Source organism: Ferruginibacter paludis (assembly GCF_030409685.1).
Taxonomy (GTDB): Bacteria; Bacteroidota; Bacteroidia; order Chitinophagales; family Chitinophagaceae; genus Ferruginibacter; species Ferruginibacter paludis.
Genome location: NZ_JAUFQJ010000007.1, coordinates 345,414 through 403,084, shown reverse-complemented (window position 1 = coordinate 403,084; position 57,671 = coordinate 345,414). Strand labels below are relative to the sequence as shown.

Annotated in this window: 45 protein-coding genes and 1 pseudogene (1 of these 46 only partly in view); 17 read left to right on the top strand and 29 right to left on the bottom strand. The window is 40.5% G+C overall.

The features are described from left to right. Positions 1 to 79: 79 nt before the first annotated feature. Positions 80 to 832, top strand: coding sequence for a hypothetical protein (locus QWZ08_RS15100; RefSeq protein WP_290338295.1), 753 nt, complete (start codon positions 80 to 82; stop codon positions 830 to 832). A gap of 71 nt (positions 833 to 903) precedes the next feature. After that, a complete protein-coding gene (locus QWZ08_RS15095; protein ID WP_290338294.1) occupies positions 904 to 2,451 on the top strand; it encodes an OmpP1/FadL family transporter in 1,548 nt (515 codons plus the stop codon). A 111-nt stretch (positions 2,452 to 2,562) separates the two neighbouring features. On the opposite strand, the gene QWZ08_RS15090 is transcribed toward QWZ08_RS15095, so the two are convergent. The 5 genes and pseudogenes from QWZ08_RS15090 to QWZ08_RS15075 all read right to left on the bottom strand — a co-directional run bounded on the left by QWZ08_RS15090 (position 2,563) and on the right by QWZ08_RS15075 (position 7,452). Next, entirely contained in the window at positions 2,563 to 2,991 is a 429-nt protein-coding gene (locus QWZ08_RS15090) for a response regulator (RefSeq protein WP_290338293.1), read from the bottom strand. After that, positions 2,957 to 3,205: pseudogene (locus QWZ08_RS28220) on the bottom strand (ATP-binding protein); the annotation flags it as partial. The pseudogene QWZ08_RS28220 and the gene QWZ08_RS15090, both read right to left, overlap by 35 nt. A 947-nt stretch (positions 3,206 to 4,152) precedes the next feature. Further along, entirely contained in the window at positions 4,153 to 5,052 is a 900-nt protein-coding gene (gene miaA / locus QWZ08_RS15085) for a tRNA (adenosine(37)-N6)-dimethylallyltransferase MiaA (protein ID WP_290338292.1), read from the bottom strand. Between the two features lie 202 nt (positions 5,053 to 5,254). Next, the gene (locus QWZ08_RS15080; protein ID WP_290338291.1) at positions 5,255 to 5,836 is read right to left on the bottom strand and encodes an IS1096 element passenger TnpR family protein; all 582 of its coding nucleotides are present in this window, start codon (positions 5,834 to 5,836) and stop codon (positions 5,255 to 5,257) included. Positions 5,837 to 5,877: 41 nt separating this feature from the next. Then, positions 5,878 to 7,452: a CCA tRNA nucleotidyltransferase gene (locus tag QWZ08_RS15075; protein WP_290338290.1), complete on the bottom strand. Its 1,575-nt coding sequence runs from the start codon at positions 7,450 to 7,452 to the stop codon at positions 5,878 to 5,880. A 31-nt stretch (positions 7,453 to 7,483) separates the two neighbouring features. Here QWZ08_RS15075 and lon point away from each other — a divergent pair, with 31 nt between their 5' ends. Further along, the gene (lon, locus tag QWZ08_RS15070; RefSeq protein ID WP_290338289.1) at positions 7,484 to 9,883 is read left to right on the top strand and encodes an endopeptidase La; all 2,400 of its coding nucleotides are present in this window, start codon (positions 7,484 to 7,486) and stop codon (positions 9,881 to 9,883) included. 191 nt (positions 9,884 to 10,074) lie between these two features. Here lon and QWZ08_RS15065 read toward each other — a convergent pair whose 3' ends face one another. From QWZ08_RS15065 to QWZ08_RS15055, 3 genes are read right to left on the bottom strand one after another with little or no spacing between them, the layout of a single operon-like run. Next, entirely contained in the window at positions 10,075 to 10,512 is a 438-nt protein-coding gene (locus QWZ08_RS15065; RefSeq protein ID WP_290338288.1) for an SRPBCC family protein, read from the bottom strand. A gap of 26 nt (positions 10,513 to 10,538) precedes the next feature. After that, positions 10,539 to 11,021: an SRPBCC family protein gene (locus QWZ08_RS15060; protein ID WP_290338287.1), complete on the bottom strand. Its 483-nt coding sequence runs from the start codon at positions 11,019 to 11,021 to the stop codon at positions 10,539 to 10,541. Next, positions 10,999 to 11,349 carry an ArsR/SmtB family transcription factor gene (locus QWZ08_RS15055; protein WP_290338286.1) on the bottom strand — a complete coding sequence of 117 codons (351 nt, stop codon included), beginning with the start codon at positions 11,347 to 11,349 and terminating at the stop codon, positions 10,999 to 11,001. Before QWZ08_RS15055 ends, QWZ08_RS15060 begins: the two co-directional genes overlap by 23 nt. A 208-nt stretch (positions 11,350 to 11,557) precedes the next feature. Between QWZ08_RS15055 and QWZ08_RS15050 the strand changes: the two genes are divergently transcribed. Genes QWZ08_RS15050 through QWZ08_RS15040 form a run of 3 tightly spaced genes read left to right on the top strand, consistent with a single transcriptional unit; the run spans position 11,558 to position 15,600 of the window. After that, on the top strand, positions 11,558 to 13,030 hold the full coding sequence (locus tag QWZ08_RS15050) for a glycosyltransferase family 39 protein (RefSeq protein ID WP_290338285.1): 1,473 nt from the start codon (positions 11,558 to 11,560) through the stop codon (positions 13,028 to 13,030). A gap of 32 nt (positions 13,031 to 13,062) precedes the next feature. Then, on the top strand, positions 13,063 to 13,401 hold the full coding sequence (locus QWZ08_RS15045; RefSeq protein ID WP_290338284.1) for an MmcQ/YjbR family DNA-binding protein: 339 nt from the start codon (positions 13,063 to 13,065) through the stop codon (positions 13,399 to 13,401). A gap of 60 nt (positions 13,402 to 13,461) precedes the next feature. Continuing rightward, the gene (locus QWZ08_RS15040; protein ID WP_290338283.1) at positions 13,462 to 15,600 is read left to right on the top strand and encodes an FUSC family protein; all 2,139 of its coding nucleotides are present in this window, start codon (positions 13,462 to 13,464) and stop codon (positions 15,598 to 15,600) included. 511 nt (positions 15,601 to 16,111) lie between these two features. Here QWZ08_RS15040 and QWZ08_RS15035 read toward each other — a convergent pair. The 6 genes from QWZ08_RS15035 to QWZ08_RS15010 form a co-directional block, all read right to left on the bottom strand. Beyond that, entirely contained in the window at positions 16,112 to 17,659 is a 1,548-nt protein-coding gene (locus QWZ08_RS15035) for an ArnT family glycosyltransferase (RefSeq protein WP_290338282.1), read from the bottom strand. Positions 17,660 to 17,696: 37 nt separating this feature from the next. Further along, positions 17,697 to 18,860 carry a glycosyltransferase gene (locus QWZ08_RS15030; protein WP_290338281.1) on the bottom strand — a complete coding sequence of 388 codons (1,164 nt, stop codon included), beginning with the start codon at positions 18,858 to 18,860 and terminating at the stop codon, positions 17,697 to 17,699. Beyond that, complete coding sequence (locus tag QWZ08_RS15025) at positions 18,857 to 19,618, bottom strand: methyltransferase domain-containing protein (protein WP_290338280.1); 762 nt, start codon at positions 19,616 to 19,618, stop codon at positions 18,857 to 18,859. Before QWZ08_RS15025 ends, QWZ08_RS15030 begins: the two co-directional genes overlap by 4 nt. Continuing rightward, positions 19,615 to 20,916 carry a lipopolysaccharide biosynthesis protein gene (locus tag QWZ08_RS15020; protein ID WP_290338279.1) on the bottom strand — a complete coding sequence of 434 codons (1,302 nt, stop codon included), beginning with the start codon at positions 20,914 to 20,916 and terminating at the stop codon, positions 19,615 to 19,617. The genes QWZ08_RS15025 and QWZ08_RS15020 overlap by 4 nt, the downstream gene beginning before the upstream one ends. A 71-nt stretch (positions 20,917 to 20,987) precedes the next feature. Further along, positions 20,988 to 21,824 (bottom strand): hypothetical protein, encoded by an 837-nt coding sequence (locus QWZ08_RS15015; protein WP_290338278.1) that lies wholly within the window; start codon positions 21,822 to 21,824, stop codon positions 20,988 to 20,990. Beyond that, entirely contained in the window at positions 21,811 to 22,338 is a 528-nt protein-coding gene (locus QWZ08_RS15010; protein WP_290338277.1) for a hypothetical protein, read from the bottom strand. Before QWZ08_RS15010 ends, QWZ08_RS15015 begins: the two co-directional genes overlap by 14 nt. A gap of 120 nt (positions 22,339 to 22,458) precedes the next feature. Here QWZ08_RS15010 and QWZ08_RS15005 point away from each other — a divergent pair, with 120 nt between their 5' ends. Then, the gene (locus QWZ08_RS15005; RefSeq protein ID WP_290338276.1) at positions 22,459 to 23,457 is read left to right on the top strand and encodes an ion channel; all 999 of its coding nucleotides are present in this window, start codon (positions 22,459 to 22,461) and stop codon (positions 23,455 to 23,457) included. Positions 23,458 to 23,515: 58 nt separating this feature from the next. Here QWZ08_RS15005 and QWZ08_RS15000 read toward each other — a convergent pair whose 3' ends face one another. Next, positions 23,516 to 26,314, bottom strand: a complete 2,799-nt coding sequence (locus tag QWZ08_RS15000; protein WP_290338275.1) for a putative LPS assembly protein LptD — start codon at positions 26,312 to 26,314, stop codon at positions 23,516 to 23,518. An 89-nt stretch (positions 26,315 to 26,403) separates the two neighbouring features. On the opposite strand from QWZ08_RS15000, the gene QWZ08_RS14995 reads away from it, so the two are divergent. From QWZ08_RS14995 to QWZ08_RS14985, 3 genes are all read left to right on the top strand, one after another. Then, positions 26,404 to 27,732 carry an N-acetylmuramoyl-L-alanine amidase family protein gene (locus tag QWZ08_RS14995; protein ID WP_290338274.1) on the top strand — a complete coding sequence of 443 codons (1,329 nt, stop codon included), beginning with the start codon at positions 26,404 to 26,406 and terminating at the stop codon, positions 27,730 to 27,732. A gap of 68 nt (positions 27,733 to 27,800) precedes the next feature. After that, positions 27,801 to 28,817, top strand: coding sequence for an MlaD family protein (locus QWZ08_RS14990; RefSeq protein WP_290338273.1), 1,017 nt, complete (start codon positions 27,801 to 27,803; stop codon positions 28,815 to 28,817). Between the two features lie 134 nt (positions 28,818 to 28,951). Continuing rightward, positions 28,952 to 30,961: an OstA-like protein gene (locus tag QWZ08_RS14985; protein WP_290338272.1), complete on the top strand. Its 2,010-nt coding sequence runs from the start codon at positions 28,952 to 28,954 to the stop codon at positions 30,959 to 30,961. Between the two features lie 10 nt (positions 30,962 to 30,971). Here QWZ08_RS14985 and QWZ08_RS14980 read toward each other — a convergent pair whose 3' ends face one another. Then, entirely contained in the window at positions 30,972 to 32,153 is a 1,182-nt protein-coding gene (locus QWZ08_RS14980; protein WP_290338271.1) for a DUF5009 domain-containing protein, read from the bottom strand. A gap of 367 nt (positions 32,154 to 32,520) precedes the next feature. Between QWZ08_RS14980 and QWZ08_RS14975 the strand changes: the two genes are divergently transcribed. Next, positions 32,521 to 32,970, top strand: a complete 450-nt coding sequence (locus QWZ08_RS14975; protein ID WP_290338268.1) for a hypothetical protein — start codon at positions 32,521 to 32,523, stop codon at positions 32,968 to 32,970. Between the two features lie 150 nt (positions 32,971 to 33,120). Beyond that, entirely contained in the window at positions 33,121 to 34,620 is a 1,500-nt protein-coding gene (locus QWZ08_RS14970) for an NAD(P)H-hydrate dehydratase (RefSeq protein ID WP_290338267.1), read from the top strand. Positions 34,621 to 34,653: 33 nt separating this feature from the next. Here QWZ08_RS14970 and QWZ08_RS14965 read toward each other — a convergent pair whose 3' ends face one another. Continuing rightward, complete coding sequence (locus QWZ08_RS14965) at positions 34,654 to 34,968, bottom strand: hypothetical protein (protein WP_290338266.1); 315 nt, start codon at positions 34,966 to 34,968, stop codon at positions 34,654 to 34,656. A gap of 308 nt (positions 34,969 to 35,276) precedes the next feature. On the opposite strand from QWZ08_RS14965, the gene QWZ08_RS14960 reads away from it, so the two are divergent. The 4 genes from QWZ08_RS14960 to QWZ08_RS14945 all read left to right on the top strand — a co-directional run bounded on the left by QWZ08_RS14960 (position 35,277) and on the right by QWZ08_RS14945 (position 42,121). Next, positions 35,277 to 38,045: a sodium-translocating pyrophosphatase gene (locus QWZ08_RS14960; protein WP_290338265.1), complete on the top strand. Its 2,769-nt coding sequence runs from the start codon at positions 35,277 to 35,279 to the stop codon at positions 38,043 to 38,045. A gap of 172 nt (positions 38,046 to 38,217) precedes the next feature. Further along, the gene (locus QWZ08_RS14955; RefSeq protein ID WP_290338264.1) at positions 38,218 to 38,592 is read left to right on the top strand and encodes a BlaI/MecI/CopY family transcriptional regulator; all 375 of its coding nucleotides are present in this window, start codon (positions 38,218 to 38,220) and stop codon (positions 38,590 to 38,592) included. 12 nt (positions 38,593 to 38,604) lie between these two features. Beyond that, positions 38,605 to 40,086 (top strand): M56 family metallopeptidase, encoded by a 1,482-nt coding sequence (locus tag QWZ08_RS14950; RefSeq protein WP_290338262.1) that lies wholly within the window; start codon positions 38,605 to 38,607, stop codon positions 40,084 to 40,086. Between the two features lie 1,573 nt (positions 40,087 to 41,659). After that, positions 41,660 to 42,121: an LEA/WHy family protein gene (locus QWZ08_RS14945; protein WP_290338261.1), complete on the top strand. Its 462-nt coding sequence runs from the start codon at positions 41,660 to 41,662 to the stop codon at positions 42,119 to 42,121. Positions 42,122 to 42,171: 50 nt separating this feature from the next. Here the strand turns inward: QWZ08_RS14945 and QWZ08_RS14940 are convergent, their stop codons facing one another. Then, a complete protein-coding gene (locus QWZ08_RS14940) occupies positions 42,172 to 42,543 on the bottom strand; it encodes a heavy-metal-associated domain-containing protein (RefSeq protein WP_290338260.1) in 372 nt (123 codons plus the stop codon). Positions 42,544 to 42,561: 18 nt separating this feature from the next. Further along, on the bottom strand, positions 42,562 to 43,197 hold the full coding sequence (gene pyrE / locus QWZ08_RS14935; RefSeq protein ID WP_290338259.1) for an orotate phosphoribosyltransferase: 636 nt from the start codon (positions 43,195 to 43,197) through the stop codon (positions 42,562 to 42,564). Positions 43,198 to 43,295: 98 nt separating this feature from the next. Here pyrE and QWZ08_RS14930 point away from each other — a divergent pair, with 98 nt between their 5' ends. Next, positions 43,296 to 43,958, top strand: coding sequence for an NUDIX hydrolase (locus tag QWZ08_RS14930; RefSeq protein ID WP_290338258.1), 663 nt, complete (start codon positions 43,296 to 43,298; stop codon positions 43,956 to 43,958). Between the two features lie 7 nt (positions 43,959 to 43,965). Here QWZ08_RS14930 and QWZ08_RS14925 read toward each other — a convergent pair whose 3' ends face one another. The 10 genes from QWZ08_RS14925 to QWZ08_RS14880 all read right to left on the bottom strand — a co-directional run. After that, positions 43,966 to 44,424: a hotdog fold thioesterase gene (locus tag QWZ08_RS14925; protein WP_290338257.1), complete on the bottom strand. Its 459-nt coding sequence runs from the start codon at positions 44,422 to 44,424 to the stop codon at positions 43,966 to 43,968. 2 nt (positions 44,425 to 44,426) lie between these two features. Further along, positions 44,427 to 44,900: a pantetheine-phosphate adenylyltransferase gene (gene coaD, locus QWZ08_RS14920; RefSeq protein WP_290338256.1), complete on the bottom strand. Its 474-nt coding sequence runs from the start codon at positions 44,898 to 44,900 to the stop codon at positions 44,427 to 44,429. 147 nt (positions 44,901 to 45,047) lie between these two features. Next, positions 45,048 to 45,986 carry an aspartate carbamoyltransferase catalytic subunit gene (locus QWZ08_RS14915; RefSeq protein ID WP_290338255.1) on the bottom strand — a complete coding sequence of 313 codons (939 nt, stop codon included), beginning with the start codon at positions 45,984 to 45,986 and terminating at the stop codon, positions 45,048 to 45,050. Between the two features lie 110 nt (positions 45,987 to 46,096). Then, positions 46,097 to 46,606 carry a bifunctional pyr operon transcriptional regulator/uracil phosphoribosyltransferase PyrR gene (pyrR, locus tag QWZ08_RS14910; protein ID WP_290338254.1) on the bottom strand — a complete coding sequence of 170 codons (510 nt, stop codon included), beginning with the start codon at positions 46,604 to 46,606 and terminating at the stop codon, positions 46,097 to 46,099. A 136-nt stretch (positions 46,607 to 46,742) separates the two neighbouring features. Next, the gene (locus QWZ08_RS14905) at positions 46,743 to 47,207 is read right to left on the bottom strand and encodes an isoamylase early set domain-containing protein (protein ID WP_290338253.1); all 465 of its coding nucleotides are present in this window, start codon (positions 47,205 to 47,207) and stop codon (positions 46,743 to 46,745) included. Between the two features lie 150 nt (positions 47,208 to 47,357). Beyond that, positions 47,358 to 47,948: a porin family protein gene (locus QWZ08_RS14900; protein WP_290338252.1), complete on the bottom strand. Its 591-nt coding sequence runs from the start codon at positions 47,946 to 47,948 to the stop codon at positions 47,358 to 47,360. Between the two features lie 202 nt (positions 47,949 to 48,150). Beyond that, complete coding sequence (gene pruA, locus QWZ08_RS14895; protein WP_290338251.1) at positions 48,151 to 49,785, bottom strand: L-glutamate gamma-semialdehyde dehydrogenase; 1,635 nt, start codon at positions 49,783 to 49,785, stop codon at positions 48,151 to 48,153. Positions 49,786 to 49,933: 148 nt separating this feature from the next. After that, positions 49,934 to 50,464, bottom strand: a complete 531-nt coding sequence (locus QWZ08_RS14890) for a hypothetical protein (protein ID WP_290338250.1) — start codon at positions 50,462 to 50,464, stop codon at positions 49,934 to 49,936. Between the two features lie 106 nt (positions 50,465 to 50,570). Continuing rightward, a protein-coding gene (prfB, locus tag QWZ08_RS14885) for a peptide chain release factor 2 (RefSeq protein WP_435387612.1) occupies positions 50,571 to 51,666 on the bottom strand; the annotation gives its coding sequence in 2 pieces (ribosomal slippage) (positions 50,571 to 51,617 and positions 51,619 to 51,666; 1,095 coding nt in all). A gap of 103 nt (positions 51,667 to 51,769) precedes the next feature. Continuing rightward, positions 51,770 to 57,671: the 3' portion of an Ig-like domain-containing protein gene (locus tag QWZ08_RS14880; protein WP_290338248.1), read on the bottom strand. The gene runs 56 nt beyond the window's last position; 5,902 of the gene's 5,958 nt are visible here — the last part of the coding sequence; its start codon lies off the right edge, out of view — the gene reads right to left on this strand; the stop codon is at positions 51,770 to 51,772.

Here is a 57,671-nt window from a genome sequence, read left to right as displayed (position 1 = left end):
GAGGTTACTGTTTCCTTTGTTGTTAATAAACCGCACAAAAATAGTAACTTCACTTTACAATAATTTTAAACAAATTATCATGAAAACGAAACTTTTACTTTTAGCTGTTTCTGCCGCTGCCTTCAGCAGTTGCACTACTATGTATAAATCCGGCCAAACACCAGATGATGTTTATTATTCTCCTGCCCGTAATTATGGTGAAGCGGTTGCCGTAGCTAAACGCCCTCCCGCCGAAGAACCTGTTTACAATTATAGCGGCGAAGACAGGGTGATCCTGATGGGTATCAATGATTACAGGTGGAGATACTTGAATAATGATTATGCTTACAGTCCGTACTCATACTACGATAATTACAGCTCTTATAACCGGCATGGTTATTACAACAATTATGGCGGCTATTCCAATAATTATGGCAATTTTTACAGCCCCTACTACAGTGATTTATACAGTAATTATTATTACAATCCGTACTATAGCCCTTACCCGGTTTACATTACACCAGCAAGTTCGATAAAAAACACAACACCAAGAGTAACTAACCTTAACGGCTATACGCATCATTATAATAATAACAATGCTTCGTTTGCGGTTCCCAACAACGTGCCTGTTAGAAGTTATAACAATACCAATGCAAGAACGAGTGCTTTGGGCAATGTTTTAAACAAAGTACTTGCACCGGCAAACAGTAACAACAGCTACAATAATACCACCAACAGAACCACTACGACGACAGAAAGAACCTACACGCCTCCACCTGCCAGCAGCAGCAGTTCATCATCTGGCAGCAGTTCATCCGGCGGGGGTGGAGGAAGAATTACAAGACCTAATTAATATCGCAATACGACTTGCGTTAAAACATATTTTTGCCGGCTTTACCACCAGCATACTAAAATAATTATGCCATGAAAAAATATCTACTCCTATCGCTATTGTTAACAGGTTATGGTTTGTATGCACAGATTCCGGAAGATGTATTAAGGTATTCGTTTTATCCTCAGAATGGTACTGCCCGTAACCTCGCTATTGGTGGAGCTATGGGTTCATTGGGCGGAGATATAACTGCTAACTTTGTGAACCCGGCAGGTTTAGGAAATTACAAAACAGGCGAGTTTGTTTTTACACCGGGGTTTTTCCTGAACAGCAATAATGTAAATTTCAGGGATACTAAATTAAAAAGTAGTAAAAACAATTTCAATTTTTTGGGTGGACCGATTGGCTTTGTGTTTGGAACCGGTGACAGGTATAAACCCAACACAAGCAAAGCATTCAGCCTGGCAGTTACGCAAACGGCTAATTACAACAATACGGTTCAATATTCCGGGTACAACAATTACAGTTCATTCAGTGAACAGTTTGCAGAGCAGGCGGTTAAAGGTTTAAGCAATGGCTCTGTGGAGGACGTACTCAATGACCCCCAATATGCTTATGGCGCTGCCCCCGCATTGTATACGTACCTGGTAGATACATTTAGCGGCAACAGGGTAAAAACCCAGCCGGAGTTTTTACTGGCTGATGGTAAGGCGCTCTTTCAGCAAAATACATTACAAACCAGTGGTGGCATGTATGAAGTGGCACTGGGGTATGCTGTAAATAAAAATGATAAACTTTTGATAGGAGGTAGCGTTGGCATCCCCATTATAAATTATAACAGTACATCAACCTTTAGGGAAACTGATACTTCATCTGATGCAAATAACAATTTTGGATATTTTAATTACACGGATCATTTTTCAACCAAAGGCGTCGGATTAAATTTAAAATTGGGCATCATTTTTAAGCCATCTGAATTTCTACGGCTGGGTTTTGCCGTGCACACGCCCAGTTATATATTTACCTTAAAAGATAAGCGCAACGTAGATCTTGAAGTAAATACTGAAAATTATAAAGGCGTTAGATCTGTGTCGTCAGAAATATTTACCAACAATGTTCCGGGTGAAAGCAATTATACTTTACTTACTCCCTGGAAGGCGATGGTGAGTGGCAGCTACGTGTTAAGAGGAGTGGAAAATGTAAAAGAACAAAAGGGTTTTATTACCGCAGATATTGAATATGTTCGTCATAGCGCTTCTTCGTTTTACAGTGCCAATCAAACGCCTGCTGCAGGAGAAGCCGAATATTATACCGCTCTAAATAAAGTGATAAGAAGTGAATACAAAGGCGCTTTTAATTTTCGTGCCGGTGGCGAATTGAAATTTAATGTAATTATGGCCCGGCTTGGATTTGCCTATTATACCAACCCTTATAAAGACCCCGCTTTAAAGGCCAACAGGATGCTGATAAGCGGAGGTGTTGGTTATAGAAATAAAGGCTTTTTTATTGACCTCACTTATGTCTATGCACTTAATAAGGATGTAAATTTTCCGTACAGGTTACAGGATAAAAGCAACACGTTTGCAAGTGTAAAAAATAATCGTGGCAATATTGTAGCAAGTGTTGGAATAAAATTTTAGCATCGTCAGACTGATGCCGGACAAAGACGCCCACTTAATTTAGTAGCTGTTTGTATAAGAATGCCCGCTTAACCACTGCCGGAGGATAGCTATATTATTGCTCAGTTAATATTATGCGGCCTTAAAATACTTCCTGATTATCCTTTCTATCATTTCTTTTGTAAGCGGTTTATTTTCAAAATCGGCTATCTCCGGAATATTTTCTGCCCGTTGCTTATCGTCGGGATTGAGGGAGGTTGTAAGCATAATGATGACTGGCTTGAGTGCGTGGCCATTGCTTATCTTTCTAAACTCGGTTAAAAATTCCCATCCATTCATACGCGGCATGTTGATGTCAAGAAAAACAAGATCAGGAGGAATAAAGTCGCCCTTTGAGCCAACTTCTTCTGTTGCTTTTTTAAGATAATTTAATGCTTTCATTCCGCTATCTGCTATCTCCAGGTGATGGGTACATTCCGCTTCTTCAATCAACATTGTACTTATAAAGTTAGTGGGCTCATCATCATCAATAACCAGGATGCAGCTCAGTTTTTTCTCCATTAAACTCTGTTTTTTCGGGTATAGTAAACAAAAATGTCCTCGCTTCTCCGGGTACGGATTCCATCCAGATTTTTCCGCCGTGCAACTCAACAATGTTTTTACAGTGAGTTGATCCAATACCTGCTCCCTGGTACAACGCACGTTCAGCCGATGAAAATGTCTGGTATCTTTTCACCATATTCCTTTCAACGCCGATACCATTCCTAATGAATGCAAATTTCCAGAAATCTTTTCTTTTTCAACAGTAATTTTTATAAGCGGTCCTATATCTTTTTCTTAGTTTTATTGCATTTACCAACCGGTTCTGAAACAGCAATTTAATCGCTGTAGAATATCCGTCAATAACCGGCAATGTTGATGCTTAATAGTGACATCTGCCTGAGTTGGGGTTCCATAATATCAGCTAAAGCATTTTTGCGGATCACATTAAAATCTACTTTTCCACATTTTGTTTCGAGCTAATTCTTAAAAATCCAATAAATCTGTTATCAAAATTCGTATTCTTCCCACCGCGCCGGCGATAAAATTAAGGTATTTATCTGCTTTTTCATACAATTTTCCGTTGTCTGCGTCTGCAGCAACCCCATAAACCCAACAGTAGTCCGCAGGGTGGCTGTAAATCGTGTGATGCAACGCATGCATACTATTCAAGTTCTTTGTTTTTTCGAATGCCGGCCCGCCGTCCATCCAGCCTCCGTACTGCCTTTGAATTAGTTCAACGAACCCGGCTGTTGTACGCAGTGACCAATGCCATCGATATAATTGTTACTGATACTGGCAGGATCATTTGGATCGTTTTTATAAACAGTCGTTTTATAGCCATCATTTATTTAATCCTTCCCAACTGCCAAACGACATAAATCCGCGACTGCCCTGCGTTATACAAAGTATATTGTCCTGCGAAATTCCCCGGGCTCTTCCAATATGTTCAAAATGTAATTGCCTGCTTTGTGTAAATGCGACTAGATGGCTGATCTGTAAAAGAAAATATAAGAACAGTTTGGAGTTATTCATTTGTAACTGTAGCATACAGGAGTGGGCAATTGCTATTTATATCGCCTTACCCATTTTTCATCAGATATTAAGGCGGAAAATTACTGTAATGAAAGTTCGAGAAGTGTGAGAACGGGATAATTAAAGTGTAGTCAGATTTCTACTGAATTATTTAAGCAAGTTATTTATTCGAGGCAGTACATCATCGGCAGCAGGTTTACACCATTGAACGGTCGTATCTTTTTTAAACCAGGTCATCTGGCGTTTTGCGTACTGGCGGGTATTTATTTTAATGGCCTCTACAGCATCTTCCAGCGAAAGATCTCCAATCAGGTGTCCAATTAATTCTCTGTAGCCAACTGTCTGCAAGGCATTTAAATCCTTGAATGGCATCATTTTTTTCACTTCATCCAGCAGGCCTTGTTTCATCATTGCATCTACCCTGCAGTTGATTCTTTTAACCAACTCTTCGCGGGGTATTTCCAGCCCGATGGTAATGATATTAAAATCTCTTTTCTTTGACTGCTGCGTCTGAAATTCAATAATCGATTTGCCGGTTGACAACTTCACTTCCAATGCCCTCATTAAACGCTGGGGATTTTTTATTTCGCCTTTTTCAAAATACAGCGGATCTTTCTTTTCAACTTCTTTTTGCAGCCATTCCAGTCCTTCCCATTCGTAATCTGCAATAATTTGCTCCCGTACAGATGGCTTGATCACAGGTACTTCATCAATACCATGCGCAAATGTTTTTACGTATAAACCGGTGCCACCAACCATTACGGCAATATCATTTTTTTCAAAAATCTTTTTTGCCTTTGCAAGCGCATATTGTTCAAATACCGCAGTGTTAACGGTTTCATGGATGGAATGAGAACTGATGAAGTAATGCTTTACCAAAGCCAGTTCCTGCGCCGAAGGTTTGGCCACACCGATGTTCAACTCTTTAAAGCACTGGCGACTATCTGCAGAAATAATTTCAGTAGAAAAATGCTGTGCCAGTTGAACTGCCATTGCCGTTTTACCCACAGCGGTTGGGCCGACAATAATGATACAAGTCTTTTTCATTAATGAAATTATCCCTAACGGGAATTGATAATTTTCTAATTGATAATGGATAATTTTTCAACTCCAAAATCTATAAGTTATGGAATGAAGGCTTAAGAATTCATAGCATTCTGGTTGAAACATGATAACAGAATGAGCTCATTGCGAAAAAGAAAATGGCGTAAAGACTAAGAAATTATCCATTAACCAATTATCCATTAAACTAAAAGTCTTCCTGGCTTTCTTCGCCTGCGGCGGCATCTTCTTCTGTGCTTTCGGCGGCATTGCCATCTTCGTCCTCCTGGCTGAAACCCTCCAGCATGGCGGCGGCATTGAGATCGTATTTCTCTTCTACTTCGGCAAGACGTTTATCGATCAATCCTTTAGTGCCGTATTGAGAGGGTGCTATTCCTTCTGTACGGATGCACACGGGGTAAGTAAGTTTTTTATTTTCTTCCTTATCCACATTGATGAGCTCAACCATAAAAGTCCAGAACTTATTAAAGTCGTACACGTAAATAAACTTCTGATTGGGATCCTTAATTTCGGAACCCATGGTAACTTCCGTCATCATCAGCGGATCTACTTTGTAAACCTTGTCAGAGTATTTTTCCAGGGAAATTTCCCGGCCCCTCAACCAGTTATCGTTGCTGCGGTAAAAAGTGGCTTTGTGCTTATTATCAAACTCAAAACTTTTTAAAATAGCCAGGTGCAAATCCGCAAAATTTTGTGTGTGCTTGATCACCACATCTCTGTAAACGCTATCATCATCTTCCCAGTAAATTCTGAATTTTAGTATTGCCATGCTGTAAAATTACAAATTGAAAATGGAATAATAATATTTAATCATGCTTTATACAAAAGGCCCATACCGGTTGCTTTTTTAACCATAAAATTAAAAGCCGCCTCATATTCATTCGGAATTTCGCCTTCCAGAATGGCCTCCCTGATAGCATTTTTTAAATCCCCCACCATCCGGCCCGGTGGCAGGTTAAATGTTTGCATAATCATTTCGCCGGTTATCGGCGGCTGCCAGTTTCGCAACTGATCGCTGGCTTCTACTTCAGCACAACGCTCGCATACCATTTCAAAATTGTCCAGGTATCGTTTTACTTTTTGTTTGTTTTTGCTGGTGATATCGGCCCTGCATAAAGTCATCAGGGCATCAAAATCTTCTCCTGCATCAAAAAGCAACCTGCGTATGGCAGAGTCGGTTATATTTTCTTTTGTTAAACTGATAGGCCTTAAATGTAACTCAACCAGTTTCCGAACAAAACGCATTTTTTCATTTTGCGGCAGTTTTAGCTGCGCAAAAATTTTAGGCACCATTCTGCCTCCAACTACTTCATGCCCATGAAAAGTCCAGCCATGGCCCGGTTCAAATTTTTTTGTTGCGGGTTTTGCTATGTCGTGTAAAACGGCTGCCCATCTTAACCACAAATCGTTCGTATTTTCTGCTATATTGTCCACCACCTGCAGCGTGTGGTAAAAATTATCTTTATGCCCCTTTCCATCAATGTATTCGGCACCGGCGAGTAGTACCATCTGCGGAAAAATGATTTTCAGTAACCCGCTCTTATACAATAAGTCAAAACCAACTGAAGGCTTTTTGCACAACAGTATTTTATTTAACTCATCGGCTATGCGCTCTCCACTTACAATTTTAATGCGCTCTTTGTTCTCACCAATTGCATGAAAAGTTTTTTCTTCAATGCTAAAACCTAACTGGGCTGCAAATCGGATAGCACGCATCATCCGCAATGGATCGTCTATAAATGTTTGTGCGGGCGGCAGCGGTGTTCTGATGATCTTTTGTTCTATGTCACTGATTCCGTTAAAAGGATCCAGCAGATCGCCAAAATTTTCCCTGTTTAAACTAATGGCAAGCGCATTGATTGTGAAATCTCTTCTGTCCTGGTCGTCACTTAATGAACCTGCTTCTACCTGCGGTTTCCGGCTTTCATAAGAGTAGCTTTCTTTCCTTGCGCCCACAAATTCGATCTCGGTATCCTTTACTTTGATCTGTGCCGTACCAAAATTTTTAAAGTAATTCACCACAGGTTTGGGGCTGAATAAAACCGCCACAGCGTGCGCCAGCTCAATTCCATCGCCGGTGCAAACGATATCAATATCTTTCGTATTTCTACCAATTATGGAATCTCTGACAAAGCCACCAATTAAATAGCAGTCAACGTGCAAGCCTGCCGCAGCCTGTGCAATTTTTTTAAAGATTAACAGTTCTGTAGGAGAGCAATTAATATACATAATGCTGCGAAGATCGTTCAAATAGAAATTAAAAATAGTTATCGGTAAACTACCAGTTATTTCGATTCGGTTTTGAATTTTCAATTGGTTCAGTGTTCCGGCATCAATGTTGACTATATACAGCGCCATCAAAAATGTGCTGCAATCAGCCTGCATTTTGACAATTTGGCTTTATATTGAATAAATTATGGATAACAAATTTTTTATGCCCGGTTTGGAAGAGGAAATGGAGTTTATGCCGCTTATTCCACTAAATGAGGATGGCAGCGAAGACAACGACACACAGGCCATTCCGGAAGAATTACCCCTTTTACCCTTACGCAACACCGTACTGTTTCCAGGCATCGTTTTACCTATAACCGTTGGCAGGGATAAGAGTATAAAGGCTGTAACCGACGCTTACAAGGCTGACAAATTGATAGGTGTAATAGCGCAAAAAGACAGTACCGTAGAAGAGCCCACAGTAAGTGATTTGGAAGAAATTGGTACCGTCGCCAAAATAGCTAAAATGATCAAGATGCCCGATGGTGGAACAACTATAATCATCCAGGGTAAAAGGAGATTTAAGGTTGAAGAGATTATTTCGGAAGATCCCTATTTTAAGGCACGAATAAAAACGCTGGAAGAAGAAGTTTTGAAAGACGATAGTGATTTTGATGCAATGGTAGGAAGCATCAAAGATCTTGCTTCGCAGATTGTAAATATTTCTCCCAACCTGCCCAGCGAGGCAGCCATTATTTTAAAGAATATCGAGAACCCGTCCTTCCTGATTCATTTTGTCAGCAGTAATTTAAACAGTGATATCAAGGACAAACAGCGCTTGCTGGTGATCAATAATATTAAGGCAAGGGCAGAATTGCTGATGAACCTGATGCAGACCGAACTGCAATACACAGAACTTAAAAACAAAGTAACCAACAAGACACGGGCGGAACTTGATAAGCAGCAGAAAGAATATTTTTTGCAGCAACAGATGAAAGCCATTAAAGAAGAGTTAGGTGGCGACAATGTTGCAGAGGTAAAAGAAATGCTTAAAAAGGCAGAAACAAAAAAATGGCCCGTTGCTGCAAAGGAAATGTTTATTAAGGGTGCCGAGAAACTGGAAAGAATGCACCCCAGCACTCCGGATTATTCGGTAGTGTACAATCACCTTGACCTGATGTTGGACCTGCCGTGGGAAGATTACACTGCGGATAGTTACGACCTTAAAAAAGCCCGTAAAGTATTGGATCATGATCATTACGGAATGCATAAAATAAAGGAACGCATACTCGAATACCTGGCCGTACTAAAATTAAAGGGTGATATGAAGAGCCCCATTCTTTGCTTCGTAGGCCCTCCCGGAATTGGTAAAACAAGCTTGGGTAAAAGCATTGCGCATGCCATCGCCAGGAAATATGTAAGGGTAAGCCTGGGCGGCTTGCATGATGAAAGCGAAATACGTGGTCACCGCAAAACCTATATCGGCGCCATGCCCGGCCGAATTATTCAGTCTATCCGCAAAATAAAAAGCAGTAACCCGGTAATGATACTGGATGAAATTGATAAGGTAGGCAACGATCAACGTGGAGATCCGTCGTCTGCCCTTTTGGAAGTGTTGGATCCGGAACAAAACAATACCTTCTACGATAATTACCTGGAGTTGGAATATGATCTCAGCAAAGTGTTGTTTATTGCCACCGCTAATAACATCAGTAATATTCAACCGGCTTTAAGAGACCGTTTGGAGATTATTGACCTGAGTGGTTATGCTGTTGAAGAAAAAATTGAAATAGCCAAGCAACATTTAATTCCAAAGCAAAAAGAAGCGCATGGTTTAAAAAATGTAACAGTAAAAGCAAGTGATAAAGTAATTGAAAAAGTAATTGAAGATTATACCCGTGAAAGCGGCGTGAGGGACCTTGACAGGCAACTGGCTGCAGTGATGCGGAACCTTGCAATGCAGTATGCCACCAAAAATAAATTAAAACCTACCCTAACGTCCAACGATGTAGAACGCATTTTGGGTAAGCCGCGATTTAGCAACGAAATGTATAAAACAGCTAACATGGCCGGTGTGGCCGTTGGCTTGGCCTGGACCTATGTTGGCGGTGATATTCTTTTTATTGAAATCAGTTTAAGCGACGGTAAGGGCGAATTGAAAATGACTGGTAACCTGGGGAATGTAATGAAGGAAAGTGCATCTACAGCTTACACATGGCTTCAGGTAAATGCCAAGAAGCTGAATATTGATCCGGAGATGTTTAACAAAAAGAACGTTCATATTCACGTGCCGGAAGGAGCTGTTCCAAAAGACGGGCCCAGCGCAGGTATTACAATGATGACCGCATTGGCAAGCGCCTTTACCGGCCGCAGGATAAAATCGTACCTCGCCATGACCGGTGAGATTACCCTCCGGGGACAAGTATTACCGGTGGGTGGCATTAAAGAAAAAGTACTGGCGGCCAAACGCTCCGGCATAAAGGAAATCATCATGTGCTGGCAAAATGAAAAAGATGTGCTGGAGATAAATCCATCTTTTATCAAAGGCACTAAATTTCATTATGTAAAAACAATGCAGCAGGTGCTGGACATTGCTTTATCATAGTGTTACATTAACAAGATAAAATTGCTTTAACATATTTTTTTAAAATATGAGCAAACCATTTACAACCATCCTACGTATGTAGTGTTGTATAAGTATCAACATAATAATGTTGGTTGTTTTAAGGGTTAAGAAAATTCCCGCCGGCTCTCCGGTGGGAATTTTTTTTGCAGCATTTTGCAGATGGAGGCGATTCAGGCTTTTACACCTTCAAGAAAATCTTTCAGTGAAATATTGACGATGTGATTCCATCCTTCCATAAAATTCTTTTTGTCAAAATCAGGATTATCTTGCGGAAACGTTTCCAGGCCGGTATGGGTAAGTTTAAGCAACGTCTTACTCCCCTTTTCAGTCAATTCAAACGTTACAATCGAATTACCTGGATAACCATCATACCGCCAGCTATACGCCAATATTTTTTCAGGTACAACATCGGTTATTTCGCAAAGATGCCTGTATTGTATTCCATCGGGCCTTCCGCCCATAAACTCGAATTGAAAACCCTTCTCTGGTTTAAATTCCAGAAGATCGAAATACCATTTTTTCATTTCATCTTTATCTGTAAGTGCTTTCCATACTGTTGCAACAGGAGCATCAAACAAACGCTCCGTTACGACTGACTCAGTATTCATATACTTAAATTTATTGAATGAGTGAATTATAATGCATGTTTGGCTTGATAGAATTGATCAAGAAATTTAGCCAGCTTTTCTACATTCTGTTTAAGTCCCTCATCTGCTTTAAAGGTTTTAACTACCTGCTCAAACTGTTCTGCAGTTTCAAAAAGCATGTGCCATTCCAGCAATGTTTGTTTACCTTTTTCCGTGAAAGTGATGGTAGCCAAAAATTTTGGAGCAGACACATGTTCGTACACAATCCGTTCCGGTTCTATTACTTCCCTGAAAATACTTTTGTTTTTATAATCAGTTCCATCCGGCCCGTGCATCACCAGGTTCCACTCCCCGCCCGGCTTCACATCCATTGTATTTATTGTATTCGAAAATCCTTCCGGACCCCACCAGTTGGCTATGTGTTCAGGATTAGTCCATATTTCCCAAACAAGTTCCCTTGGTGCATTCAGCAGACGTGATACTAATAATTCACGGCCGGCAGTACTATTACTTTTTTTGTTTGCTTCCATGTTGATGTATGTTTGATTTTGTTTGCAATTCAGTTAAATAATTTTCCAGGCTATCCAGCTTAGCCTCCCAGAATTTGCGGTATTGATCTACCCATTTGGATATCTCTCCCAACTTGTACAGTTTCACCTCACAAAACCTGTCCCGCCCCCGCTGCTCAATTACAATCAGCCCGCATTCAGCTAATATTTTAATGTGTTTTGAGATGGCTGGCCGGCTGATTGGAAAGTTTTCTGCCACTGCATTCAGATTTAATTTTTTATTGGCAAGCAGGTGAATAATTTCCCTGCGTGTTGGGTCCGATACCGCCTGAAAAACATCTCTTCTCATGAGTTAACTATTATGTAACCGTTCGGTTACAAATTTATAAGCAACAGTTTATTTATGCAACTTTTTTTGCTGCTTTTTTTAAAACAATATAAAAGAGGAGTAATACAATGTTTCAATGAATAGTTGGTGAATTAACTTTAGCTTTCAAAAAACTGTCGTGCGAAAAAATACATTTCTCCTTTTCTTTTTTATACTATTCAAACTCTGCATGCATTTATGGTTAATCCATCCTGCGTATGAGTTGCACCGGGATGAATACCTGCACCTTGACCAGGCAAGGCATTTGGCATGGGGTTACGATTCTGTTCCGCCATTTACTTCCTGGATCTCATGGATTATTATGCAACTGGGCAATGGTGTTTTTTGGGTAAAGTTTTTTCCGGCCCTTTTTGGAGCGCTTACCATGACAGTTGTATGGAAAACAATTGAAGCGCTTAAAGGCAATTTGTTTGCTTTGGTATTGGGCGCTTCAGCTTTGCTTTTTTCAGGCATGGCAAGATTAAATATTCTATTTCAGCCTAATTCAGCCGATGTACTTTTTTGGACCTTGTTCTATTATACCATCGTTCAGTTTATCAGTACTGAAAATAGAAAATGGCTGATGAAAGCGGCCATAGTATTTGCTTTCGGTTTCTTAAACAAGTATAATATTGTGTTTCTGGTATTGGGTATGTTGCCTGCCATCTTACTTACCCCTTACAGAAAAATATTCTTGTCAAGGCAATTGTATTGGTGTGTGTTGGTTGCGCTGTTGCTTGTTTCGCCCAATATTATCTGGCAGATACAAAATCATTTTCCTGTTGTACATCATATGCAAACCCTGGCCTCCACCCAACTGGTACATGTAAACCGCAGTGATTTTCTAAAAGAACAAATCCTGTTCTTTGCCGGTTCATTGTTTGTTTTGCTGGCGGCTTTTATTTCATTTTTTACTTATCCCCCATTTTACAAATACCGGCTGTTTTTTGGGTCATTCCTTTTTACGTTGCTGCTGTTTGTATTCTTTAAGGCAAAGGGCTATTATGCAGTTGGATTGTATCCAATTCTGCTGGCTTTTGGCGCAGTATATCTCGAAAAAATATTAACCGGCGGCTGGCGATATTACCTTCGGTCGCTTGCCATTGCCATACCTTTATTGCTTTTTATACCGATGATAAAAATTGCTTTTCCGCTGCAGCCACCCGCGGTTATACAACAAAATGCAGCAAGATATAAAGCGCTGGATTTATTAAGATGGGAAGATGGAAAAGATCATGCGCTGCCGCAGGATTTTGCCGACATGCTCGGCTGGAAAGAGCTTGCATTTAAAGTGGACAAGGCGTTTGAGCAGATTGCTGACAGCAGCCACACGCTGGTGCTCTGCGAAAATTATGGAGAAGCAGGCGCCATCAACTACTACTCCGCTCATAAAAATATATCAGCCGTTATGCTGGAAGGCGATTACTATAAATGGTTTTTAGATGATGCCAGGCTGCTCAAAAATATTGTACTTGTAAAAGATATTGGTAACCCAGATACAGCGCTTACAAAGGAAAGACAGCTGTTTAAAACAGTGTTGCCTGCAGGAGCAATTGAAAATAACTATGCCCGGGAACAAGGCACGCGTATTTTTGTTTTAAAAGAGTATGTGGACTCAATGCTGTTAAAAGAGAAAATTATAGCGCTCCGAAACAGTCAATAATTATTGCAACAACTTTCATTCATCTGAAATTTATGGCAAATATTGATCAATTTAAAAAACTGGCACTGTCTTTCGCAGAAACGGAAGCAGCACCGCATTTCGATAAAACGGCTTTTCGTTTTAAGACAAAAATATGGGCTACGCTGGATGAAACAGAACAAGTGGCTTGTTTTAAGTTATCGCTGAAAGAACAATCTGTATTCTGTGCTTTTGACAATTCCATTATTTATCCGGTAAAAAATAAATGGGGATTGCAGGGATGGACATTGGTTGATTTAAGAAAAATAAGATTGGGCATGTTGAAGGATATTGCATCTGTGGCTTACAATGAAATGATACAAGGAAAAAGTAAACCAAATAAAAAAGATTGAACCACACGCTTTTTTTAGCGAACCGAAAGCTTACCGGCGTAAATTGTAGGTGTATAACACATGAAGGAAAAAAGGCAGGACATACAATATTTTTTATTCAGCCAGTATCTGTCGGATGGTATCCGCACTACGCTGGAAATTATTTTACCATCGGTTATTTTCGCCCAGTTTCACCGGCTGGACCTGGGGCTGATAATGAGTACGGGTGCGCTTTGCGCCAGCATGGCTGATGGCCCTGGGCCAGTAGAGCATAAACGGAACGGAATGCTTTATTGCATTCTTTTTACTTTTTTAATGACGCTGGTTACGGGGCTTGTAAATACCAACATTATTTTAATGGGGTTGCTGGTGTTAGTGTCCTCCTTCTTCTTTACCATGTTTTCCGTATTCGGCAACAGGGCAGCTTCGCTGGGCACAGCTGCATTATTAATTATGGTTTTGAGGATGGATAGAATCAGTACTCCGTTGAATGTTTTGCTGGAAAGCTTACTGGTAGTTGCAGGTGGGTTTTGGTACCTGCTCACAGCGTTGCTATTCTTCAGACTATATCCCTATCGTCCAAGCCAACGCCTGCTCGGAATTTGCCTGCATGAAACCGCCCGGTATTTAAAGATAAAATCCGCCCTGTATGAAAGCAGCAGCAATATATCGGATGAGTACCGCAAACTAGTAGCACAGCAGGTTGTTGTAAATGAGAAACAGGATGAATTAAGGGAGCTTTTGTATAAGAACAGGGAGATGATGAAAGACCCTACAGACACAGGAAAACTGCTGATGGTAACCTTTGCGGATGTAGTTGACTTGTTTGAAAACATCATGGCCACCTGGTACGATTACGCATTGCTGAGAGAACGTTTTGGTAACACAGGCTTGCTGAATGATGTTTCCATTATTATTCAAAATCTGGCAGATGAAATTGACCGGATGGGGCTTGCGATTCAGTCAAACAACAGTTACAAAACACAATACCTTTTATTACCGGCACTTAACGAGCTGAAGGCAAAAATTGATGGGCTGGAAGATAATGGCAACAGTCATTTGGTATTAAAAAAGATATTGGTCAACATCCGTAACCTGGGGGAAAGAACTGATGAGCTGATGAATTATTTTAAGGCAGGCAGTGCAGAAAAAAAGCCTGTGCGGACGGACACAGATTATGCAAGATTTGTTTCGCACCAAGTAATAAGTTCCCGTGAATTTTTCAGCAATTTCACGCTGCAATCATCTGTGTTCCGCCACTCGCTCAGGATGATGATTACCTGTATAACCGGTTTTATTATCGCAAAATTGCTGCCCAATGCACATCATGGCTACTGGATTTTATTAACCATCATCGTGATTTTAAAACCCGGCTTTAGTCTTACCAAACAGCGCAATCTCGAAAGATTATTTGGAACTGTTGCAGGCGGCATTATCGGCGTCTTGTTTATTTATTTTATACACGACCGCGACGTGCTTTTTTCTCTCATCATCATTTTTATGCTGGTTACTTACACCTTTATCAGGGTAAACTATGTTGTGACGGTTATTTTTATGACGCCTTATATCATTATTCTTTTTAACTTACTGGGAATAGGTTCTGTCGCGGTTGCAGAAGAACGGTTGCTTGATACTGCCATCGCTTCTGTACTGGCTTTTGCGGGCAGCTATTTTTTATTTCCGCATTGGGAATCTGTACAACTGGAGAACTATATGATAAGCGTATTAAAGGCAAACCGTGATTATTTGCAACAGCTATTGTCTTTTTTTTCAGGTAAGAAGCCTTCCGCAATTGAATATAAATTGGTTAGAAAACAGTTGTACATCAGCTCGGCCAACCTCTCCGCTGCATTTCAGCGCATGTTGTCTGAGCCCAAAAGCAAGCAACGCAGCAGTCAGCATATTTATGAATTTGTTGTATTGAACCACGTGCTGTCAAGTAATATCGCAAGCCTTACGGCAAGTATGATCAATAAAGAAGTCGAGCCGGTATGTTCAAAAGAAATTGTGTTGCCCGTAAAAAAAAGCATTACCATTTTAAAACAAAGCCTTCAGCAATTGGATCATACAGCAGAGGAAGAAGAGATAACAATTCCAAAAACAATTACTTCTGCCGCAAATCAGACCGATAAGCAATTGACCGAGCAACTCAATTTTATTTATAAAGTAAGCGGAGATATTGGAAAAATTACTACAGAAATATCGAAACAAAACGATTGATGGAGTTATTGCTTTTCTTTCGGTGGACCTGACGAGGACTCCTTAAATTGGACTAAAAAAGACAGTCTGTAGAAGGATTTAAAAAATAGGGCCGGATAGAAATCCAGCCCGCTTTAAAATCCAATATCCTATGAAAAACCAAGGTATAAACGCCTGTTTGCTGATTAAATTGCAGCAGTTTGAATATTCAGTAAAGTATTTTATTAGAGCAGGTTAAAATAAGATCACCTGTTTTGTTTGGGAAACAGATTCCCCAAAACAATGTTTTAAGATAAAGAAGAGAATAGAGACAGTTAAGGAGCTGGTATAGAAATTAATTACAAAACGGAAAGACTTAAAATTGCAAGTGGTTGATATTGTTGTCACAACGCGTAAAAAAATAAGGCCGGATAGAAATCCAGCCCGCTTTAAAATCCAATATCCTATGAAAAACCAAGTTATAAACGCAGGTCCGCTGTTTAAATTGCAGCCCAACTAAAATAAATGCTAGAAATGTTGAAATAATTTGTGCTTAAGGCACGTCAAAAATTAAATACTGAGAGTGAAAGTGGCTTACAGGTTCAAGGTGGAGATTTGTCAACCATTTCATTTTACCATCATGCCAGTAGTCAAAATATTTTTCCAGTGATACCATCACTTTTCCGTGCACCGGTTGCTGTGGCTCAAATTGAATATCGGGATGTTTATCCAGGTACTCCTTCGCTAAAATCCAGCCTTCCTGGAAGTATATGTTGGCGTCGCCGAAAATTTTGAAAGCCTCTTTTTTATTATAAATAAATTCATTGGTATAAGGTAAAAAATGAGGGAAATAACTTGCGACAGACAGACCTTCCCAAATTAAAAGAGTACAGGTTATTGATATAAATAATTTCGTTTTTAAATAGTATAGATTACTGACAAGACTGCCGCAAAAGATAAAAAGTAAGGGCAGCAGGAACAGTACGTTTTTAATACCGAGGTACATAGTATTGAAAAGACTAAAACTTATAAAAATAAATGCCACAGGCAATAACAAAAAAAATTCGTTGTGCATAAACAAGGATCGTTTTCTATTAATCCAATATGCTGCAATGGCGGCAAAAAAAATGATAAGAAATGGAATGGGTAGTTTATATAAAAAACAGATGCTATAGTAATACCAAATACGTTGCCCTGTAAAGGCTTTTCCCAAAAATGTCCCCGATCCATAAGAGGACAATCCGTCAATTCCTGGTGGTGTTTCAGCATTAAAAGAAACATAATCAAATCCCAAAACATACGGCTCCGGCAATGGCATTGGTACTGCATTTGCAAAAGAAAATTGTTGTTGCAAATTTTTAAATTTTGAAGAAATAAAATGATATTCTTTAAGCGTTTTACCGGTATTGTTAAATAAAAATCCGGTATTTATGACTAACAGGGATATGATGGCAATAATAAAAGTTTGTCTGAATAAAATCCATATTTTTTTCCTTAATAAAAGTTTATCCTGGTACACCTGTAGCATTAAAAAACCGATAACAACCGGGTACAAAAGCAACAAAGACTGCTTGCTTATCTGCCCTATACCGAGTACCAACGCCACAAACAACAAGTATGTCGTTTGGCGGGTTTTATTAAATTGCCATGCATAATAACAGGTAGCAGTACACAGTAAAAAGCTGTATACGTCTGTGCTTACCATTTGAGAATGCGCCAATATATTTGGACAAAGCATGTACAACGTCAGTGAAAAAGCACCTCCCCCTTTACCATATAGCTTTGTGCTCCATACCAACACATAACAGGCCAGCAGCAGAGCGGAAATAACTGAGAATATTCTGCCAACGGTTACATCAGTAAGCGTTTGTTGTGCATTGTGTTTTAATGCCGGATTTAATAATTGTGGGATTGCTCTGGTTAATGCATTAATGGCAACAATGGGCATCTGGCTATTGTAAACCGGAACACCGTTCGCCAATTTTTTTTGTGGTTCATTTTTTAAAATATTGATCCCATAGTTATAATAGTTGGATTCGTCTCCGGTTACGCTTAGCCGGGTAATGCAATAGAAATTACACGCGGCGTACAAAAGTAACATGGTAATTATCGTTGGCCTGTAATATGTACTACCGGTATTAAACACCCTGCACTATCTTTTTATAAATAGAAAAATATTGGCTGCCAACAGTATTGTAACTATAAAGCGCCGCCGCCTTTTGTGCAATGGCAGGTTGGTTGTAGGTTGAATATTGATCGATCATTTTTTGCATGGCATTTACCAATTGCTCAACATTTTCACTTTCTACCAAAATACCATTTGTTTCATTAACAACTTCTGCGATGCCACCAACCCTGCTGCTGATCACGGGCAGTCCACAACACAGCGCTTCCAGTATAACACAGGGCAGGTTTTCAAAGCGACTAAACAATAATAAAGCAGATGACTGCCGCATGGCATCTGCTACCGCTGAATAGGCTATCACTGGTCTGAAAAATACAACCTGATCCAACAAACCCAGTCGCCTTGCGTTTTCCACAAGCATTGCATTGTTACTGCCTATCATCTGCAGTTCAAAACGGTACCCTTTATTTTTTAGTTGCAGGCACGCCTGCAAAATGTCCTCCGGATTTTTTTGATACGTCATTACCGAGGGATGGATAAAACGGAATACGTCAGACGGGAGTGGCTGATAATAGAATAGATTGGTGTCCGCTACATTCGGTACCGGCAAATAATTAACAGAAACAAAATTTTTGCTCACCGTTTCACCAAGGTCTTTTGTAACTGGTAAAAATAAATCTGCCTGCTTTAAAATTTTTTTGTTTAACCACCGGTACACAAAACCCGAATCATAAACAGATGGCTTACTTTGCCGATAGTAACCTGTCCAGTGCTCAGTTACCACGTATGGTAGTTCGATTTTTTTTTTCAGCAACAGCGCCAATAATCCTGCTTTCATAGCTACCTGCACGTGAATGAGAGATGGTCTGCCCTCCTCATTTTGGATACGCTGAAACAACTTTCGTTGCAGGAAAAAATATTGCTTTACTGAAAAAATACTTTCAATTAAGGGAGGCCACTTTGATTTTCCATAGTAGCACCGGTATACAGTTAAATTACCACCGGTTGTTTTTTCAATTTCAACTTTTCCTGCAGGCAATAATTCATCTTTTAAAACCGCCAGTACCGTCACTTTTGCATAGTGACTTACAGCTTGCGCATGCCTTTCAATAAAGTCACCTGTAAAGGCATCCCGCCGGCCAGGATACCAGCTCACAAGCCATACAACATGCATCATATAGTTTCATTTTTTGTTATCGAAAATATTGCCATGATGCAGTCTCCGTTAAAAGGATATTGCTTTAAAACAGTATTGATGACGGTATGCTGCAGGTAGAACATTCCAAAATGCAACTGTTGCAGCTGAAACCTTTTATCATCAAACAGTTTACATAAAGTGTAGGGCGAAAAATACCAATGGTGGTCCGGGTGAATTCCTTCTGTTTTATTAAGGCTTGAGGCCAGGCTATCCAGCCCGGTATAGTTTGGTACTGTTACCAAAACCCTGGTACCGTTGCTGAAACTGTTATACAAAATATCAACTGCCTTTGCAGGATTGGCAAGGTGCTCCAGGACCTCGGATAATAAAATAAGTTCAGGATGAAAGGTAAGTATCTGTAATGGATAATGATCAGTAATATCACCCAATATTACATTGTCATCGCCCGTAGCTTTGCAATATTCAGCCAGGGCTTCACTACTGTTATCCAGGCCAAGCAATAATTTTGTAACCGGCTTCACCTGCAGATGGAGCAATATGCCATCGTTCACTCTTTGCCGCGTAAACGGGTGATCAGTAAAGCCAATATGCAATACATTTTTATCCCTGCATTGTTCCACGATAAAATCTACCCGGTTAAATATGGAAACATTTTTAACCGGTATGTGTTGCAGCCATCCTGCACCTTCTCCACTAATGCGGTATTTTAAACTACGTTTTAGCATGCCCATGGCCAGCCAGGTAACGCCCCATTGTATTTTACTTTTTATTTTCAAGTTACTTTGTATGTAGATGGAAGGATAAACTTTTTGCACTGGCTTGAAATATATTTTACTTCCTTCTTTTGAAACACGAAAAAAGCTTTTGCAGTACAGTTAAATTTTACTTTGAATAACCAAACCAGGTAAACGCAGCAGGCTATATAACCAATACTGCTTGCCGCGGCGGCGGCATTAATTCCATAAGAAGGTATTGCCAGTACATCACCTGCAACAACCACAATCAGCGCCACCAAAGCAGCCATCAAGTTTGCTTTCAGCATTCGCCTTCCGCCCAGGTGGGCCGCCAGCACCGTAACAATACTAAGTGCGAAAAAGCCTGGCATGTACAACAACAATGCAACGTACATCAGGTTAAACCCATCGCCAAATACCCAGGGCAACACCCAATAGCCCGTTAAAACAATCACCAGGGTTACAGGGAAAAAGATGAATGTAATGGCCCTGCACAGCTGCTGTACTTTGTTTACACTCATAGCATCGCTACTGCCGGCGCTGTACGGAAAAACCAGGCTGCCGATAATGGAAGGAACTAATATCAGCAACTGTCCGAATTTTGAAACCTGGATATAGTTGCTTAAGGCAGCAGGGCTGCAATATTGCTGAACAAAATAATAATCAATCCTTATCACAAAAAAAAACAGTGTATTGCTCAAAAACGCAACAGACGAATAGGTAAACATTTCTTTTACAACAGGAAAAACTGCTTCAGCTGTTGTTGTATTTTTCTTCGTACTGAATAATATAGCTCCAACTAAAATCGCGGCCAGCACAGCGATTCCCCCAATGTACACAAACTGGCAAATTTCCGTTTTGCTTTTCGCTTCCCAATGTCCGCACCATAAAAAAAGCAAGCCCAAAGCAGTAACGAAATTGACGCAGCATATAATTACATTGAGAGCGATAAACCACTTTTTGGCATAGAAAAAAGCGGAAAAGTAAATGATAACCAGGCTGCTAACAATAAAAAGCAACGACATAAGATAACTGAATGTAAGTTGCATATACTTCAGTACAACTAAAGCAATTGCCGCTTGTAAAAATAACAACGGCAAAATAAAAAATAGAATAGCTGATATTATATGGCTGTCTTTGCTGGCAAAATAAGTAATGCCGGATTCAAGACACCAGCTTAACAACAGTACCATCAAAGACAGCTCTGTAATGGTGTAGAAAAAACTGCCGCTAGCTGCCACACCAAGTAAATGAACCAATAGCAAATTGACTAAAAATACCAATACAGTATTGATCATTTTCCATGCGATGGTATGTTTCAGAATCGTATTAAAATGCATATTTTGCTACACCATTGTATTAAAATTTGATACAAAAATTGTGCATGCAAAGTACTAAAAGCTGGCAACAGTTAATTGTATTCTCTTTTTTCATCCAGCGGGAAAGCAGAAAAATAGAAACAGCCGGTAAAAACCAGCCAGATGAAATAATAAATTTGCATTACAAAATAATCGGCCAACAAAAAGGTGCAAAATACAATGATCAAAAGACGGTCGTATTTGCGGGTAAATAACCCCACTGCAAAAAGCAGTTCGGCAGCAGTACCTGTTATATAAAAAATAAAGGCGGTTGTTTTATGGTTGATTAAAAAGTAAATGAATTGAGTAAACCCATTTCTATTGCTGCTTACAAGATATATGCCATGCTGTTTTAGCAATATTCCCGACATCTGTTCAACATTAAAAACTGCACCGCTGGCAATTTTTTCAACCGCGGCTGCAACAAACATGGTGATGAAGAGAAGGCGTACAATATGCAGGTAATAATAAAATTTCTGCACAGAGGTTGCAGATAAAATTAACGGAATTAATATCCAGCTCATGAAACCCTGCATACTAACGTAGCTAATGGAAGTAAAAAAAATGGCATATACAATAGTAAAAACAATTGTCGCTGTTGCAATAACTGGCTTGGCCTTAAAACTGCGCAGGTTTGCGATAGTTAGTAATACTGGAAGTAGCAGGTATACAACGTCCAGGACTATGCGCAACCAGTACGATTTTATTAACCAGTGCTGCAGGTTGGTTAACATTAGCAGGTTCCTGGTAAAATCCAGGCCGTTTAAAAAAAATACAGGATTGAGTGTAGAGAACAATAAACCATTCCACCAAAACCAGGCATAGTTCATCAAAAAACATAACAGGTAAAACCAGCTAAATTGTTTGATATGTTTTTCAGAAAGCGACAATACCGTTTAATTTTACAGGTGAAGCAACCGGTGTTAACCTTCCGTTTTGCAAAACAAATTTTTGTTGAAAAGCCGACAGGTGAATAATTTTTTCTCCTGTTATTCTTTCTGCCAGTTGCGTGTACCACTCAGTAAACTGTTGATCGGTAACTGTATTGGTGTAGTATTCTTTTTTCATCCACTGCCCCACCCCTGCCTTGTTTAATATCCTTTGCATGGTAGTAAAAAACAGTTCATTTGTCTGTTGCTGACGTGCATAGTTTTCCAGGGAAACCTGCAGCTGATCTCTTCCCGAAACCGATAACTGCGAGAAATCGACAGGCTGATTATTGATAAATAAGCGAACGATATTTTGGGTGTCGCCAAGGTGATAGTTTTCGCTAAACATAGCATACTGTAAGATGGGGGTTGCCACGGCGCCCTGCTTGACATTTAAAAAAAACCACAATAAAATAAACAACAAAAAAGCCAGAGTAACTTTTTTATTATATAACCACAAGTCTTTTAAAAACATACTGGTAGGTTTATTTGCCCGCGCAAAAATACTTCATTGTTAAGTATAGCTGTCAGATATTAAACCTTTAATTTTTTTGTGTCGCGGTGAGTGTTAATTTTAATCGTTAATATTAATGATATGGCCATACTTCGCAAACTAAATACAAAAGCCACTGCCCAGATCAATACTGGATTTGGAATTAATACGTCTGATTACGGGGGCCGCTTTATCAACAAAAACGGTATGCCCAATATTGAGAAAAGAGGCATCGGTTATTTCAACCGTATCAGCTGGTACCACACCATGCTGCAGCTGCCCCGTTGGAAATTTCTCTGCATCATCCTGTTGTTTTATATGCTCATGAACTTTGTGTTTGCTATTATTTATTTTAGTATTGGCATTGACCATTTGGAGGGCATTATTGCCAATAACCTGTGGGAGAAATTTGGCGAAGCCTATTTTTTCAGTGCACAAACCTTTACCACTGTTGGTTACGGACGCATCAGCCCGAGAGGGTTTGGAGCAAGTACGGTGGCGGCCATAGAGGCATTGATAGGCTTGCTTAGTTTTGCCCTGGCCACCGGTTTGTTTTATGGACGTTTTTCAAAACCCAAAGCCTATGTGCGCTTTAGTGATAATGCAGTGCTGGCACCTTTTAATAACGGCCTGGCAATTATGATGCGGGTAGCTTCCTACAAAAACAATAACCTGATAGATGCGGAAGCAAAAGTAACTGCAGGAATTATTATGGAAGAAAATGGAGTTCCAAAAAATAAATTTTATTCTTTGGATCTGGAATATGACAAGGTAAACGCACTTACGCTCAGCTGGACAATCGTTCATCCCATTACAGAAAACAGCCCGTTTTATAGATTTACTGCAGACGATTTTGCCAATGCAAAAGGTGAAATTTTGATTTTTTTTAAGGCCTTTGATGATATGTTCAGCAATACAGTGGCGGCAAGATCATCTTATACTTTACAGGAACTTGTGATTGGTGCTAAATTTGTGCCCATGTATCACCGCGATAATGAAAAAGACACGACCGTTTTAGAACTGGATAAATTAAATACCTACGTTCCGGCAGATATCAGTCATGCCTGGCAAATTGAAACAAAAGAACAAAGCCTGCAGTAACAGGCCGCTTCAAACTACTTTTTATTAGAAAATTTTTTCTCAGAAAAGAATGCGGACACTAAGGAAACTGGTAGAAAGTTCTTGTCCGGTTTACTTTCACATCCCTTAGGATGGCAGATTTAGGGCTGATGGAAATATTAAAGAACCGGTATTTACCCACTGGAGAAATATTAATAGCCATTTGCCAGCAATGCATTTCGCGGGCAATCGACATGGAGAGGGTACCCAACTGCTTTTGAGTTATGTTATAATAACCATTTATGCCCAGCTGCCATTTTTCTGTAAGCTTTAAAGTAGAGTTCCAGTTCACATTCTGATCCAGGTTATTTTTAAAACCAATTTTGGCTGACTGAAATACTTTACTAAACTGCAGGGAATACGAAAAACTCAATGACCAGGGAAGGCTGAAATCTGTAAACTCCGCGGGGTTGTTAGCCATATAAGCCATTTCAGTCTGGTACTCATCCAGTGGCATGCCGGTATTTTGATTGATCATCTGGTTAGGGTTATTCTGTACCGGTGTCTTCTTTTTAGATTGATCACCTCCCTGGAATTGGGTTGAAAGGGATACACTTCCACTCACCAATCTGCCCAGCGTTGGCTTCTTGGTCCAGAGTAATTTATTAATTGTACGGCCATTTGAAGGGTCAACATCGTAAGGATCGAGCGTAGCACTGGTAGTAATATTGATCTTATTAAACAGATTGGTACGGGCACTAACACTAAAGGTGCTGAATCTCAAAGTATCTTTTAAAAAGTTATAGCTACCGTTAAAGCTAAACCCATCTATCAATGTAACTTTTTTTGTGGCACCTGCTGCGGTATCTGCTTTATTGCGCAGTTTCATCTGCACGTTGTTATCTATATTGAAACTTAGCCCTCCAAATTTACCTTCTCCAAATGCTCCGTATAAACTGTTGGAGTACAATGACACTCTGTTGTAATAGTTATGTGATGTGTCGTTTTTAAGTAGATAATAAGAACCACCACTTAAATCTGGCTTATAACTGATACTTATGGAAGGTCTAATTTCATGGCGAATAGCCTGCACAGCAGCATTTTTACCAAATGTAAACGAACCAAAAATACGGGTAGAAAGGCTTAGGCTGAATGCCATATCCCTCGCTGCATAAAAGCCTTTATTATGTACAGTGTCCATTTTATTATGTATGGAATCAAAGTTCTGACGCAGTTGTTCCTGGTACCACTTTTCAGAATAACTGATGCCGGGGGAAATTTGTACCGGACCTATTTGAGGTAATGACAAAGATATGGGCACATTGTGTGTGGCACCCCATTGCAGGTGATCAAAAATCTGTTTACCGATATTCAGTTTGCTGACTGAAGTATCATCTGAAAAATAAGTTTGGCTTTTAGCATTTGAGTTTAAAGCTACCCCGATATTTTCATACCATTTGAGTGTACCAACCGGTTCTTTTCTTCTGAATGGATACAAGGTTTGCAGGTTGAACGTTAAATCAGGCAACGTTACGTTGATCGTTTTATTATTGGTATTTTGCGAGTGGTTGGCATTGATAGAAATATTAAACGGCTTATCCTTCCAGGTTCTGGCGTAAGCAATGGAAGAGCTTAACTGGTTTTGAAAATTTCTGGCAGGACTATTGGGAACATACTGGTTAAATTTACTGCTACCTGCATTTACATTTGCGCTAAAAGTAACGCCTGGCCTGGATTTGGTGTCAGCGCTATGTGTCCAACGTACATTAAACACATTTCCTGTTGAAAAATCCGGATCGCCTTTAAAATTATATTTTACATGGTTAAAATCGAATGAAAAATTCCCTGAGTAGTGGTAACGCTTGTAATACCGCGGACTGATATTGAACATGTAGCCCCCATAAGAATATAATGTTCCCCTGGTAGTTATATCCCAGTTATCGTTTAACACTTTATAATAACCAAGGCCTTCCAATGCCAAACCAAATTGGTCGTTGGCATTAAAGGTAGGTGCCAGTATGCCGGAATGCCTGCCTTGTGCCAAAGGAAAAATACCAAACGGTAAAACAATGGGAATGGGTACCCCCTCAAATTCTGGATGAACAGGACCGGTAATGGCAAATTTGTTGGCCCTGAATTTTATTTTTTTACTGACAAATGCAAAATGTGGAGTATCCAGGTTACACGTGGTAAACCTTCCCCGGAAGGCATAAAAATCAGATGTATTGATCTTCTTCATCCGCTCCCCGTAAATATACATCTCACCCTGCTGGGTGTAAGTGCCCTTGGTAATGCCTTTGCCATTCTTCATGTTAAAGCCAATGGTGTCACTCACCATTTTAGAGTCCCCTTGTTTCAACGTTGGAAAAGATATTACCTTACCGGCACTGTCCTTTTTTAAAGAGGCCGTTACTAAATTTGTTTTCTGATCAAATATAATTACGGGCGCTTCCAGATTATTATCCTGGTATACTGTAGTAGATTTTTTTCCATACAAAGTGATTTTTTTGCCGGGCACATCCATCACCATTGAATCATCTGCATGGTACGTTACCGGGGCGCTCAAGGAATCCTTTGACATTTTTGCGTAGATGGTATCTGCCTTCACGGGGTTGGAAGTATCGGCGCCATTAAAATGAACTGAATCAGCAACAGGTGTAGCCATGGAATCTTTAAGACCCGGCGCTGCAACCTGCACTTTTGGAATTGAATCTTTAACAACAACAGGCCTGGATTTTACAACACGCTTCGACTTGGGAACAGTGTCGCTAGTTAAATTTTTGTAAAAGCCGGGTAATGCAAACATCTTATACCCCGGCATAAGCGTTACTGCAGTAAGTAAGGCCAGTGCCATAGATGCCAATATATTTTTTGCCTTACCTTTGTGCTTGTTATTCATTGCAGTTGTGCGCAAAAATAATGATATTAGGCACAACAATGTGTGAAGAAAGTCTTATAATTACTAACCCAGAATAAACCCGGTAGAATATGCTCAAAACGAATTTTGTGATTAAGGTATTTGCAGTAGTAATTTGTATGTGTTCCCTTTCTGCAATTGCTCAAACACAAAAAAGAATTAAAACAATCATCGTAGATGCGGGTCATGGTGGCAAAGATTTTGGAGCGCACGGAGGATATGAAGGCGGGTTGAATTCCTATGAGAAAAATGTAACCCTGGAAATAAGTAATAAGCTGGTAGCTGAGTTAAGAAAACAATTACCGGATGTAAAAATAGTTCCTACAAGAACAACCGATATTTATCAATCTCCTCCGGAAAAAGCAAATATTGCCAATGAAAACCATGGCGATTTGTTTCTGTGTATCCATGCAGATGCAGTGAATCTTAAAACAGGCAGAAGGCAGATAGGTACCCATCAGGAAACAAGGTACCATGTTAAATACAAAGGCAAAGGAAGAAGGCGACAAAAAATTTCTACCCCATATACGGTTACTGTTCCAACCTACGAATATTATAAAATAGGCAGCCAGCGCAACGGTACCAGCATTTGGCTTTTTGCGGCACATAAAACAAGCGAAAAGTTAAAAGCGGTGATGAATAATGAGGATATACAAATTGAATCTGGCATTGACAGCGCCTATAACACCATTGATTTCGATTCGCCGGAAGGACGAATTAAAGCAAAAATTTATGCGGACCGTTACCAGAAAAAAAGTATAAAACTGGCTACGCTTGTGGATGAAGAAATAGATAAAACAGACCGTCCTGCGTTGGGACTTAACCAGCGCCAGGTGGGTATTTGGGTATTACAGGCTACCAATATGCCGGCCATTTTAATTGAAACAGGTTTTATAACTAACCATGATGATGAGCGATACATCAACAGCGAAAAAGGCCAGCAGGAGTTGGCAGAATGTATCACAAGGGCTGTAAAAAAATATAAAGAAGAAATAGATCATACTTCAGCAGCAGCAGTTGCCAAAGCCGCAGAAAACAATGAGCCAGCGGAAAAATATACCGACAGGGCGAAAAATGTTTTAAAAAGAATTGATTTAACCCAGTCTGACTTTAAGGTTGATTTATATGATGATGGTGATATTGACGGCGATATTGTTTCTGTATATTATAATGGTAAAAATATTCTTAGCAATAAAAAATTAACGGAAAAGCCTTTGTCCCTTAACCTCTCAGCCGATCCTGACAAAACTGAAAATGAGCTGGTAATTTATGCTGAAAATGAAGGCAGCATAGCTCCCAATACCGCGTTGATGATAGTTACAGAAGGCAACACCAGGACGGAAGTACGCATTACAGCTGATGCGAAAAAAAATGGCGTAGTGTTGTTTACAAAAAAATAACGATTCGTTGCCGCGGGTCCGTCAGGTAATTATTCCCTATTTTTACGTTTAAACAATGTAGTTTACAAATGACTATTTCAAACGAAACCAAAGTTGGCGCCCTGACTGCTATCGCTATAGTTCTGCTCATTTTAGGATTTAATTTTTTAAAAGGAAAAAATATTGGTGGTAAAACCATGCACTATAAGGCCGTTTTTACAGATATTCAAGGCCTGGCCACCAGCAACCCGGTGGTGATCAATGGAAAGCAGGTTGGTAATATTAATAAAACAGATGGAGGCCGGGACATGCGCCGCATAATGGTTGACATCAATATGACGGAAGACGTGGTGATTCCTGATGATGCAGTAGCGATTATTAATAAATCTTTACTTGGTAATGTACAGCTGGATATCAGGCTTGGCAACAGTTCGTCTTACCTGAAAAACAATGACACTATCAGGACAATAGCGAGCGAAGACATTCTGGGTGATGCCATGAAAAAACTGGATCCTGTTTTATACCAGGTTACCAATGCGGTGAAATCACTCGATTCCTTACTTGTTACCGTGACCAGTGTATTTGATCCAAATTCAAAAAAAAACATCAGGGGTATGCTTGAAAACCTGAATAAGACAACGGCCAGCCTTGCCGTTTCATCTGCTTCTTTACAGGGTTTATTAAATGCTCAAACCGGGGCATTGGCAAAAACACTCGATAATGTAAGTTCTTTCACAGGCGCATTAAAAAATAATAATGAAAAATTGAATCAAACAATGAGTAATGTGGCAACTGCTACAGAAAAATTCTCTAAGCTTGATTTTGAAAAAACGCTGAATACTTTAAACGGTACACTCTCTGATCTGAAAGGCGCGGTAGGTAAGGTTAGCAGCAAAGATGGAACTTTGGGATTGTTACTAAACGATACCAAATTATACAATAACCTAAACGCAACCAGCAATAAATTAAACTTACTGCTGGACGATTTAAGGGTGCATCCAAAGCGATATGTCAATATCTCTGTGTTTGGCAAAAAAGACAAAAATGGCCCTTTGCTGATACCTTTGGCTGATACTGTCAATGCGCCATACATTATAAAGCCATAACAAAACGCAACAATTCTCTTTTTACTTTTTCTCCGGGTTAATCCATGTTACTTAACTGCAGACAATAACGATAAAACTTTGTGATACTGTTTGTAAATAAAAATAGAAATTGCAGGCGGCTAAAATTAAATGCGTTGAAATTAATATTTACACCCGGTTTATTTTGTTTGTTGCTTTTGTTTGCAGCAAATTTTAAGGCAGCCTCCCAGGTAACACCTCCTCCTCAACCCGGCAGTGACACCCTCAGAACAATCCAGATTATACAAGGTCAAAGCTTGCGGGAAAAAGCAATTGACACACTGACTACTTTAAAAACAATTGCTGGTAATGTTATTTTAAAAGAAGGACTAACACTTTTTTATTGCGACAGTGCGACGATCAACAGCCTTACGAATATCCTGGAAGCCTTTGGCAATGTGCATATCAATCAAAATGACAGCATACACACTTACTCGCAGTATCTTAAATATGTTGGCAAAGACAGAGTGGCTTTTTTAAAAAAAGACGTAAGACTGACTGATAAAAAAGGAACATTGTACACCCAGGATTTAGTATACGACTTAAAGTCGAGCGTAGGAACCTACACTACAGGTGGTAAAGTTGTAAACGGTACCACGGTTTTAACCAGTAACGAAGGGGTTTATTATGGAAGTACAAAAGATGTGTATTTTAAAAAGAATGTACACCTGGTAGATCCAAAATATGATATTGTAAGTGACAGTTTGCTCTATAATACACAATCACAGCTGGTAACTTTTATTACCGCCACAAAAATTAAAAGCAAAGAAGGGGGTGATATTTATACAAAAACAGGATCGTACAACCTGCAAAACGGCAAGGCTTTCTTCGGCAACCGTACCGTTATAAAAGATAGCACAAGGACCTATGTTGCCAACGATATTGCTTATGATGAAAAAAGCGGAATCGCCCAGCTGGAAGGCAACGCTGTTATAAGGGATAGTGTGAACGGTTATTCAATACTGGGCAACCAGATTTTTTCCAGCAAATTTGACCAGTCTTTTTTAGCCACCCGTAAACCACTTTTAATTTTTAAAGGCGAAGGTAAGGACAGTACTTTTATTGCCGCCGACACGCTGTTTTCAGGCGTAATAAAGCTTGATAAGAATGGTAACAAAATATTAAAAACAGACACGCTTAAAAATACTACCACCATTAATTTAAACGACTCAACCCTGGGAAAGGATTTGCAAAACAACAATAACCTGCCTAAAAAAACATTCGCGGATATTGACTGGCTGAAGCCGGTTACCCCGCTGCAAAAAGACGCAGGCTTTGTCTATGTAGTTCAAAAAAATGAGCCAACGCCTGCCGAAATTAAAATGAGCGCTGAAAATGCCAAAGAAGCGGCCCTTACAAAACGGGCTGATGCAGCAATTGACAAAATACGAAGTGAAGAGCTTGCCGGAAATAAATTCACCATCAATACTGATCTTAAAAAAGCGGCCGCCATCAAGCCAATGGACAGCCTGATTAACAGGGACAGTCTTTCCTTCAAACAAATTGCTACATCAGATTCTGTTAAAAAAGCTGCTGGCGTTAAAACCGCCAAAGACACAACCATCCGGTATTTTGAGGCCTTCCATCATGTCCGCATTTTTAATGATTCCGTACAATCTGTATGCGACAGCTTATTTTACTCCTCAGAAGATTCTGTTTTCAGGCTGTATCAAAAACCGCTCGTGTTCAATAATAAATCGCAGATAGCAGGTGATACTATCTACATGTTTACTGAAAATAAAAAAGCTAAACGAATGTATGTGTTTGAAAATGGCATCATCATTAATGAAGCCAACAAGCAAATGTATAACCAGATGGGTGGACGAACCATCAACGGTTATTTTAAAGATGGTACCATTGATTACATGCGGATAAAAGGCTCTCCTGCAGAAAGCATCTTTTATCCCCAGGACGATGACAGCGCCTATATAGGAATGAACAGAAGCAAAGGCGATGTGATAGATGTTTATTTTGCTGATAAAACGGTGAACAAAGTAAAATTTGTAAATGATGTGGATGGCACCCTCTATCCTATCCGTCAACGTCCCGAAGATCAAAAATTTTTAAAAAATTTCAAATGGTGGGAAAGCAGGCGGCCAAAGAACAAGTTTGAATTATTTGAATAACACACACAGATTAAATTTTCAGTCTCAACTTTTTTTTCTCCAAAAAACCGGTAAGCCGCACCACTAAAAAAGCAAAAACAACAGAGCGAAACAATCCGCCTGCATCATGGTTAAAAATTGCAGGGTAATGAAAATTAACCAGGTTATACAAAGAATACCAAAAATAAGGGACGAGGTAACAGGTAAGTGTACTGGTACCAGCAGGCCTTATAAAGTTAAACCAATGTTGTTTGGCTTTTATATCAACCAACCAGATGAGTGTTGTAAAAGTTAATATGCTTATTCCTGTACAAATAAAAACCCAGGCTGGTGTTGAATGAATTTTAGATATACCCTCTGCATAAGGTCTTATAATAACACCTGCAACGATCAGTGAAATACCAAGGGCCACAAAGGCAATCCTAATTGACCGGTCTTTTCGGCGATTGGTTAATTGAGCATACAAAACTGACAGTAACACGCCGCCCATCATTAAAGAAACTGATGAAGCATCACCGATGAGTGGTAAATTGAGTTTAATAAAACCCGTATGATCCGCCACATTAATGAACCCAGCGACAACATAGCCAATAAGCAGTAAATAAAAATTGCCTTTTGTCACCAGGTAAATAAAGGCGCTTACAAAATAGGCCCAGCCAATGATGCCCAATATTCCCCACCAATAAGGTTTCATGCCGGCAGCAGCATCTGGAGTGCCTCCTTTATACAATACGGCCATACCCAACAATAAAATTACGCCGCTCGCTATCAAATTAAACTTAATCATTCTTGAGACCTCTGACCGGTAATCAAGCCAGATCAAAAAGAAGGCGAGCGTAATTGCAATAATCCACAAAGGCTGCGGAAAGCCTGCAAGCGTGGCATTGTAATTTTCACTATTGACGTGAAAGAAACCCATTACTATGAGGGCAAAATATCTGCTGACAATATAAAAAAACACCTGTATAAAAGTAGCCCCCCGGCTTATCCGGTTGCCAATAGCAAAAGGAATGGACATCCCGGCGATAAAAAGAAATGCAGGAAAAACAGTATCAGCAAAGCCCAGTCCGTCTTCATCTGCGCCCATATGCCCTAACCAGGCCGGAAGGCCTGTGACACCTGAAGCGTCATTGACAAAAACCATTAGCAACATAGTGATTGCCCTGAAAACATCGATTGATTGCAGTCGTTTTAATAGTTGCGTTGTTTGCATTAATTAACTGTTTGGATTGCCGTTTATTGCCACTATTCAGCGCCTTTTATTCAAAAGCAGAATTTTAATGAAGCATAAATATTGGGTTACAAATTAAACCACTGTTACAAACCTCCGTCTTAAGTGGCGTGGATGATGTATAAATATATACATATTGTGGCGGAATGTATTGTTTACCTGGTTCTGCACAATTGTTAAGTGGCAGCCAGGCAGCAATGCTAAGATCACCAGTAGTTTGCAGGATAATTTTTTACAAAGCCTTAACAGCCCAATCCTCTCATGCGGCGTTACACCAATGTATTATTGCATGGCAATTTTTACGCGATAAAATATTTGTTTAGTTTATACAACCTTTAAAGCAATTATCATGAAAAAAATGTTTTTTGTTTGCAGTATCCTCAGCCTTTTTTCGCTGGCCGCAAGCGCTCAGGACTACAATAACGCGGTCGGTATCCGCCTCGGACCAAACTCGGCTAACATTTCACCGGGTTTTACCATCAAACACTTTTTAAATGAAACCAACGCAGTTGAAGGCATCGTTGGCGTGAGCAATGGTATAGGGTTGTGTGCACTATACGAGTGGCATCACCCGATTGAATCAGCTGAGCACCTGAACTGGTTTGTTGGAGCGGGCGGTTATGCAGCTTTCCGGTACAGCACCAGTTTTATTGGTGCCGCCGGTATAGTGGGTTTGGATTATAAATTTGAGCAAATACCACTGAACGTTTCTGTTGACTGGAAACCTGAACTAAACCTGATTACCAATGTAGGTTTTGAGGCAAGCGGTGTGGGTGTATCTGCCAGGTTTACTTTCTAAAAAAATGATTAAAACGGTTTGCAAAAAAGAAAGCCATTTTTTAATTCAATAAGCGCCGCGGTTTAATTACCATCCGATTAAATCCCTGGTTAAAAGAAATAAAAATAGCATTCCGTATGGCAAGCCATTTTGTTATTTTACTTTTACCAGATGAAAATATTTTCTGCGGAGCAAATAAGAGCATGGGACGCCTTTACGATAAAAGAAGAACCCATCACTGGCATTGACTTAATGGAAAGAGCTGCCGGCGCTTGTTCTGACTGGATCAGGAAAAACATAGCTACCTCCCGAAAAATAATGGTTCTATGTGGGCCCGGTAACAATGGCGGCGATGGGTTGGCAATTGCACGGCTCTTGCATAAGGCTAAATTCAAAGTATCAGTTTACCTGGTTGAAAGTACGAATTCCAGTGAAGCCTTTGGGGTTAATCTCCGGCGATTGAAGACTTTAAAAGTTGATGTGGTTACGCTCCACGTGGCAGCAGATTTTCCAACTGTTTCAAAAAATACAGTGTTGATTGATGCATTGTTTGGCACCGGTGTCAATCGGCCTTTAAAAAATCTTGCCGCTCAGCTGATACATTTTATCAACAAACAAAATGCAACTGTTATCAGCATCGATATGCCTTCGGGCCTGCCTGCTGATAATTGTGTCGATGATGGCGCCATTGTTAAAGCCACGCATACACTTAGTTTCGAAACATATAAATTGACTTTCCTGCTACCACAAAATGCGGTATACACTGGCAGCATTCATCTACTCTCTATCGGCCTGAGCAAAAAATATTATGAAAATACCAGTGCGGCTTTTATAAAAACAGATGAACAACTGGTCAGTCGTATATATAAACCCCGAAATCAATTTGCACATAAATATACTTTCGGTCATGCCCTTTTATATGCAGGCAGTAAAAACATGATGGGTGCTGCCGTGCTTTGCAGCAAAGCCTGTATCAGAAGCGGCGCCGGACTTGTAACAATTCATGTGGAGCCTGATTGCGAAGCTATTATTCACATCAGCCTTCCTGAAGCCATTACCAGTTCTGAAAAGGATGCTTCCAAAACCTGGATAAAAAAATCTGCTATCGCAATCGGACCAGGACTGGAAAAGTCGGATGGTAATACACAATTGCTAAATAAATTATTGGGTGAATGGCAAGGACCGTTGGTAGTTGATGCCACTGCCCTCTCGCTCCTTAATCCGCTGCTTACTAAGCTGCCGTTGCGAAAAACAACTGATTTGATCATTACGCCCCACACGGGTGAATTTGAACAACTGTTTGGAAAAACAGTCAGCGATTTGGAGCGATTGCAACTCGCCATACAAAAAGCGCATAGCCTTGGATGCTATATTATATTAAAAGGACACTATACTTTTATTGCCTGTCCCGAGGAACCGCATAATTTTAATACCACTGGTAATGCAGGAATGGCAACTGCCGGAACAGGCGATACATTAACCGGAATTATTTGTGGATTACTCTCACAAGGCTATGCAGCAAGAGACGCAGCAATTTTAGGAGTTTACCTTCACGGGCTTGCGGGAGATATTGCCGCAGACAAAATATCCCAGGAGGCTTTGATTGCAAGCGACCTGATTGACAATATCGGAGCTGCATTTTTGGAAATCAGCAAAAAAAAGCACCAGTAATTAGCTGGTGCCCAGTATTATAATTCAATACTATTAGTTCTTCTTCTTATTTTCTTTGAAGCGCAGGTCAGGTGTGCCGTCTTTCTTTTTAGGACCTGTGGTAGTCGCTGCCGCTTTTGCTTTATCCTTATTTTCCTTTAACCTCATATCCGGCGTTCCATCGGCTTTAAGACCATTTGCAGCAACAGGCTTTGTTTTATCCATTTTCACCACTTTAGCAGTTGCATCTTTTTTTACAACTTTCATTTCAGTTGGTTTTGTTGTGGTAGATTTTGCTGCAGTAGTTTGTGCTGTTGCAATACCCGCGAAACCTAACATCATACAGAAGGCGATCATTAATTTTTTCATAACTGTAAATTTTAATTTTTTAATTGTGATTCAAATGTAACCTTAATACAATAACAGTATGTTAGCCGCTTGTTAATTGCAGATTGATAAATACGGGTGGCTTTTCTATAACCGGGACTTGAAACAGACATCAGCGATTGTCGGAGATATGAAAACCCGGACATCTTTTTCACCTAAGTTGCCCCGTGCATGTGCCAGGGCTCCATACTAACCAGCCGCCCGCTGTTTTCAAGAAAAGGTGATTTTTAACTGTTTTTGAAGCAATTACCCTATTTTTGCCCTCCAAATTTTAACAATATATATTTATTATGGACAAATTGTTTTACGTAGTTCCTGCATTGGGCATTGTTGGCCTTTTGTACACTTTTATCAAGTTTGCCTGGGTATCCAAACAAGATGCCGGTAACGAACGCATGAAAGAAATCAGTACTTATATTGCTGAAGGTGCCATGGCTTTTTTGAAAGCCGAGTATAAAATTCTTACTTATTTCGTAATTATTGGCGCACTGTTGTTAGGTGTGATGGGTTACAGCAATGCCAACAGCCACTGGAGTATTTGCCTTGCATTTATTGTGGGTGCATTTTTTAGTGCGTTGGCGGGATTCATAGGTATGAGAATAGCTACTAAAGCAAACGTTCGTACAGCACAGGCTGCAAGAACAAGTTTAAGCAAGGCGTTGTCTGTTTCATTTACCGGTGGTAGTGTAATGGGTATGGGTGTTGCAGGTTTGGCTGTGTTGGGATTAGGCGGCTTGTTTATTGTTTTATATACCACATTTGTGGCCGGTTATACTATTGGTTCAGAAGAATACAGGTTAGCTCTTGAAAAAGCAATCGAAATATTGACTGGTTTTTCTTTAGGTGCAGAATCCATCGCATTGTTTGCTCGTGTGGGCGGCGGTATTTATACAAAAGCTGCGGATGTCGGTGCCGATTTAGTGGGCAAAGTAGAAGCTGGTATTCCCGAAGATGATCCCCGTAACCCTGCTACTATCGCAGATAACGTTGGTGATAACGTAGGTGATGTAGCCGGAATGGGTGCCGATCTTTTTGGCAGTTACGTAGCTACCGTTTTAGCAACGATGGTACTGGGAAGAGAAACTGCTGCTGCAGGTGATGCCTATGGTGGCTTATCCCCTATTTTATTACCGATGCTGATTGCAGCGATGGGTATTATTTTTTCAATCATTGGAACTTTCTTTGTCCGCATTTCTGAAACTGCCGGATTAAGTACACATAAAGTACAAAATGCGTTGAATATGGGCAACTGGGGCTCCATGGTGTTAACAGCGATCGGCTGCTATTTCCTGGTGAATTTCCTTATGCCCGAACACATGACTTTGCGCAATCACGATTTTACAAAAAATGGAGTATTTGGCGCTATCATGGTTGGTTTATTAGTAGGTGCTTTGATGAGTATCATTACTGAATATTATACGGCCATGGGTAAACGCCCGGTGTTAAGTATCATCCGCCAATCGGCAACAGGTCATGCTACCAATATCATTGGTGGCCTTGCAGTTGGAATGGAAAGTACCTTATTACCAATCATCGTTTTAGCAGGCGGCATTTATGGGTCTTATGCCTGTGCAGGTTTATACGGTGTGGCAATCGCTGCGGCGGGTATGATGGCAACAACTGCCATGCAACTGGCAATTGATGCTTTTGGCCCTATCGCAGATAACGCCGGCGGTATTGCTGAAATGAGCGAATTGCCAGCCGATGTTCGTGAAAAAACTGATATCCTTGATGCTGTGGGTAACACGACTGCAGCAAGTGGTAAAGGTTTCGCCATTGCTTCTGCAGCATTAACTGCCTTAGCTTTATTTGCTGCATTTGTAGGCATTGCCGGTATTGATGGTATTGATATTTATCATGCAGATGTATTGGCAGGTTTATTTGTGGGTGGAATGATTCCTTTTATATTTTCTTCTCTTGCTATACGTGCGGTTGGTGAAGCGGCTATGGCCATGGTGGAAGAAGTTCGCCGCCAGTTCCGTACAATTCCCGGAATTATGGAAGGTACCGGCAGACCAGAATATGATAAATGCGTGGCAATTTCTACAGAAGCCTCGCTTAAGAAAATGATGTTACCAGGCGCAATTGCCCTGTTAACGCCGATTGTAATCGGATTTATTTTTGGACCGGAAGTATTGGGTGGCTTTTTAGCAGGTGCTACCGTTAGCGGTGTATTGATGGGTATTTTTCAAAACAATGCCGGTGGTGCATGGGATAATGCAAAAAAATCTTTTGAAAAAGGAGTTGATATCAATGGCACCATGTACTATAAAAAATCAGATCCGCACAAGGCTTCTGTTACTGGTGATACAGTGGGTGACCCATTCAAGGATACCTCTGGCCCGTCAATGAATATTCTTATTAAATTAATGAGTATCGTATCATTGGTAATTGCCCCTACCCTTGCCAAGATACACCACGATAAAATTCAAGCGAACAGAAAGGCCCAGATGGAAACGATGAGAAAAATGGTTGGTGGCAATACAATCATTGAAGAAAAAATTATCAAAACCGGCGATAGTACAGGTGTAACAGTAACAGTTACAAATACAGTTAAAGGAAGCGTGAATGCCGATGGAGATTTTGTATACGATGCTGGAGCGATGGGCAAATTAAAACTGGCCGACGGAAATGAAATCACAGTTGGCGGAAACTCTGCGGAAAAGAAACTGTTTGATTTTATAACTGATGGCAGCAAATCAGTTGATAAAAATACCTGGTTCACAATGGATCGTTTGTATTTTGAAACAGGCAAATCCACCTTAAAACCGGCATCACAGGAGCAGTTGAAAAACATTGCGGCTATTTTAAAAGCCTATCCGGCAGTTGAATTAAAACTCGGTGGCTATACGGATAACAGTGGCGACTCTGCTACCAATGTTAAACTTTCCGGCGACAGGGCAACTTCTGCAAAAGACGAACTCGTGAAATTAGGCGCCACTGCCGCACGTTTAAGTGCGGAAGGTTATGGTGCTCAATTTCCTGTTTGTCCTGAAAACGATACCAAAGAGTGTAAAGCCCAAAACAGGAGAATAGATATTAGAGTTACCAAAAAATAATTTTCCAAAACTAACTGCAAACGGCCCCGGTGAAACACACCGGGGTTTTTATTTGTCCGTAAATGTGTGCTTGCTATATTTTATACATTCATCACCCGGATTTTCCGCTTGCGAAAATTTTGGTTTATTTAAGAAATAAATTTTTATATTTGAATACGAAAAAAATCGTATTATGACGCTGATAAAAAATACTAGGCCAACGGAAGGCGAGCTGGAAATATTACAGGTGTTGTGGCAAAAGCAAACCGCAACAGTAAGGGATGTACATGAAGAACTCTTAAAAGTGAAGGAAGCAGGTTATACAACAACTTTGAAACTGATGCAGATAATGTTTGAAAAAGGTCTTGTGACCCGTGACAGCAGCAGTAAAACGCATATCTATACGCCAGCGGTAACAAAGGAAAAAACACAGGATTTGTTTTTAAACCGGATGATCGATTCGCTTTTCGCCGGTTCCCCCGCCCAGTTGGTTATGCAGGCGTTGGGTAATCACAAAACTTCTAAGAAAGAATTGGAAGAAATCAGGAATTATTTAAACAGCATCTAATTTACAGGTGTTATGCAGACATCGTTTTTTGCAAATGCTTATTTTTTACAGTCTGTCGGTTGGGCCGTTGCCAATAGTTTTTGGCAAGCTGCTATTTTGTGGATTGTTTATCAGTCGGCCGCATATTCAAATAAAAAATTACCTGCCTTAATTAGATACCAGCTTAGTCTGTTTCTTATTTTTATTGCCGCTATATGGTTTGGTTTTACTGCACTTCAAAACTATTTACTGTTATCTTCCGCGGATACTATCTCTTCCCCTCAATGGTTACTACAGGTAGAATCACTGAACAAAATGCTTCCTTTTATAGCGGTTCTTTATTTTAGTATGCTGGGCTTCCATATTTTTCAATTTACCCGCCAGTATCTGCAGCTTCGTTTTGTTAGTAAAAACGGCCTCTTAAAAGCGCCCGCTGATATAAGGATGTTCACGGAAGGTACAGCCCTTCATTTAGGCATTAAAAAAAAGGTGCAGGTTTGGTTATCCAACCATGTGGATGTTCCATCAGTTACGGGGTTTATTAAACCTATTATATTGCTCCCTGCAGCAGTCATTAATCATTTAAGCACCGACCAGGTAAACGCTATCCTGTTGCATGAGATGGCACACATAAAAAGAAATGATTTCGTTTTAAACCTGCTGCAGTCATCTATAGCCCTCATGCTATTTTTTAATCCATTTATTGGACTGCTGAATAAAATTGCAAAACGGGAAAGGGAAAACTGTTGTGACGATTGGGTGATCAACTTTCGCTATAACCAGCTGGAATATGCCAAAGCGCTGTTGATACTGGAAGAACAACGGCATCAGCAATTGATGCTGGCAGTTTCCGCAACGAATGATAAAAAAATATTACTGCACCGGATAAAGAGATTATTTGAAGATCCAAAGGTGCAGATAAATATAAACCGGTTCCAAAAATTTCAGCTGGCAGGTTTAACCTTTATTATCTTGATCCTGATTGGTCTGCTTCCTTCCATCGCAAACAAACAGACAATACCAGGCAAAATTGCTGTAAGTGTAAAGCCTGCAGTATTACTCAATAAACAAAATGAGGATTTAGTCGCTAGCGAAAAAGAACATCCTTCACCAATAATTTACAGAAGTATTCCCAAAAAACCTGTTTCTCAACAAAAGAAAGTAACTGCTAAAAAACAATCAACCGAGAAAAAGCAGATTGCCAATACCGAAGATTATAATGTACTTGCAATGGTAAATGAAGATGCATTACCGGGCACAATAAGAGACAATGAAACAAAGCTGACAGTTGTCTCCAATAAAGAGAAGGATAGTCTGCAACACGCTCCCATATTTGTAAAAATAGAAGAAGAACAATCCGGTAAGAAACAATCCGTGACGTATTATTTTAAATTGAAGAAAGATGACGGTGGCAAGACTGATGTTAAACCCCTGCTTTTCATAAAGAAGTATACTACAACAAAGACTAAAAAGGCAATAAAGTCAGCTTCGCCTAAAAAAAGAATTACTACCTGATCCCGATTTATTCAATATAATTATCAGGCAGACGCTTTTTAAAGTAGGTGCAAATACAAAAGACCCGATAGAAATCGGGTCTTCGTTTACGAACCTAATTTGGTTCTGTAACCCCCAAAGAAAACATCTTGTTTACCAAGCACAAGCGGTTATTACCTGAGGTTGTTCTATAAACGTTACGGATTCCTTATTATTTTGTTAATTGGCTAATTTATTTGAGAAAGACCAAAATGTCTGGCACGTTTCCGCAATAGGATTTCATTTTTTTTGCAAATTAGAGACTATAGAAGTTCGGGATTCTTTAAAGTGAAAACAAGATACTTTTCTTCCATTTTTTTACAGTGATTTACTGAAAAAAGGATGGGCTTACCTGGAAAATAAACCTGGTGAAGTCTCCCTTTTTGAGCTGCGATTTGGGTCGTTTTTAAGAAAGGTTTTCCTTTATCACAGATTAAGAGTAGACAAAATCGATGCCTTTTATAATCCACATTTTTAAGCTCCATTAAGCTTTTTGTAATTCGCCGCAACTTGGCCTTTCCATTTTTTTCCAACCTCCTTAAACTTTTTAGCCTATACAAGTTACCAGGTAAATTGCAAACATATTATATTGTAATTTTTATAATATATTTTAGCTAACCCTGAAATTACAAATGCCGATTTCAATATTTTAATGTCCCGTTGTAAATTCTTCTTAACAAATACTTTAATTAGATGATATTATAAAATCCGAATTTTCAACATCGTTGAATACAAATTTGATGGAGCCCAATTGCCAATTTACTAGTTTACCCACGCTTAACTGGAGTTTGAAAATTTTCATGAACAAAAGATCCAAACCGGATTGCAAGTGTAGTCCACATAAAAATTTTCTTAAAAAGCTGACGACATTACTCGTTGTGAAAACGGGCCAGATTACTTTCCTTTAACCTCTCGATTCTGCATTTTTAGAAACATCATCTTTACTAATGATTGTTGCCCCCAATTTCGCAGGTATCATTTTCAAAGATTCCCCAGAGCTAATTACATACAATAGTGTTAAAAATCCAGATATGTCATTTTAGCAGATCTTGCGTTTACTTTTCAGCCAAATTAAATGATGCCCTTAAAATGCCTACGAATCCATGATAATGGTTTTTGATCCCGTGTTATCATTTAGATACTAAAAGCCCATTTTAATCATTTTTTAGGTTAATAATATTAGAAAAATAGACTTTTTAAATTTTACATAAAAAATAATATCAATAAAAATCCATTATTAATTCATTTTCAATCTTTTATGAAATAAAATATTAAATTAACGGCCCTTCTTTATCTAACAAAGAATTAAGACTGATATCTTGACATTTTCAGATTAATCTATTTATTTTTATTTATTAGATAATAAATATAAAAACTTGATAATTATATACTTAAATTACAAATTATATACTAATTTTATTAGGATATTTTTTTGCGTAATTTGCTAATTTATCAGGGCTCAATAACTAACAGCATTAGCAGAACTTTTAACATAAATTAATTTTTAATTTTTGGCTTATAGTACTACCTTCCCTAAAATTCACACTTCCCTTTTATGATGTTAAGTAAAAAGCTCCCTACCCTGTTGGTTTTCATAGTACTGACAAATCTGCTGATTTCCTGCTCTACCCCTAAAGAATTGGAGTACCGTGATTTCAAAAACCTGGAAGTTGTAAAGGTTGGGTTTGCGGCAACTACTTTGAAAATGGAACTGATTTATTATAATCCAAACAACTTTGGGCTAGAGTTAAACCGAACGGATCTGGACGTTTATATTAATAATAGTTACCTTGGGAAAACGGCCCAGGAGTACCAGGTCTCCATTCCAAAAAGAGCAGAATTTTCTATTCCGGTTAGCATTGATGTAGATATGAAAAACCTCCTTAAAAATGGGCTGGCTACTTTTTTAACAAATGAAGTGATGGTAAAAGTGACGGGAACAATAAGAGTTGGAAAGCTAAATGTGTTCAAAACATTTAATGTAAACTACGAGGGCAAGCAGCAATTTTCTTTTTAAATGGCATAAAAAACCACCCGAAGGTGGTTATGTAAAAATATTATATGCGTTTATTGGAGGTCAGTTTTTTTGCCATTTGTTACACCTTCTGGCTTTTTGCAACATTTAGGTAATTTCTTATATGCATCTTCATCCGCAGTTACATCGTCCGCCTCATACCCTGCATTGGCAATTGCTGTCTTAATTTGCTCGATATTGTTCCGGTCAGTCAGGTAGGTTACTGTAGTCGTTTTCTTTTTGTAGTCAACTCTAACCGCCGATATCCCCGGCTCTCTTTTAAGGTAATTTTCTATCCGGTCTTTGCATTGTTCGCATTGCACGGTGGGTGTTTTTATCACCACTTTTTCAACTGCTTTTTGCTGGGCAAAACTTACTGTTGCAAACCCAAGCAATGTTAATAAAGTAAGCTTAATTTTTTTCATACTGATGTTTTTATAAAGTTATTCATTTGGCTTCCAATTTGCAGGATCCTGGCGCCAGTTTAACAAAGTGTTTTGCTGTTCCGCGGTCACAATACCCTTTTCAACCGCCAGGTCAATCAGGGTGCCATAGTTGGTCAGAGAACGATATTCTACCCCGGCACTGGCAAATGCTTTCGCTGCCACATCAAAACCGTAAGTGAAAATGCTTACCATGCCTGTAACTTCCACTTCTGCCTTACGCAGCACTTCCACCACTTCCAGGCTACTTTTACCAGTGGAAATTAAATCTTCAATCACCAATACCTTTTTGCCTTTTTCATAAAATCCTTCAATCTGGTTGCCAAGGCCATGTTCTTTTGGTTTAGGTCGTACGTAGATATAAGGTAATTTCAACTGATCTGCCACCATCGCTCCCCATGGTATACCAGCTGTAGCAACTCCGGCAAGAATTTCTGCCTGGGGAAATTGTTCAAAAACCACATTGCACATTTCGCTTTTGATAAAATCTCTTACAAAAGGAAAAGATAAAACGCGGCGGTTATCGCAGTAAATCGGACTTTTCCATCCGCTTGCCCAGCTAAAGGGTTGTTGCGGACTCAACTTAATTGCATTAATTTGTAACAGCTTTTCTGCTACGGCTTTTTCGTTTGTCATACTGCAAATTAAAACAAAGCAATAATGTATCAGCAATATCACAAAAAAAGATGCCGCTTCTGCTTACATGAAAGCTTTCAGCTGCAATAAATTATACCATGCATATAAAAATTTACTTTGAAGATAAGCCCGTTTTTCTTTGTGATGAATTAACGGAAGAGCTGAAGGAAATTCTGCATCACCCGGATGCTATATTTATAGATGAATTTTCCGGGCCAGCCATTAAATCTTTATTGCATGAAATAACGAAACCTGATTTTCATGCAGGCGTATTATTACATAGCAGCCTCGAAGAATTGAAAAAGGCTTTTTTCAAACACTTTACTCCTATTGAAGCCGCAGGCGGAGTGGTACAAAATGATAAACATCAATTGCTGTTTATTTACCGGCTTGATAAATGGGATCTGCCAAAAGGAAAGGTGGAAACAGGCGAGCACATTGAAAAAACTGCCCTGAGGGAAATAGAAGAAGAAACTGGCTTAAAGCATTTAACACTGTATAGTAAAATTGGGGAAACGCATCATACTTATAATGCATATGGAAAACATTTTTTAAAAACAACGCATTGGTATTTTGTAACCTGTTCCGCCAAACAAAAAATAATACCCCAAACAGAAGAAGATATTACCGCTATAGAATGGGTCAATCCAAACAAGATGGATCTGCAACTTAACAACACGTATCCTTCAATTAAAGATATTTTATCCGTGTTGCTGAAGTCTGGCATCCCAACTAAAAAGAAAAGGACGACAAGCGAATAGAACTATATTAAAAAGCCTTTTTTAATATGGCAACGGTAAGACGGCTTATGCAGATCAGTTTTTCCGCCTCATCATGAATTTTTACATCCCACACATGTGTGTTGGTACCAAGGTGTAAAGGAGTGGCAGTGGCAACAACATAACCTTGCCTTGCACTTCTTACATGATTGGCATTAATTTCCAACCCGACACAAATAAATTTATCCGGATCAATTACCAGGGAAGATGCCATGCTGCCTGCGGTTTCGGCCAGTACACAACTGGCGCCGCCATGCAACAGGCCATAAGGCTGTTTGGTACGATCATCAACCGGCATCTTCATCTTTAAATAATCATCTCCCAGGGCTGTGAATTCAAGCCCCAGCAATGTCTCCATAGAGCCAAGAGCAACAGAAGATAATTCTTCAAACTTGATCGACTTATCAAACCAGATAGCCATCGTTTTAATTTTCGGTGCTTGAAACATTTTTATTTTTTTGCTATTGTAGAATTGACTTCTTCAGGTAAAAATTGAGATACATCTCCTCCATTTTTGTACACATCCCGTACCAATGTAGAGGCTACCGAGGTAAACTGCGGAAGACAGGTAAGAAAAACTGTTTCAATGTGCCCGTCCAGGCTACGGTTCATATCGGCAATCGCTTTTTCGTATTCAAAATCATTTACATAACGAATGCCCCTAAGGATAAAATTGGCCCCAACCATCTTACAGCAATTCACTGTTAAACCATCATAAACCACTGCGTCTACCGTCGACTGATTTTTATAGATATCCTTTACCCATTGCAATCTTTGTTCCTCACTAAACATCGGCACCTTGTTCACGTTGCGGCCAATGCCCACAATCACTTTGTCGAATAAAGGAATAGCCCGGTTAATAATATCAATATGGCCCAGGGTAACAGGATCGAAGGTTCCGGGGAAGAGACAAATGCGTTGCATAGTTTGATAAAAATAATTATTTAATGACAATTGGTTAACACGACAGCCCGATTATTATGGCCGCAAAGGCCAGTCAACTATTATGTGCCTGTATAATTTTAGCGAAAGATAATTAAAATAAAAAATACTTTTAAGCCGGATAAAAGATCAATTAATCAAAGCACTGCTTTTGGGTGAAAGTAAATACAATACTGCCATTCTCACAGCAACGCCATTTTCTACCTGTTGCAAAATGATAGATTGTTTACTGTCTGCTACATCGCTGTCAATTTCCACGCCCCGGTTAATCGGGCCAGGGTGCATAATCACAATTTCTTTTGGTAACTCATCGAGTAATTTTTTGCTGACACCATATGCCAGGTTGTATTCTCTAAGGGAGGAAAACAATACCTGGTTTTGCCTTTCCAGTTGTATACGCAACACATTGGCGACATCGCACCAGGCCAGTGCTTTTTTAAGATTGTATTCTACTTTCACCTTTAATGCTTCAGCAATGTATTTTGGTATTAATGTAGGCGGACCGGCAACCATTACCTCGGCGCCCATTTTCTTTAAAAGATAAATATTGCTTAATGCTACCCGCGAATGCATAATGTCACCTACCAGCACAATTTTTTTTCCTTCCAGTGTACCGAGTTTGTCTTTAATAGAAAATGCATCCAGCAATGCCTGGGTGGGATGTTCATTGATTCCGTCACCAGCATTTACGATGGCGGCTGGTATATGTTTGGCTAAAAAGTGAGGAGCTCCGCTGGCGCTATGACGCATTACCACCATATCCACCTTCATACTTAAAATATTATTTACAGTATCCAGCAGTGTCTCTCCCTTTGATACGGATGAGCCAGAAGCAGTAAAATTAATGGTATCGGCACTCAGCCTTTTTTCTGCCAGTTCAAAAGAAATCCTGGTGCGGGTACTGCTTTCGTAAAAAAGATTTACGATAGTTATATCCCTTAAGGAAGGAACTTTTTTTACAGGTCTCTGTAAAACCTCTTTAAACTGTGCTGCAGTGGATAAAATAAGGGAAATGTCTTCTGGCGTAAGGTCTTTAATGCCCAATAGATGTTTGGTAGATAGTTGCATTAAGCGTCAAAGCTAATAGATTTGTTTGAATTACAGGAAGTAAGCTGCAGAAATTTTGTTGAATATTTTTGATGAAGCAGTAAAATCCTCACCTTTCTGCGTGATGTTTATCAATACAAGATAACCTGCTCTTTATCCCACTCTACTTTTACCTTTTGAGAAAAAACGGTATCAATTGCTTTTCCAAAATAATCGGGTTGTATAGGCAATTCCCGGTTGAATCTCCTGTCAACCAACACACATAATTCTACCTTTTGCGGACGACCAAAATCCTGCAGGGCATCCAATGCAGCCCTGATAGTTCTGCCGGTGTACAAAACATCATCAATCAAAATCACTTTCTTTCCTTCAATTGAAAAGGGAATTTCTGTTTTATTGGCAACGTGCAATTCCTGGCGGATATCATCACGGTAAAAAGTAATGTCTAAAATTCCATAGGCTACTTTTTCTCCCGGGTATAAGCGTTGTATATTATCCACCACCATTTTACTTACCTGCACGCCACGTGGCTGCAAACCAATAAAAACCAGTTCGTTTAAATGCTGATGATTCTCCATTAACTGGTTGGACAGTCGTAAGATAGTAAGGTGTAATTGTTGTTTATCTAAGATCGTTATCAAAATAAAAAATTATAGGGCGAATTTATTGGTTATTGACTTATAAAAAAAGTCCCCGTAAAACAGGGACCTTTAAATTATAAAATTGTTCAACAGATAAATTATTAAACGCACGCGAGTTTTACAATTATCGTTACCCTCAGGCTTTGTTATCTGTTGGTTTTGCCTTTGTTGTTTTGGCCTTTGGAGCCGCCGTTTTAACTACAACACCTTTTTCCTTCGCAGGAGCAGTTTTCTTTGCAGGTACTTTTGCCTTTTCAGCTGATGGAGCCGCCTTTTCTTTTGGAGCTTTCACTGCAGCTTTTTTAGCTTCTTTTGCTTCGTCAGGTACAGTTATTACACAATTATCTACGTGCAAACCAGAAATATGTACGTAATGATCTGCACTGTGATCATTTACCCAACGACCGTCATTTAATAAATACCGGTACTCATATCTTTTACCCGGTTCAAGCGAAGCAGTGGCTGTCATAGAGCCATCTTTTTGCTTTTTTAAGCTGATGCCGTCGTTGTAATTCCAGTTGTTAAATTCTCCCATTAAAAGTCCTGAAGTTGCTTCTCCTACTACTTCTGCAGACAATGTGAAGGTTACTTTCTTAGCCATATTTTGTTTTGTTTGGTTAAACACTACAGCGACAAATTTAGTCAACTGAAGTGTACTTAATACATGTTAGATTACTGCTTAATACAAAAAGAGTATTTTGGTAACCCTTGGCATTATAATAAGTTTTACACATATTAACATCAAATCAAATTAATGGTGATGCATTGCTTTAAACTGGTAAAATATACCAGCAGAAAAAACGCGGTTAGCCACTTTCGCTGCATTGTTATCATTGATTTTGCTCAACCCGAGATTGTATCTCGCATCGATACCAAATCCACTGCTTGTTAAGTAACCTGCTCCGAATACCCAGCCAGCATCCAACTTTTTGTAGCCATCTTTAACATCAGTACTCACACTGCCCGCTTTTTGTTTTGCGCTTACCAATGCGCCAAACTGTGGACCGGTTTCAATTCTAAAGCCAGTTCCTATCATGTACTGCAATAATATAGGCAACTGCAGATAATTCAGGTTGGTCTTGTATTCAACGTTTGAAATTGTTTGCTTTGCACCCTGTCCGGAAAAAAGTAATTCCGGCTGAACTGCAAATTCTGGTGACAAATGAATGTGTGCCAATACACCCAGGTTCGCAGATATGCGGGGATCTATATTTGAGTTGGAAGAACCTGTACTAAGTGTTGCCACGTTTAACCCTCCTTTTATCCCAGGCTCGATATGGACTTGTGCCTTTAACAATAATGAACCCGGTATAAGGGTTAATACAAACAATAACTTTTTCATTTTCTGTGATTTTGATTAATAATAATCGACTTAGCCAAATTACATGCCACTCAAAAATTATCACTTACAAAGGGTTGTTTGCAAATGGATTCTGTTTTAAAATCGTTTTATGAGGAAATGATTCCTCAATGTGTTTAAAGCCGTTACACAAAAAAGCCGCTTCCTTTATAGAAGCGGCCCGTTTTAAAATAATCCCATCTTTTTATTTTTCCAGCATAAAAGGATATTTATAATCAGTTACTGGTACAAAGGTTTCTTTAATTGTTCGTGCACTCAACCACCGGTACAAATTTAGAATACTGCCGGCCTTATCGTTGGTACCACTCCCCCTTGCCCCGCCAAATGGTTGCTGACCGACAACTGCACCTGTTGGTTTATCATTGATATAAAAATTGCCTGCGCAATTGCGTAAATGATTAACTGCTAAATCAACCGCATACCTGTCCTGTGCAATGATAGCTCCGGTAAGTGCATAGGGCGAAGTGGAATCTACCAGGGCCAGCGTCTCTTCATATTTATTTTCGTCATACACATATAACGTTAACACCGGCCCAAACAATTCTTCACACATGGTTACATATTTCGGGTCTGTCGTTTCTATCACGGTTGGTTCTATAAAATAACCTTTTGATTTATCACAATTACCGCCTGCGATTATTTTAACGCCGCTTCCTTTTTTCTTGGCTGCTTTGATATACATCTCAAGCTTATCAAAACTTTTTTCGTCGATCACTGCATTGATAAAATTAGTAAAGTCCTCTGTTGAACCCATCTTCATGGTTTTTAACATGGCCACCAGTTTTTTCTTCACTTCAATTGCAATATTGGATGGAATGTATGCCCGGGAAGCAGCACTGCATTTTTGCCCCTGGTATTCAAAAGCGCCTCTCGCAAGCGCAGTTACCACAACATCGGGGTCTGCAGAACTATGCGCAATAACAAAATCCTTTCCGCCGGTTTCACCAACTATGCGGGGATAAGATTTATACTTGCCCATATTGGCTCCAATTGTTTTCCAAAAATGATTGAACACTCCGGTACTGCCCGTAAAGTGTACACCTGCAAAATCAGGATGCTCAAAACATACTTCGCCCAACACCGGCCCGTCCACAATTACAAGGTTGATTACCCCATCGGGTAAACCAGCTTCTTTTAAGACCCGCATAATAACCTGGGCGCTGTATAATTGTGTATGCGCCGGTTTCCATACCACTACGTTACCACACATCGCAGCACTGGTGGGTAAATTCCCCCCAATGGCAGTAAAATTAAATGGCGAAACAGCCAGCACAAATCCTTCGAGCGGACGATATTCCATTCTATTATTCATACCTGCTCCACTAACGGGTTGCTGGCGATAAATGTCACTTAAAAAATGAACGTTAAATCTTAAGAAATCTATTAGTTCGCAGGCCGCATCAATTTCTGCCTGGTAAGGATTTTTACTTTGTCCCAGCATGGTAGTTGCCACTATCAACGCCCGGTATTTTGTGGCCAGTAAGTCGGCTGCTTTTAAAAAAATGTTGGCCCTGTTTTCCCAGGGCATACCAGCCCATTTTTCCTTTGCATTTAATGCGGCATCAATCGCTTTTTTTACATGAATGGCATCACCATTATGAAAATTACCAAGCAGGTGTTTATGTTCATGCGGCGGGCGTATAGAAGTTTTTTTGCCTGTCCGGACTTCTTCACCGCCAATGTAAAGGGGTACATCTGCTACTTCACTTTTTAATTGTTTCAATACTTTTTTTAGAGCCAGTTTTTCCGGTGAGCCCGGTGCATAATTAAGAACCGGTTCATTCGCCGGCATCGGGTAAAAAAAATCTCCGTATTGCATATAAATTTTTTAGTGTTTTAAAAAGTGTTGCAAAGTTGAAGTGTTGCAAAGTTGCAAAAGAGTTTCTTTCACATAGTGAGCTGCCGTTGATTATCTCAAAAGGGACAGGTTATAAACGAACAAAGGTAATACCTGTCTGGCAGGAGTGTTATTTCTGAGCCTCGTAATTAATGCTGATTATCTTGAAATTGTCTCCTTTTTGAGCAACCCATATTTTACCACCATCCAGCATAACGCCCCGCTCACTTCTGAAAAGCTGGTTAAAATTGGTAGTGGCCAAAGATAATTTTACGGCTTTTGTAAAAACGCCGTCAAAATTTACTATCAGGCTTTCCCTCGTTTTAATAGCATCATCCAAAGGATACTTAACCGCGGATGCCAGCATTTCCCTGTCGTTGGTAATTACCCATTGTTGTAATTGTTTGATGAATAATTTCAAACCTTTAACATCGGTAACGCGGGCAGTTTTCCAGCTTGCAGGAACGCTTCCATCGGAAAAAACCGAATCATCTTTTAATTCAGCAGGCGAAAGTTCACTTACCTTCATCAGTTCACTGTCTACTGCCAGTTCAACGATTTCCTTTGCACCAGGTTTTGCAATTGCGTTTTCTTTGGAAGGCTGCTGACAGCACATCAACAAAATAGCGGTAATAGTAATAAGTGCAATGTATTTTTTCATGCTGGTTTTTAAATATCTAAAAGAAAGATAAAACAAATACATAAATGCATTGGGAAAAACATGGAAATTTTAATGCTTTATGTACTCCCACTTTGCGAATGAATAACTATGAACTTTCCACTTCTTTTTCGCTCATCAGATAAGCTTTAATAAATCCATCCAGTTCCCCATCCATCACAGGCCCAACATTACCCACTTCATAATCGGTTCGATGGTCTTTAATCATCTTATAGGGATGAAAAACATAACTACGTATCTGGCTGCCCCACTCTATTTTCTTTTTGCTGCTATTGGTGGCATCCAGTGCCGCCTGGCGCTTGCGCATTTCTTCTTCGTACAACCGGCTTTTTAACATCGCCATCGCCTTTTCCCGGTTTTCACCCTGAGTACGGGCCTGCTGACATTCAACAATAAATCCACTTGGCTTATGTGTTAACCGCACTGCTGTTTCTACTTTGTTTACATTCTGTCCGCCGCTGCCACCACTTCTGAAAAATGCCCATTCCACATCGGCCGGGTTTACTGTTATTTCAATACTGTCGTCTATAAGGGGATATACATATACACTTGCAAAGCTGGTATGCCGGCGGGCATTGCTGTCAAACGGACTAATGCGCACCAGGCGGTGCACACCACTTTCTGCTTTTAAAAACCCATATGCAAAAGGACCGTCAAACTGGAACGTGCAGGTTTTAATCCCCGCGCCATCCCCCCATTGCCAATCCAGCTCTGTCACAGTCCAGCCTTGTTTTTCGCCGTACATACGGTACATGCGGGCGAGCATTTCTGCCCAATCCTGGCTTTCGGTACCGCCTGCACCACTGTTTATTTGCAACAGTGCCGGCAGTGCGTCAGTTGGCTCGTTCAATGTACTTTTAAACTCGGCTTCATCAATGGCCGTGTTGGCTTTCGTATAAGCTTCTTTTACTTCTTCCTCGGTAGCTTCTCCTTCTTTCCAAAAATCAAACAGCACGGCAAAGTCTTCGGTCAACTGTACCACATCGTTGTACATGTTTACCCAATACTCATTAACTTTTGTTTCTTTTAAGATGGAAGTTGCACGGGCATTGTCATCCCAAAACCCCGGCGAAAGTGAAAGTTCTTTGTCTTTATCTATTTTATATTGTCGGTTAGCGACGTCAAAGAAACCTCCTCAAGACCAGCACACGGTCTCTCATATCCTTCAAATTTTCTGTTGTCATGCTGCAAATTTAAGGGATATTTTTAAACAGGCAAATAGTATGGAAGTGAATAATTTGTTTGCAATCTACCTTTACAGCAAACGGCAACGGGCGAATGAACGTATCAATGTACAATTGTTATCGCACCTTCCTTTTTTAGGGCACTGCCGTTATTGTAAATATATTCAGCCCGCCACATATAGCTGCCGGTATCGGCCGGTTGACCGCGGAAGGATCCGTCCCATTTCTCGAATGGATTGGTACTGCTGAAAACTACCTGGCCATACCTGTTATAAATCCGCAGCGAATAATTTTTCAGCAAACTCAGGTTGCGCAGCGGCAAAGGACCAAACTGATCGTTCAAGCCGTCATTATTGGGGCTGAAGGCGGTGGGGAACAAAATGTCATCACAATTGTGAGAAAGCTCAATTGTAATGGATGCGCTATCTGAACAGCCATCGGCCGTCGTTACTACTACTGAATAAATACCTGGCGCTTTTACAATGAAGCCTGAGGCCGTTGAATTGTCCTGCCAAAGATAATGGTCGTAACTACCAGGACTGATAAGCAGGTTATCACCCGCGCAAATGCCGGAATACTTACCAAATGAAGGCTTCGCAGGCACTGGAAATTTTATTGCAGATACCGGTGTAACTGCGCTGGTACAATTCCCGTCAAAAGCTGTAACATAGTAAGTGGTTGTACTAGTGATACTTGGATTATAATTTGCTCCGGAAGCTGCCGGACTTATGAGATCCGCCGCATCATACCAATTTAAGATTCCTGAGCCGGTGGCTTTTAAATTTACCACCCCATTGCCACAACGCTGGCCACCTGTAGCTACCGGTGGCAGCGGTGCACTGTTAATGAAGATATCTGCCTTACTGCTACTGCCTGGTGTACATGGGGTAGGCAATACGGTGTAGGTTACCGAGTAAGTCCCTCCTTTGCTTTTTGTCAGGTCTATTACTCCGGTTACAGCATTAACGGTTAAGCCGCTGGGGGAAGAAAAAACTCCTCCTGTAGTAAAGCCCGTCGGAATAACCGGGGTTGGATTTTTTCCATTGATACATACAGGAGTGGCGTAAGAAAATGAGGTGAGCGGAGCATTGTTGCCCAATACGGTTATGGTAGCAGTACTACTGTTTGTAAAGGCACACACGGCAGCTGGCAATGTATATTTTACTGTGTATGTGCCGGGGGTGCTTGCCGCAATATCAATCATACCCGTACTGCTGTCAACCACTAAACCTGCGGCAGCGGAAAATATACCCCCGGTGGCAAAACCTGCTGCACGTACAGGAACAGGAGGTGCAATGGCTGCACACACGATGGATGGACTATAGCTAAAGGCTGTTACCTGGTTGGTAATTGCATTTACAGTAGCTTTTGCTACGCTGGCTGTGCTAACGCAGTTTCCCACAGTATTGGTGACATAAAAATTGGTAGTAGTGCTAATATTGGGACTGTAAGAAGGGCCTGTAAACAATAGTGTAGAAAGTGCCGCATCAGCATACCACGTGATGGTGCCATTACCTGTTGCATTGACAGTTACTAAACCGCTGCCACAACGCTGGTTGTCAGTTGTGACCGGGGCTGCGGAAGAACTGGTGATGGTAATGTCGGTAGAACTGGTACCACCTGCCCCACAAGCCGTTTGTGCAACCGCATACGTAACTGTATAGGTTGCAGGCGTGCTGGCGGCAATATCAATAATACCTGTTGTTGCATTGATAGCCAGCCCCGCAGAAGAACTGAATACACCTCCCTGTGTAAAGCCAGTCGCCGTAACTGGAGAAGGATTAGGCGAGGTAATGCAAACCGGGGTAGGATATGTAAAAGTGGTTACTGTCGGTACCGTTTTACTAATGGTAATGCTGGTGCTACTACTTGAGGTTAAGGCACAGGCCGAAGCTGGTAAAGTATATTTAATCAAATAGGTTGCGGGAATGCTGGAAGAAGGATTAACTACGCCGGTAATACTGTCAATTGATATACCCGCGGGCGCTGAATACACACCGCCGGATGCAAAGGCTGGCGCAGGAACTGGCGCTACCAGCGTGTTTCCGGCACATACTACAGCAGGGTTATAGGTAAACGCCGTTACCTGTGCAGTCACCGGCACTACAGTAGCAGTAGCTATTGTTGTAGCACTCACACAACCAGAAACAGTGTTGGTAAGGTAAAAATTAGTTGTAGCAGTAACAGCCGTAGAATAGGATGTTCCGGTAAATAAAAGTTTTGTAAGGGCTGCATCGGCATACCACTTAATAGTGCCGGTACCACTTGCGTCCAGTATAACGTTACCACTTCCGCACCGCTTGGCCATTGTACCAACCGTGGGTGACGTGGGTGTGGTAATGGTAATAGTGGCTGTGCTCACAGACAAGTTAGTACAAGCTGTAGCTGCAAGCCTATAGGTAATTATATAAGTGCCTGCAATGCTTGAAGTAAGATCGATTACCCCGGTAGTTGCGTTCACGGTTACGCCGGCAGGTGCACTGTAAACGCCTCCTGGCGTAAAACCAGCTCCCGGAACAGGTGAAGGATTGGATGCGCTGCTGCACACCGGGGAAGCATACGAAAACGAGGTAACAGGCGTTGGGTTTTTAGTAATGGTTATAGTAGCTGTACTGCTTGAAGCCGGTGTGCAAAGCGCCGCACCCAAAACATATTTAACAGTGTAGGTACCAGGGGTACTGGCAGCAGGATTAACCACACCCGTTATGCTGTGGATAGATAAACCGGAAGGCGCTGAATAAACACCACCTGGCGTAAAACCCGCCACAGGTAACGGCACCTGGCTGGGACTACCCTGGCATACCGTAGACGGACTATAGCTAAACCCTGTGATTTGAGTGACCATAGGAAAAACCAACACCGTTACCGGGACAATGGGACTGATACAATTGTTTTCGGTACTGGTGATGTAAAACGTTGTGGTAGCCGAAACTACAGCATTATAGGCAATACCCGTATATAAATAATTTGTAAGGGCAGAATCTCCATAAAATTTGACCATTCCGGGAGCTGTGGCCTTGATTGTTGTGGGGCCGGGACCACAGCGGTACAATGAACCCAATGACACTGAGGGAGCCACAGGCGTTGGATTTATTACAACGGAAATACCCGAACGTTGGCTTTCACAGCCATTGAGTGTTTGGGTTACATAATAATCTGTACTGCCAGCCGGCGTTGTAGCTGGTAAGGGTGCTGCGGCAGCACCTGGTCCCCCGGCTGGTATTGTATACCATAATAAATTACTTCCGGTAGCAGTCAATGGTATCGCTTTTTCGTTCTCGCAATAAATCACCGGGGAATTTACAGCCGGCGGTGGCGTTACAGGGAAAACTATTACAGTGGCAGCACCACTTGCACTTTGAGTACAGGTGGGCAATGATGCATATTCAACACTTACAAGGCTAAAAGTTTGGTTAGTAAATAAAGCCCCTGTATTGATGCTGGCGGCACCGGTAGCATCCAGTGGTACCGTTTGGTTGTTAATACCGTCAGTTGTGTAGGTTGCATTTGTATTGGGCGTACCCTTAAAGCTGATATTTGAGGACAAGCCGTTGCAGATTGAAATATTGCCGCTGATGTTTACGATAGGTAAAGCATTTACAGTTATGATGGCCGAAGTGGCTAAAGGAACCGTACAAGCCGGACTGGTTGCTGACCTGACACTTACCAGCTGATAGTTTGCCGTAGCCGTGATGTTTCCGGTAGCAACGGTTGCCGACCCGCCAGCATTCAATACCACTACCTGGTTTGCGCCACCGTTTACTTTATAAGTAACAGTAGCATTGGGTGTACCATTAAAATTAACATTGCTGCCTGTACCTGAACAAATGGTAGTTGTGCCGCTTATGACGGCCGTTGGCAAAGGACTTAATGAAATAATTGCTGAACCACTCACCGGCTGTGAGCAGGTATTTGCACCTGTATTGGTCACACTGATCAAACTATAAGTTGCTGCTGAAAGCAGTATTCCGGTGTTTACTACCGCACTGCCGGCAGTATTTTCCTGAACCGTCTGATTTGCACCACCATTAATGTTATAGGTTATTATTGCATTAGGTGTTCCGGTAAAGGTAATAGATGTACTGCTGGCCTCGCAAATGGTAGCTGTTCCGCTTACACCTGCCGTTGGCAATGCATTTACGGAAATAGTAACCGAACCAGTTAAGGACCGCACGCAGGCAGGCGGACCTGGGCTGGAAATACTGATCAACGTGTAGGTTGCTGCTGCCGACAAATTGCCGGAGGCTAACACCGCAGTTCCTGCTGCATCTAATACCACTGTTTGATTTGCCCCCCCGTTAATGGTATATGTAATGGTCGCATTGGATGTACCATTAAACAAAATGTTGGTACCTGTTCCAGAGCAAACCGAGACTGTTGCCGAATTGATGGATGCGGTTAACAGTGGTAGTACAGTTACAATTACTGATCCGCTCTGTGATACAGAACAGGTTGCAGAAGCTGCACGAACTAAGTTATATGTGGTTGTTGCAGATAAATTCCCCGTAGCCACCGTACTGGTTCCTGCTGCACTTAAAATAGTCGTTTGATTACTGCCGCCGTTTATATTGTAAGTAACGGTGGCATTAGGTGTTCCATTAAAAATTATGTTGGTACCTGTTCCTGAACAAATGGTGGCCGTGCCGGATACAGACGCCACAGGTAAAGGCTGCACTGTTACAATTGCTGACCCGCTTTGTGATGCGGAGCAGGTTGCAGAAGCTGCACTAATCAAGTTATAGGTAGTTGTGGAAGATAAATTTCCAGTCGCCACAGTACCAGTCCCCAAAGCATCTAAAGTAACTGTCTGATTGCTCCCGCCGTTTATATTGTAGGTAACAGAGGCATTGGGTGTTCCATTAAAAGTTATGTTAGATCCGGTGCCGGAACAGATGCTGGTAGTGCCGGATATTGTTGCTGCCGGTAATGGCAATATAGTTACTGGTAATGTAGCTGCCGTTGCGCAATAGCCTGCAGCCGGTGTAAAGCTGTAAGTAGCCGATACAGTATTGCTTATTACGGCCGGACTCCAGGTACCGGGTATACCGTTAGTTGAAATAGCAGGTAGCAACGGAGCCACTGTCATTTTGCAAAAAGGTGCAACAGGGCTAAACAACGGCGTGGTGGTGGCAGTGGTAATTGTTAAGGTAATAGCTTGCGCATTACTGCTTCCTCCGGTAACAGAATTTATAGCCGTTAAACTGGCGGTATAGGTTGTGGCTGCCGCGTTTACAGGAACGGTTATAGTAAAAGGCGAAGCAGGTAATGAAGCATTTAAAACATCAACAAATCCTGCGGCCTGTGCTGCAGCATCCCAGGTTAAATTATATTGATCCGGGCCTCCGGTTGCTGTAAAGCTGGCAGTAGTAGCATTACTACCTTCACAAACTGGCGCAACTGCAATATTATTGATGGTGACGGGCGGAGCGATTACTGCACAGCCATTATTGCCATAAGTGGGCACACCGGCTGCATCCCACCATACTGTATTACCGGATGCATTTACAGCCCAACCATTAGCATAACTTACAATTGCTCCCGGACAAGAAACTGCGCTGTTTCTTACCTCAAGATAAGCCGTAACTAAAGGCATATCAGGCAATACACCGGCTGCATTCCAGGTTGATGGAGCCGCAGCACCATCGATATAAACAACGTATAAATTGCCGGAGGCACAAATGGAACTTACATCGTAGTTAACGTCAAAATCGGCAGGAATGAACAACACCATACTACCGGCCGGGATGATAGTAACAGGCGATGTTACGTTTATAATTGTACAACCATTAACTGAAGTAATGCTGCCCGTACCGGTTGGCACAATTGCATTTCCGCCGGATAAAATATTTACCGGCAATCCTGTAGAGGGTACACTATTGGTACCATAGTAAAATGTATAATTTCCCGCAAAAGCCGGAACTGTAGTGGTAAATAATACGAACTCATTTTTTCCCTCGCTGGCTCCGCACGCATTTACCATGGCCGCATTAATAACGGGGCATTGC

Coding starts and splice junctions, on each gene's coding strand:
- QWZ08_RS15100 (WP_290338295.1), top strand. CDS start 80: ATGAAAACGAAACTTTTACTTTTAGCTGTTTCTGCCGCTGCCTTCAGC.
- QWZ08_RS15095 (WP_290338294.1), top strand. CDS start 904: ATGAAAAAATATCTACTCCTATCGCTATTGTTAACAGGTTATGGTTTG.
- QWZ08_RS15090 (WP_290338293.1), bottom strand. CDS start 2,991: ATGGAGAAAAAACTGAGCTGCATCCTGGTTATTGATGATGATGAGCCC.
- miaA (WP_290338292.1), bottom strand. CDS start 5,052: ATGAAAAAGACTTGTATCATTATTGTCGGCCCAACCGCTGTGGGTAAA.
- QWZ08_RS15080 (WP_290338291.1), bottom strand. CDS start 5,836: ATGGCAATACTAAAATTCAGAATTTACTGGGAAGATGATGATAGCGTT.
- QWZ08_RS15075 (WP_290338290.1), bottom strand. CDS start 7,452: ATGCAGGCTGATTGCAGCACATTTTTGATGGCGCTGTATATAGTCAAC.
- lon (WP_290338289.1), top strand. CDS start 7,484: ATGGATAACAAATTTTTTATGCCCGGTTTGGAAGAGGAAATGGAGTTT.
- QWZ08_RS15065 (WP_290338288.1), bottom strand. CDS start 10,512: ATGAATACTGAGTCAGTCGTAACGGAGCGTTTGTTTGATGCTCCTGTT.
- QWZ08_RS15060 (WP_290338287.1), bottom strand. CDS start 11,021: ATGGAAGCAAACAAAAAAAGTAATAGTACTGCCGGCCGTGAATTATTA.
- QWZ08_RS15055 (WP_290338286.1), bottom strand. CDS start 11,349: ATGAGAAGAGATGTTTTTCAGGCGGTATCGGACCCAACACGCAGGGAA.
- QWZ08_RS15050 (WP_290338285.1), top strand. CDS start 11,558: ATGCATTTATGGTTAATCCATCCTGCGTATGAGTTGCACCGGGATGAA.
- QWZ08_RS15045 (WP_290338284.1), top strand. CDS start 13,063: ATGGCAAATATTGATCAATTTAAAAAACTGGCACTGTCTTTCGCAGAA.
- QWZ08_RS15040 (WP_290338283.1), top strand. CDS start 13,462: ATGAAGGAAAAAAGGCAGGACATACAATATTTTTTATTCAGCCAGTAT.
- QWZ08_RS15035 (WP_290338282.1), bottom strand. CDS start 17,659: ATGTTACTTTTGTACGCCGCGTGTAATTTCTATTGCATTACCCGGCTA.
- QWZ08_RS15030 (WP_290338281.1), bottom strand. CDS start 18,860: ATGATGCATGTTGTATGGCTTGTGAGCTGGTATCCTGGCCGGCGGGAT.
- QWZ08_RS15020 (WP_290338279.1), bottom strand. CDS start 20,916: ATGCATTTTAATACGATTCTGAAACATACCATCGCATGGAAAATGATC.
- QWZ08_RS15010 (WP_290338277.1), bottom strand. CDS start 22,338: ATGTTTTTAAAAGACTTGTGGTTATATAATAAAAAAGTTACTCTGGCT.
- QWZ08_RS15005 (WP_290338276.1), top strand. CDS start 22,459: ATGGCCATACTTCGCAAACTAAATACAAAAGCCACTGCCCAGATCAAT.
- QWZ08_RS15000 (WP_290338275.1), bottom strand. CDS start 26,314: ATGAATAACAAGCACAAAGGTAAGGCAAAAAATATATTGGCATCTATG.
- QWZ08_RS14995 (WP_290338274.1), top strand. CDS start 26,404: ATGCTCAAAACGAATTTTGTGATTAAGGTATTTGCAGTAGTAATTTGT.
- QWZ08_RS14990 (WP_290338273.1), top strand. CDS start 27,801: ATGACTATTTCAAACGAAACCAAAGTTGGCGCCCTGACTGCTATCGCT.
- QWZ08_RS14980 (WP_290338271.1), bottom strand. CDS start 32,153: ATGCAAACAACGCAACTATTAAAACGACTGCAATCAATCGATGTTTTC.
- QWZ08_RS14975 (WP_290338268.1), top strand. CDS start 32,521: ATGAAAAAAATGTTTTTTGTTTGCAGTATCCTCAGCCTTTTTTCGCTG.
- QWZ08_RS14970 (WP_290338267.1), top strand. CDS start 33,121: ATGAAAATATTTTCTGCGGAGCAAATAAGAGCATGGGACGCCTTTACG.
- QWZ08_RS14965 (WP_290338266.1), bottom strand. CDS start 34,968: ATGAAAAAATTAATGATCGCCTTCTGTATGATGTTAGGTTTCGCGGGT.
- QWZ08_RS14960 (WP_290338265.1), top strand. CDS start 35,277: ATGGACAAATTGTTTTACGTAGTTCCTGCATTGGGCATTGTTGGCCTT.
- QWZ08_RS14955 (WP_290338264.1), top strand. CDS start 38,218: ATGACGCTGATAAAAAATACTAGGCCAACGGAAGGCGAGCTGGAAATA.
- QWZ08_RS14950 (WP_290338262.1), top strand. CDS start 38,605: ATGCAGACATCGTTTTTTGCAAATGCTTATTTTTTACAGTCTGTCGGT.
- QWZ08_RS14945 (WP_290338261.1), top strand. CDS start 41,660: ATGATGTTAAGTAAAAAGCTCCCTACCCTGTTGGTTTTCATAGTACTG.
- QWZ08_RS14940 (WP_290338260.1), bottom strand. CDS start 42,543: ATGAAAAAAATTAAGCTTACTTTATTAACATTGCTTGGGTTTGCAACA.
- pyrE (WP_290338259.1), bottom strand. CDS start 43,197: ATGACAAACGAAAAAGCCGTAGCAGAAAAGCTGTTACAAATTAATGCA.
- QWZ08_RS14930 (WP_290338258.1), top strand. CDS start 43,296: ATGCATATAAAAATTTACTTTGAAGATAAGCCCGTTTTTCTTTGTGAT.
- QWZ08_RS14925 (WP_290338257.1), bottom strand. CDS start 44,424: ATGTTTCAAGCACCGAAAATTAAAACGATGGCTATCTGGTTTGATAAG.
- coaD (WP_290338256.1), bottom strand. CDS start 44,900: ATGCAACGCATTTGTCTCTTCCCCGGAACCTTCGATCCTGTTACCCTG.
- QWZ08_RS14915 (WP_290338255.1), bottom strand. CDS start 45,986: ATGCAACTATCTACCAAACATCTATTGGGCATTAAAGACCTTACGCCA.
- QWZ08_RS14905 (WP_290338253.1), bottom strand. CDS start 47,207: ATGGCTAAGAAAGTAACCTTCACATTGTCTGCAGAAGTAGTAGGAGAA.
- QWZ08_RS14900 (WP_290338252.1), bottom strand. CDS start 47,948: ATGAAAAAGTTATTGTTTGTATTAACCCTTATACCGGGTTCATTATTG.
- pruA (WP_290338251.1), bottom strand. CDS start 49,785: ATGCAATACGGAGATTTTTTTTACCCGATGCCGGCGAATGAACCGGTT.
- QWZ08_RS14890 (WP_290338250.1), bottom strand. CDS start 50,464: ATGAAAAAATACATTGCACTTATTACTATTACCGCTATTTTGTTGATG.